Source organism: Alkaliphilus transvaalensis ATCC 700919, assembly GCF_000621485.1.
Classification (GTDB): domain Bacteria; phylum Bacillota; class Clostridia; order Peptostreptococcales; family Natronincolaceae; genus Alkaliphilus; species Alkaliphilus transvaalensis.
Genome location: NZ_JHYF01000006.1, coordinates 230,686 through 288,356 on the forward strand (window position 1 = coordinate 230,686; position 57,671 = coordinate 288,356).

Annotated in this window: 53 protein-coding genes and 1 other annotated feature (2 of these 54 only partly in view); of the genes, 48 read left to right on the plus strand and 5 right to left on the minus strand. The window is 34.7% G+C overall.

The annotated features are described in order from the left end of the window. Positions 1-398: the final stretch of a universal stress protein gene (locus T335_RS0107180; RefSeq protein ID WP_026476936.1), read on the plus strand. It extends 451 nt beyond the left edge of the window; only the last 398 of its 849 coding nucleotides appear in the window; its start codon lies beyond the left edge, outside the window; it ends in the stop codon at positions 396-398. A gap of 68 nt (positions 399-466) precedes the next feature. Here T335_RS0107180 and T335_RS22485 read toward each other — a convergent pair whose 3' ends face one another. Beyond that, entirely contained in the window at positions 467-631 is a 165-nt protein-coding gene (locus T335_RS22485; RefSeq protein ID WP_169735932.1) for a hypothetical protein, read from the minus strand. A gap of 193 nt (positions 632-824) precedes the next feature. Between T335_RS22485 and T335_RS0107190 the strand changes: the two genes are divergently transcribed. From T335_RS0107190 to T335_RS0107255, 13 genes are all read left to right on the plus strand, one after another. Beyond that, positions 825-1,262, plus strand: coding sequence for a MarR family winged helix-turn-helix transcriptional regulator (locus tag T335_RS0107190; protein ID WP_026476937.1), 438 nt, complete (start codon positions 825-827; stop codon positions 1,260-1,262). A gap of 308 nt (positions 1,263-1,570) precedes the next feature. After that, positions 1,571-2,995 carry an N-acetylmuramoyl-L-alanine amidase gene (locus T335_RS0107195; RefSeq protein WP_051569190.1) on the plus strand — a complete coding sequence of 475 codons (1,425 nt, stop codon included), beginning with the start codon at positions 1,571-1,573 and terminating at the stop codon, positions 2,993-2,995. Between the two features lie 227 nt (positions 2,996-3,222). Further along, positions 3,223-3,489, plus strand: a complete 267-nt coding sequence (locus tag T335_RS0107200) for a Veg family protein (RefSeq protein ID WP_026476939.1) — start codon at positions 3,223-3,225, stop codon at positions 3,487-3,489. A gap of 415 nt (positions 3,490-3,904) precedes the next feature. Further along, a complete protein-coding gene (gene arcA, locus T335_RS0107205) occupies positions 3,905-5,128 on the plus strand; it encodes an arginine deiminase (protein WP_034327942.1) in 1,224 nt (407 codons plus the stop codon). A 55-nt stretch (positions 5,129-5,183) separates the two neighbouring features. Then, the gene (gene argF / locus T335_RS0107210) at positions 5,184-6,176 is read left to right on the plus strand and encodes an ornithine carbamoyltransferase (RefSeq protein ID WP_026476941.1); all 993 of its coding nucleotides are present in this window, start codon (positions 5,184-5,186) and stop codon (positions 6,174-6,176) included. A 325-nt stretch (positions 6,177-6,501) separates the two neighbouring features. After that, positions 6,502-7,479, plus strand: a complete 978-nt coding sequence (gene arcC / locus T335_RS0107215; protein WP_026476942.1) for a carbamate kinase — start codon at positions 6,502-6,504, stop codon at positions 7,477-7,479. Positions 7,480-7,834: 355 nt separating this feature from the next. Further along, complete coding sequence (locus T335_RS0107225) at positions 7,835-9,157, plus strand: helix-turn-helix domain-containing protein (protein WP_026476944.1); 1,323 nt, start codon at positions 7,835-7,837, stop codon at positions 9,155-9,157. A 44-nt stretch (positions 9,158-9,201) separates the two neighbouring features. Beyond that, positions 9,202-9,360, plus strand: a complete 159-nt coding sequence (locus T335_RS22225) for a hypothetical protein (protein WP_156943643.1) — start codon at positions 9,202-9,204, stop codon at positions 9,358-9,360. A gap of 90 nt (positions 9,361-9,450) precedes the next feature. Further along, complete coding sequence (locus tag T335_RS0107235; RefSeq protein ID WP_026476945.1) at positions 9,451-9,645, plus strand: DUF4177 domain-containing protein; 195 nt, start codon at positions 9,451-9,453, stop codon at positions 9,643-9,645. Positions 9,646-9,973: 328 nt separating this feature from the next. Then, positions 9,974-11,464 (plus strand): YjjI family glycine radical enzyme, encoded by a 1,491-nt coding sequence (locus T335_RS0107240; protein WP_026476946.1) that lies wholly within the window; start codon positions 9,974-9,976, stop codon positions 11,462-11,464. Next, complete coding sequence (locus T335_RS0107245; RefSeq protein ID WP_026476947.1) at positions 11,457-12,293, plus strand: YjjW family glycine radical enzyme activase; 837 nt, start codon at positions 11,457-11,459, stop codon at positions 12,291-12,293. Before T335_RS0107240 ends, T335_RS0107245 begins: the two co-directional genes overlap by 8 nt. A 116-nt stretch (positions 12,294-12,409) precedes the next feature. Then, positions 12,410-12,961, plus strand: a complete 552-nt coding sequence (locus T335_RS0107250) for a hypothetical protein (protein WP_026476948.1) — start codon at positions 12,410-12,412, stop codon at positions 12,959-12,961. Positions 12,962-13,149: 188 nt separating this feature from the next. After that, positions 13,150-13,671 (plus strand): ECF transporter S component, encoded by a 522-nt coding sequence (locus tag T335_RS0107255; protein WP_026476949.1) that lies wholly within the window; start codon positions 13,150-13,152, stop codon positions 13,669-13,671. A 110-nt stretch (positions 13,672-13,781) separates the two neighbouring features. Here T335_RS0107255 and T335_RS0107260 read toward each other — a convergent pair whose 3' ends face one another. Next, positions 13,782-14,768: an AIR synthase family protein gene (locus T335_RS0107260; protein ID WP_026476950.1), complete on the minus strand. Its 987-nt coding sequence runs from the start codon at positions 14,766-14,768 to the stop codon at positions 13,782-13,784. A gap of 193 nt (positions 14,769-14,961) precedes the next feature. Between T335_RS0107260 and T335_RS0107265 the strand changes: the two genes are divergently transcribed. The 10 genes from T335_RS0107265 to spoIIR all read left to right on the plus strand — a co-directional run bounded on the left by T335_RS0107265 (position 14,962) and on the right by spoIIR (position 26,617). After that, complete coding sequence (locus T335_RS0107265; RefSeq protein ID WP_026476951.1) at positions 14,962-17,280, plus strand: S-layer homology domain-containing protein; 2,319 nt, start codon at positions 14,962-14,964, stop codon at positions 17,278-17,280. Positions 17,281-17,506: 226 nt separating this feature from the next. Next, positions 17,507-19,081, plus strand: a complete 1,575-nt coding sequence (locus T335_RS0107270) for a DUF3794 and LysM peptidoglycan-binding domain-containing protein (protein WP_026476952.1) — start codon at positions 17,507-17,509, stop codon at positions 19,079-19,081. Positions 19,082-19,253: 172 nt separating this feature from the next. Then, positions 19,254-20,129, plus strand: a complete 876-nt coding sequence (gene ispE, locus T335_RS0107275; RefSeq protein WP_026476953.1) for a 4-(cytidine 5'-diphospho)-2-C-methyl-D-erythritol kinase — start codon at positions 19,254-19,256, stop codon at positions 20,127-20,129. Further along, complete coding sequence (locus T335_RS0107280; protein WP_026476954.1) at positions 20,122-20,832, plus strand: GntR family transcriptional regulator; 711 nt, start codon at positions 20,122-20,124, stop codon at positions 20,830-20,832. Before ispE ends, T335_RS0107280 begins: the two co-directional genes overlap by 8 nt. 3 nt (positions 20,833-20,835) lie before the next feature. Beyond that, positions 20,836-21,570: a nucleotidyltransferase family protein gene (locus T335_RS0107285; protein ID WP_026476955.1), complete on the plus strand. Its 735-nt coding sequence runs from the start codon at positions 20,836-20,838 to the stop codon at positions 21,568-21,570. 225 nt (positions 21,571-21,795) lie between these two features. Beyond that, on the plus strand, positions 21,796-22,002 hold the full coding sequence (locus tag T335_RS0107290; RefSeq protein ID WP_026476956.1) for a CLC_0170 family protein: 207 nt from the start codon (positions 21,796-21,798) through the stop codon (positions 22,000-22,002). A gap of 14 nt (positions 22,003-22,016) precedes the next feature. Further along, entirely contained in the window at positions 22,017-23,597 is a 1,581-nt protein-coding gene (locus tag T335_RS0107295; RefSeq protein WP_026476957.1) for a spore germination protein, read from the plus strand. Next, the gene (locus T335_RS0107300; protein WP_026476958.1) at positions 23,597-24,709 is read left to right on the plus strand and encodes a GerAB/ArcD/ProY family transporter; all 1,113 of its coding nucleotides are present in this window, start codon (positions 23,597-23,599) and stop codon (positions 24,707-24,709) included. The genes T335_RS0107295 and T335_RS0107300 overlap by 1 nt, the downstream gene beginning before the upstream one ends. After that, the gene (locus T335_RS0107305) at positions 24,702-25,862 is read left to right on the plus strand and encodes a Ger(x)C family spore germination protein (RefSeq protein WP_026476959.1); all 1,161 of its coding nucleotides are present in this window, start codon (positions 24,702-24,704) and stop codon (positions 25,860-25,862) included. The genes T335_RS0107300 and T335_RS0107305 overlap by 8 nt, the downstream gene beginning before the upstream one ends. A gap of 95 nt (positions 25,863-25,957) precedes the next feature. Continuing rightward, positions 25,958-26,617, plus strand: coding sequence for a stage II sporulation protein R (gene spoIIR / locus T335_RS0107310; protein ID WP_026476960.1), 660 nt, complete (start codon positions 25,958-25,960; stop codon positions 26,615-26,617). 154 nt (positions 26,618-26,771) lie between these two features. Here spoIIR and T335_RS0107315 read toward each other — a convergent pair whose 3' ends face one another. Then, positions 26,772-28,079: a helix-turn-helix domain-containing protein gene (locus T335_RS0107315; protein ID WP_026476961.1), complete on the minus strand. Its 1,308-nt coding sequence runs from the start codon at positions 28,077-28,079 to the stop codon at positions 26,772-26,774. A gap of 253 nt (positions 28,080-28,332) precedes the next feature. Here T335_RS0107315 and T335_RS0107320 point away from each other — a divergent pair, with 253 nt between their 5' ends. The 12 genes from T335_RS0107320 to T335_RS0107375 all read left to right on the plus strand — a co-directional run bounded on the left by T335_RS0107320 (position 28,333) and on the right by T335_RS0107375 (position 40,169). Next, positions 28,333-29,430 carry a D-alanine--D-alanine ligase gene (locus tag T335_RS0107320; RefSeq protein WP_026476962.1) on the plus strand — a complete coding sequence of 366 codons (1,098 nt, stop codon included), beginning with the start codon at positions 28,333-28,335 and terminating at the stop codon, positions 29,428-29,430. Positions 29,431-29,447: 17 nt separating this feature from the next. After that, positions 29,448-29,870, plus strand: coding sequence for a DUF1934 domain-containing protein (locus tag T335_RS0107325; RefSeq protein ID WP_026476963.1), 423 nt, complete (start codon positions 29,448-29,450; stop codon positions 29,868-29,870). Between the two features lie 14 nt (positions 29,871-29,884). After that, on the plus strand, positions 29,885-30,604 hold the full coding sequence (locus tag T335_RS0107330) for a hypothetical protein (RefSeq protein WP_026476964.1): 720 nt from the start codon (positions 29,885-29,887) through the stop codon (positions 30,602-30,604). Positions 30,605-30,943: 339 nt separating this feature from the next. Further along, the gene (locus T335_RS0107335; protein ID WP_026476965.1) at positions 30,944-31,522 is read left to right on the plus strand and encodes a hypothetical protein; all 579 of its coding nucleotides are present in this window, start codon (positions 30,944-30,946) and stop codon (positions 31,520-31,522) included. Positions 31,523-31,702: 180 nt separating this feature from the next. Further along, positions 31,703-32,497, plus strand: a complete 795-nt coding sequence (locus tag T335_RS20130; protein WP_051569191.1) for an XdhC family protein — start codon at positions 31,703-31,705, stop codon at positions 32,495-32,497. 98 nt (positions 32,498-32,595) lie between these two features. After that, the gene (locus T335_RS0107345) at positions 32,596-33,294 is read left to right on the plus strand and encodes a hypothetical protein (RefSeq protein WP_026476966.1); all 699 of its coding nucleotides are present in this window, start codon (positions 32,596-32,598) and stop codon (positions 33,292-33,294) included. Between the two features lie 117 nt (positions 33,295-33,411). Continuing rightward, positions 33,412-33,683: a binding site (T-box leader), on the plus strand. A 97-nt stretch (positions 33,684-33,780) separates the two neighbouring features. Then, positions 33,781-35,082 carry an aspartate--tRNA(Asn) ligase gene (gene aspS / locus T335_RS0107350; RefSeq protein ID WP_026476967.1) on the plus strand — a complete coding sequence of 434 codons (1,302 nt, stop codon included), beginning with the start codon at positions 33,781-33,783 and terminating at the stop codon, positions 35,080-35,082. 12 nt (positions 35,083-35,094) lie between these two features. Further along, on the plus strand, positions 35,095-35,379 hold the full coding sequence (gene gatC, locus T335_RS0107355) for an Asp-tRNA(Asn)/Glu-tRNA(Gln) amidotransferase subunit GatC (RefSeq protein WP_026476968.1): 285 nt from the start codon (positions 35,095-35,097) through the stop codon (positions 35,377-35,379). Between the two features lie 150 nt (positions 35,380-35,529). Continuing rightward, entirely contained in the window at positions 35,530-37,005 is a 1,476-nt protein-coding gene (gene gatA / locus T335_RS0107360) for an Asp-tRNA(Asn)/Glu-tRNA(Gln) amidotransferase subunit GatA (protein ID WP_026476969.1), read from the plus strand. After that, positions 37,005-38,447: an Asp-tRNA(Asn)/Glu-tRNA(Gln) amidotransferase subunit GatB gene (gatB, locus tag T335_RS0107365; RefSeq protein ID WP_026476970.1), complete on the plus strand. Its 1,443-nt coding sequence runs from the start codon at positions 37,005-37,007 to the stop codon at positions 38,445-38,447. The genes gatA and gatB overlap by 1 nt, the downstream gene beginning before the upstream one ends. A 211-nt stretch (positions 38,448-38,658) precedes the next feature. Then, a complete protein-coding gene (locus T335_RS21580; protein WP_026476971.1) occupies positions 38,659-39,750 on the plus strand; it encodes a Gmad2 immunoglobulin-like domain-containing protein in 1,092 nt (363 codons plus the stop codon). Between the two features lie 101 nt (positions 39,751-39,851). Next, positions 39,852-40,169 (plus strand): hypothetical protein, encoded by a 318-nt coding sequence (locus tag T335_RS0107375; RefSeq protein WP_026476972.1) that lies wholly within the window; start codon positions 39,852-39,854, stop codon positions 40,167-40,169. Positions 40,170-40,315: 146 nt separating this feature from the next. Here T335_RS0107375 and T335_RS22230 read toward each other — a convergent pair whose 3' ends face one another. Beyond that, complete coding sequence (locus T335_RS22230) at positions 40,316-40,468, minus strand: hypothetical protein (RefSeq protein WP_156943644.1); 153 nt, start codon at positions 40,466-40,468, stop codon at positions 40,316-40,318. 332 nt (positions 40,469-40,800) lie between these two features. On the opposite strand from T335_RS22230, the gene T335_RS0107385 reads away from it, so the two are divergent. Continuing rightward, a complete protein-coding gene (locus T335_RS0107385) occupies positions 40,801-41,958 on the plus strand; it encodes a THUMP domain-containing class I SAM-dependent RNA methyltransferase (RefSeq protein WP_026476973.1) in 1,158 nt (385 codons plus the stop codon). 453 nt (positions 41,959-42,411) lie between these two features. On the opposite strand, the gene T335_RS0107395 is transcribed toward T335_RS0107385, so the two are convergent. After that, positions 42,412-43,071, minus strand: a complete 660-nt coding sequence (locus T335_RS0107395; protein ID WP_026476974.1) for an HAD family hydrolase — start codon at positions 43,069-43,071, stop codon at positions 42,412-42,414. Positions 43,072-43,280: 209 nt separating this feature from the next. Between T335_RS0107395 and T335_RS0107400 the strand changes: the two genes are divergently transcribed. The 11 genes from T335_RS0107400 to T335_RS0107450 form a co-directional block, all read left to right on the plus strand. Further along, positions 43,281-44,018, plus strand: coding sequence for a vWA domain-containing protein (locus T335_RS0107400; protein WP_026476975.1), 738 nt, complete (start codon positions 43,281-43,283; stop codon positions 44,016-44,018). Positions 44,019-44,073: 55 nt separating this feature from the next. Beyond that, positions 44,074-44,985, plus strand: a complete 912-nt coding sequence (locus T335_RS0107405; protein ID WP_026476976.1) for a protein kinase domain-containing protein — start codon at positions 44,074-44,076, stop codon at positions 44,983-44,985. Positions 44,986-45,062: 77 nt separating this feature from the next. Next, entirely contained in the window at positions 45,063-46,454 is a 1,392-nt protein-coding gene (gene tilS, locus T335_RS0107410; protein ID WP_034327948.1) for a tRNA lysidine(34) synthetase TilS, read from the plus strand. A 131-nt stretch (positions 46,455-46,585) separates the two neighbouring features. Further along, positions 46,586-48,541, plus strand: coding sequence for an ATP-dependent zinc metalloprotease FtsH (gene ftsH / locus T335_RS0107415; RefSeq protein ID WP_026476978.1), 1,956 nt, complete (start codon positions 46,586-46,588; stop codon positions 48,539-48,541). Between the two features lie 111 nt (positions 48,542-48,652). Next, positions 48,653-49,495, plus strand: coding sequence for a fumarate hydratase (locus T335_RS0107420; protein ID WP_026476979.1), 843 nt, complete (start codon positions 48,653-48,655; stop codon positions 49,493-49,495). A gap of 29 nt (positions 49,496-49,524) precedes the next feature. Further along, a complete protein-coding gene (locus T335_RS0107425) occupies positions 49,525-50,088 on the plus strand; it encodes a Fe-S-containing hydro-lyase (RefSeq protein ID WP_026476980.1) in 564 nt (187 codons plus the stop codon). Positions 50,089-50,526: 438 nt separating this feature from the next. Further along, the gene (locus T335_RS0107430; protein ID WP_026476981.1) at positions 50,527-51,780 is read left to right on the plus strand and encodes an L-lactate MFS transporter; all 1,254 of its coding nucleotides are present in this window, start codon (positions 50,527-50,529) and stop codon (positions 51,778-51,780) included. A 480-nt stretch (positions 51,781-52,260) separates the two neighbouring features. After that, on the plus strand, positions 52,261-53,649 hold the full coding sequence (locus T335_RS0107435; RefSeq protein WP_156943645.1) for an aspartate-alanine antiporter-like transporter: 1,389 nt from the start codon (positions 52,261-52,263) through the stop codon (positions 53,647-53,649). Positions 53,650-53,970: 321 nt separating this feature from the next. Continuing rightward, a complete protein-coding gene (locus tag T335_RS0107440; protein WP_026476983.1) occupies positions 53,971-54,300 on the plus strand; it encodes a DUF3870 domain-containing protein in 330 nt (109 codons plus the stop codon). A gap of 241 nt (positions 54,301-54,541) precedes the next feature. Then, complete coding sequence (locus T335_RS20140; RefSeq protein ID WP_034327951.1) at positions 54,542-56,083, plus strand: acetyl-CoA hydrolase/transferase family protein; 1,542 nt, start codon at positions 54,542-54,544, stop codon at positions 56,081-56,083. A gap of 362 nt (positions 56,084-56,445) precedes the next feature. Continuing rightward, a protein-coding gene (locus T335_RS0107450; RefSeq protein ID WP_026476984.1) for an acyl-CoA mutase large subunit family protein crosses the window boundary here: on the plus strand, positions 56,446-57,671 show its 5' portion. The gene runs 454 nt beyond the window's last position; the window shows 1,226 of its 1,680 coding nt (coding positions 1-1,226); its start codon is at positions 56,446-56,448; its stop codon lies beyond the right edge, outside the window.

A 57,671-nucleotide genomic window follows, 5' to 3' on the forward strand; every position in this document is an offset into this window, starting at 1 on the left:
AAAAAGTACTTCTTCCAATAGACTTTTCAGAGTGCTCACGAAGTATTCTAGAGAAAGTAAAAGCAATGGCAGGTGTTGTTCAAGAAGTAATACTTCTTACCGTTGTAGAACAAGGAGAATCGGATAAACAGGTGGAAGAAGCTCAAACTGGATACACAGAGTATTTAATGGAAGTAGCAGAAGAATTGAGGCAGTTAGGGATAAGTACAAAGGTAGTCGTAGAGGTGGGGATCCCTTCTGTTTGTATTAATAAATGGGCTGAAGCAGAACAGGTGACTTCAATTATTATGGGAACAAGGGGGAAGGGATTAATTAAATCTTTGCTATTAGGGAGTACTTCCGACGCGGTAGCAAGAACGGCTAAAAGACCAGTTGTACTGATTCCATGTAATAGCTAGTGAAATAAGAATTAAACTAGAAATTTCAAAATAAACACAAAAGACCCCTATGCATCATGATAGGGGTCCTAGAGTTCTTCTGGAATAGGACAGGTGCTTCCATCTTCTAATATTTGGAAAATTTGAAGCTCTTCTTTACGGGTGTAAAATATCTCAATAAAACAGTTACTACAGAAATATCTAGACTTACTCAACTTACCAGTGTGCTCATTACCACATATGGGGCATTTCATAGAATCCCTCCTGACCAAGTATCGTTGTTTTAAATCTCGAAATCATTCGATAAATAATATTTAGCTATTATATATTATATAAAAAATAAAACCATTTGACAAGATATTATTTGAAAATCGAAATATTTGATATTGAAATACAGATATTAGAAATAATATAATAGAGATAGAAGGAAAGGAAGGTTGATTCTCTTTGAATAAAGAACTGGCTTATTTGATTCAGAATTTTTATATCTCTGTTAATGGTTGGATGAAATATCAATTTAAAAACCAAGTAAATTCCAACTGTAATCTAACATTTCCTCAGTTTAAGGTGCTATATATTATCAACAAAGAAAAAATCTGTAGTATGTCTAATCTAAGTGAAATGATGGAAGTGAGTAAGGGGACCATGACTACAATGCTAAATAAATTAGTAGAGGATGGTTATGTTAAGAGAAGTAACTCTTATAAAGATCGAAGGACAGTTTTTGTTGAATTGACAGAGATAGGGATAGAAAGGATTAATTGTGTCCAAGATAAATTGATAGATTCTTTAGGGAGGGTCACTGAAAAGTTAGATGAAGAACAGCAACGGGAAGTTGGAGTAGCTTTATTAAAACTAAAGGAATTATTCAAAAATAGAAAGTAGAGGTAGGGGCCTCTATTTTTTTCATGTCTAAATAATGATGATTTAATTAAGGAAATTGTATAATACCAGATTATAAATCTATTATCGATTAATCTAAAGGTGAAAGACTAAGCAACGAAGTTTTGATATAAATCTAAACTAATTATGTAATTTACTTAGGTTATAATTTTAACTTATTAATATATGCAAAATAAATAGGGTATATGCACATGCAGCAAAAAAAGTACATATGATATACTACATTACTTTACAGAGGCTCCGATCTTGATAGGTATGATAGTTCTAAAGATTAAAGGAGGTTAATATTTATGAAAAATAATAATGTAGTAATTCATATATATGATTCATCAAATAAATTGGTTATTACCAGATGGTTAGAAGAATTGGTTAAAGAACTGGTGGCATATAGCATGCCATTAAATTTTTCTTTTGAAGCAATAAAATGTCAGTGCATCATCATGAGGACAAACATACTGAAGCAAATGAAAATCTTCCAAGTAGAAGGAGAAGAATTGATTAAAAAAGGTATTAGTTTAGAAGATTTTCCCAATTGGAAGCCCATAGAGGAGTATGGGGAAATTTGGAAAGAAGAATATGAAAATAATAATGAAAGATTAAATAGAGCAGTGGCTGAAACAGAAGGCCAAATTATTATATTTAATGAAAAACCGATAGACGCCAGATATCATGAAGTTTGTGGCGGATCAACTGAAAATAGTGAAAATGTAAATGGTAATATAATTTTATACCTGAGAAAAGTGCTATGTAAATATTGTCAGGAGAGTCCAAACTATAAAAACTTTAAAGATATTTCAATAAATGAAATAGAGGGAAAGCTAGGCGTGAAATTTCCCTTTATAGAAGCAAATGACAATGGGGCAATCGAGAATATGATTTATGATATAACAAGAGATGACACTGGGAGAATTGCAAAACTCACAATTGCAGGCAAAGAATTTGAAGGTAAGAATGTAAAAGATCTGTTAGGTTTAGATTCTACCAAGTTTAGTTGGCAGCCACAAAAAATAAGATTTTTAATGATTGGAAAAGGTGATGGTTTAGGATTTTGTCAATGGGGCGCAAATGAATTGGCAAAAGAAGGAAAAAGCGCTGAGTATATTATAAAATACTACTATACAGGAGTTGAATTAAAAAAAATAGCAGAAAAGAGTATAAATAAGCCACTTTTGGGCAAGGTATTAGTGATTGATCCTGCTCATGGAGGAGAACAAGGAGAAGATCATGTTAGCGCTAATGGACTTAGAGAAAAAGACCTTAATCTTGATATAGCCCTTGATTTAGAAGAAATTCTCACAGAAATGGGAGCTAAGGTTTATTTAACCCGTAGAGAAGACACTTATGTTCCTATAACTGAGAGAGCTAAGCTTACCAATAAAATTAAACCCAACTTTTTTTTAACCCTTCATCAAAATTTCATGAAAAATTCCAATGTTTCTGGTACCGAGATCTATTTTTATCGAGGAGACAAAGAAGCCAAACTACTTGGACAGTTGCTAATGGAGAAGATGACTGAAAAACTTGAAACAATAAATAGAGGTATTAAAATAGCTGAATTTTTCTTGTTAAGAGAAATTAATGTAAGTGGCGTGCATATTGAAGTTGCCTATCTTTCAAGTGAGATAGATGAAGCAAAACTGATGAAGAAAGAATTTAGACACCAAGTAGCTGAAGCAATTTCAGAAGCGCTTTCTTTATATTATAATTTTAGTTAAACATATTGTTTTATTGGGGTATTAATTATATATAATGCTGAGTTTAGGGTGGGTTATATTGCTCAAAGGGATCCATGAGGAGTAATCATCTGAAATAAGTATGACAAAAAATTAAAAAATTGTTTGACAAGAGCATGTGTAAGATTATATAATAATTGTTTGTCTATTTGACAAGTTGTGACTCCTGTGTTATAATTTTATTGTATACTTTGAAAGAAGGTGATTTTTTGGCAACCAGAACCACCCTAAATGAGATCAGAAGCAACATTGAAGGGTTTGTAGGACAAAAGGTTACACTGAAGGCTAACAAAGGTAGAAAAAAGACTCTTATTCGTGAAGGAATTTTAGAAAACACATATCCAAGTATTTTTGTTGTAAGAATTGACGGAGGTTATGATTCAGTTCGTAGAGTTTCCTACAGTTATTCAGATATTTTAACAGAAACAGTGGAAATAACCATTTGTAAAGACAATAAACAGATTAAAGTTAGTTAAAACAACCACCACCATTAGCGGGGTGGTTGTTTTTTGTGTAAAAAAATTTGCTATCTTACAAATAAAGTTTTATGAATATATATGTGAAGCTGATAATGAATATAAGAAATTAAATTAGTGAGGAACCCTTTAGGCCATGAAAGTTAATCGGTTAATTCCAGAGACACCTAAGGATTTTAGGAATCATTTTCCATTGAAACAACTTAATAAATATACACTTTATGTATAAAACGCATAAAAAGGTTAAAATATGAACACTTGATTTATGTATAAAACTCCGATATACTATTATTAAAATTGTTGTAATATTTTCAATTGAGGAAATTGAATAATTAAATTTAAGTTTATATAAACTCATTCATAGTTAAGGCACTATGCAACTTCCTCAGTTAATAAAAGAAAGGGGTTGAGAAAGGTGAATGACGGGAGTTTTTTAAAGGTTACGTCGGAAATTGGAAAGCTAAATGCAGTATTATTACATCGTCCGGGTAAAGAATTAGAAAGGCTAACTCCTCAGTACCTTCATGAACTACTTTTTGATGATATACCATGGTTAAAGCAGATGAGAAAGGAACATGACCAATTTGCTGACGTTATGAGGGCCCGTGGAGCTAAGGTATATTATTACGAAGAATTATTAGAGGAATTATTAACTACAGATGAAATCAAACAGAATTTTATAAAAGATGTGGTTTATAATAGTAATATTGCAAACCTAGAACTTGAAAAAACAATTGAAGTTTTCATGGCTACAAAATCCCCTAGAGAAATTGTAGAAATTGCTATAGCTGGTCTACATAAAGATGATATGCCAGCGGTAGAGAGGGAACTACACCTAGTAGACTACGTAAAAGAGAGTTATCCCTTCTATATAAACCCTTTGCCAAACCTATATTTTACTAGAGACCCAGGTACTGTTATTGCTAATGGGTTATCTATTAATAAAATGAAGACACCAGCAAGGGATCGAGAGACGATGTTCTTAGAGTATATCTATCAATATCATCCCTTATTTAAAAATGAAGACACTCCCCTTTGGTATGATTATAAAGAAACCCACAGTATAGAAGGTGGAGACATACTGGTATTAAGCGATAAAGTTGTTGCTATAGGTTGTAGTGAAAGAACTTCAGCAAGAGGAATAGAAATCATGACCCAAAGAATACTCCAAAATTCCAATGTAGAGAAGGTATTGGCGGTTCAAATTCCCTTTACAAGGGCATATATGCATTTGGATACTGTATTCACAATGGTAGATCACGATAAATTTACCATCTATCCAGGGGTAGAGAATCATGTGAGGGCATATGAGTTAACTTTAGGGAAGACAACCCCAAATGTTACTCCTATGGCTAATCTTGAAGGGGCTTTAAAAAAGGTATTAAACTTACCTGCGGTAAAGCTGATTCAAAGTGGCGGTGGAGATGAGATAACAGCAGCAAGGGAACAATGGAATGACAGCACAAATACATTGGCTATTGCACCAGGAGTTGTAATTACTTATAATCGAAATGAAGCATCAAATGAAACCCTTAGAAAAAATGGAATAGAAGTAATAGAAATAGAAGGCTCTGAATTAGTTCGTGGTAGAGGTGGCCCTCGATGTATGTCTATGCCATTATTAAGGGAAGACTTATAAAATAATAGTCTATATTCATTAAAGATTGAAAATTCCAAAACGAAGGAGGATTCTTATGCCAGTAAATTTAAAAGGAAGAAGTTTATTAACCTTAAAGGATTTTACACCTCAAGAAATTCGTTATTTATTAGACTTAGCAAGAGATCTTAAGGCTAAGAAAAGAATGGGTATAAAAGGGAAAATGTTAGAGGGGAAAAACATTGTATTACTGTTTGAAAAAGCCTCTACAAGAACTAGATGCGCCTTTGAGGTGGCAGCCTTTGACGAAGGAGCTCAAGTTACATTTTTAGGATCAAATGATTCCCAAATGGGTAAAAAAGAATCCTTAGAGGATACCGCTAAGGTACTGGGTAGATTCTATGATGGAATCGAATTTAGAGGTTTTAAACAAGAAACCGTAGAAATTTTAGCTAAGCATTCTGGCGTTCCAGTATGGAATGGGTTAACTGATTTATATCATCCAACTCAAATATTAGCTGACTGGTTAACAATTTCTGAACATGTTGCAAAGCCTTTAAATCAAGTAAAGTTTGTCTATGTAGGCGACGCTAGAAACAACATGGGTAATTCCTTAATGATTGGTGCCGCAAAGATGGGTATGGACTTCAGAGCAGTTGCACCAAAAAGCCTATTCCCTTCTGAAGAATTAGTTGCAGAAATGAGGGAAGTTGCGAAAGAAACTGGTGGTAAGATCACCCTTACAGAAGACATTGCAGAGGGCGTTAAAGATGCTGATGTAATCTATACAGATGTTTGGGTATCTATGGGAGAAGAAGATCAATTTGAAGAAAGAATCAAAATGCTTCTACCATACCAAGTAAATATGGAAATGCTTAATAAAACTGGTAACCCTGATGTAATCTTCATGCACTGCTTACCAGCCTTCCACGACCTTGAAACCAAAGTGGGTAGAGAAGTATTTGAAAAGTTTGGGTTAAAGGAAATGGAAGTAACAGATGAAGTATTTAGAAGTAAGCATTCTGTCGTGTTTGATGAAGCTGAAAATAGAATGCATACAATTAAAGCCGTTATGGTGGCAACAATATAGTAGAATAACTACTTAATAGCTGGTTAAGAATATAAAGCAATAAGAACAAATAAAATAAACAATAAAATAAACAATAAAATAAACAATAAAATAAACAATAAAATAAACAATAAATAAACAATAGAACCCTATAGGTTTAAAATTGAATAGACTAAAGATATGGAAGAAGCATACATAGCAAAGAACCTAAGAGCAATAGAAGCTCTTCCATGTCTTTTTGTTATGCCTAGTTATCCCCATCCCATAAAAGAAAACGTTTTCTTGAAAATTTTTAAAGCTAAATAGTGTTTATTGAGAATAGCAGTTATATAAAGGAGGATGCAGAATGGTGCAACAAAAAAGTAGAATCGTATTAGCCTTAGGTGGAAATGCGTTACAGGCAAATCCTAAGGATACCAGTGCAGAAGCACAATTAAAAACTTCAATAGAAACGGCTAAATCTATTGCAGATTTAATTGAAACAGGCCATGAAGTAATCATCGCCCATGGAAACGGCCCACAAGTTGGGCAAATAGTAGGTACCTATGAAGCAGCCCAACAAGGAAACCCTGCCTTACCTGTTATGCCCTTTCCAGAGTGTGGAGCTATGAGTCAAGGATATATTGGTTATCATCTACAACAAGCCATTAGACAAGAACTAGTAAATAGAGGTATTAATAAGTCTGTTGCAACAGTTGTAACACAAGTAGTTGTAGATGAAAAGGACACTGCCTTCGACAATCCAACTAAGCCAGTAGGGTCTTTCTTCTCAGAAGATGAAGCTAAGAGGCTAATGATGGAGGAAGGATATGCCATGAAAGAAGACTCTGGTAGAGGCTGGAGAAGAGTAGTTGCATCGCCAGAGCCAATTGATGTTGTTGAAGCACCAGTCGTTAAAACCTTAGTAGATGCAGGCCATGTTGTTATTACCGTTGGGGGCGGTGGTGTACCAGTAATTAATAAAAATGGGATACTTGAAGGTGTTCCTGCTGTAATAGATAAAGACTTTGCTTCTGGGAAAATAGCAGAAATTTTAGATGCAGACTTTTTATTAATTTTGACAGCAGTTGAAAAAGTAGCAATTAATTTTAATACACCAGACCAAAAAGAGTTAGATGAAGTGACCATTGAAGAGTTAGAAACATATATCAGAGAAGGACACTTTGCCCCAGGTTCGATGCTACCTAAGGTAAAGGCAGCCATGAAATTTGTTAAGTCTAAACCAGGTAGAAGGGCCTTAATTACATCATTAGAAAAGGCTAAAGAAGGGATAGCAGGGGAAACAGGAACGGTTGTAGTAGATCATAAGCTAACTAGGATATAGGATATAGATACGATATTATGGGGGAGTTAGAGTAGGGGGCAATTAATTTTGCTCTCTTTTGTTTGTCTTTTTTTATTTTTCTGCCTAGCTAGTACATTAGCAGTAACAAAGCAATATAATAACCACAATCACAAAATATTAAAACATGAAATTAATGCAATAAGCATAGGATATTGTACCGATAATAGTAAAAATAATAGTAAAAAAATTCAGAATCAAAAGAAAAAACATTGTCAAAGCACCTTAAATTAGTTAAGATATTAATATATATAATAATTTTTAATTGGGGAAATTAAACGACTTCATTAATTGACATAATAAAGCCCATGATTTTAACTAAAGAGGAGGGGAAACAATGGCAAAGCGTGTAGGACCTGGCGATAAGATTAGAAGACTTCGCTTGGCAATGGGATTAACGCAAGATGCCTTGACTAACGATGAATTATCTAAAAGTATTGTAAGTATGATCGAAAGTAACAAGCGTAACTTAACCTGGAAAACTGCCCATATTATTGCTGACTGCTTAAACGTTTATTATGAAAGGTTGGGGCAAAAGATTACTGCCGAATTTTTAATGGAAACAGAAGAAGATGAAGCCCGTAGAACCATTAAAGAAGATATCGATCATTTACAACAGGTAATTAATAAAGGCAATGTAGACCAGCATTTGTTAGAGAATACCTTCGATAAAATTTTAAGTCACATTAAAGAATGGGGCTTAGAGAGGGAATTAGCAGAATTTAAAGTTGTAAGGGGTACTTTTTATTACCAAAACTATCAATTTAATGAATCTTTAGCAGAGTTTTTAGATGTGCTAGAATATTCCCTACGGACCAATGACCACCAACTGACGGGTAAAATGTATAATAACATTGGTAATGTTTACAAAATGCAACTGTCTCTAGATACTGCTATAATCCATTTTGTTAAAGCTTTTGATACGGCAAGGGTCTACCAACCTGCTGATAAAGACAAAAGAAAGGTATTGGCCATATATAATCAAGTTTTATGTTATCGACAGTTAAATAGATACGATTTAGCCCTAAGTCATTTAAATATCTTAAGGGATTTAAAATGGGATGGTCCAGAGCATAAAGTTATTTTAGATAATGCACTATTGGTGGAGGCCAACACCTACCGAGACATAGGAAACCATGAAAAGGCCTTAAGGCTTTATGATAGGCTACAAAACAATGAAAAAGAATTAGACAAAGAGACCTTATTTTTACTTTATGACAACTACGCAGAGCTGTATGTAAGTCAAAATAAGCCCGAAAAAGCTTTAAAATACATTCAAAAAGCAAATGAATTAAAGAATGTAGTTGATATGGCATATATACCTGCCCTGTACTTATTGGAAGCAAAATGTTATAGTTTGTTAGAAAATTATGATTTAGTGGTTAGTCTGCTGGAAAATGCATTACACTTATCGGATAAAGTAGGAAAACAACAAGTTTTATTAAATATGCACTTTGCCTTTGCAGATCTTTATTTAAAGACAAATGACTATGAAACTGCTCTGGCCCATTTAGAGACGGCAGAAAAAACAATTATCGAAAAGGATTTAAAAATATATAAGGCTGAACTTTATAGCTTCTATTCTAATATCCATCTGCGGTTAGGAGAAATAGAAAAGGCAGAAGAATATCTTGTGAAAATGAGAAAAAACTACCTATAAAGTTAATATGAGGATGAGCAAATTCTAAAAAAGGGGGAAATTTTATGAAAAGGTTTAAAGGTACAATATTATCTTTAGCAATTTCGGCGCTTATTTTAAATAGTGCTTTGGTTTGGGGGAATATCAATTTAAATAATGTAGAAAACCCTAGCAATGGTGGTGGCTTTACATTACAACAAGATCCAGATGCTAAAATAGGTTAGAAGAAGCGGTTTCAATTTAACATATGTAAAACATATGTAAACAAATAAGAAGATATAAATTGCTTATAATCTAAAAGAGGGAATAATGCTATGAAAAATTGGAGTTATAAGGTTATTGAGTTTGAGTCAAAGGGTGTGTTTGGCGGTTTAATCGATTCTCAAGATATAGAAAAAAGGCTTAATGAATTAGGAAGTCTGGGGTGGGAAGTCGTTTCAACCATAACGACTAACGAAGGAAATGGGAAGACTAAAATGATTGTCTACACTTTAAAGAAGGAAATATAAAGGAGGACATTAGCAATTTTTAAACAGTCCTTCAACGGTCTAAAGTATTGGTTAATCTAATTAAAATACAAAAATAACAATACAAAAAAAATTACATATACTTATGAGTGGGTATATATAAAAGTGATAAGGGTACTTCATTAGGTTATAGAAGAAGTACTCTTGGCACTTTTTTTATGATAAAATAAGAATAAATACAATTAAACACTAAGCAGTAAAGCTTTATTTTCCATCCCTTAAGTATAAATAAAAATTAGTTATGCAAATTCCCCATATAATCTATAAATAAGACCTAAAGGGCAGAAACTATATTAAAGGAGTGATTTCCGTGAATGAAGCATTAAGAACGATTAAAGATCAAACCTTAACCTATCAGCAAAAAGTTGTTGGTTTAGCAAGGGTTGCAGAAAATAGTATAGATATACTGAAGATTGATGAAGAGGTACAAGCCTATCGGGAAGAGGGGATTATTTGCGATTTATTTGAAGGAAATGCCCCATATCGACCAAGATACATTGTTCCTAACTATGAAAAATTTATGGAGGAAGGCAGTAAGTTTTTAAATCTAAAGCCACCAACTGACTTATGGGAAGCCATCAATAATCTATTGATTCTGTATAAGCACGTACCATCAATTACTTCTTTCCCTGTATATATAGGCAATATTGATACCCTTTTAGAACCCTTTATTAAGGATGAGAAGGAAGCTAAGCAAGCAATTAAATTTTTCTTAACCCATATCGATAGAACTTTAACTGACTCATTTTGTCATGCTAATATAGGGCCATACGATACCAAGGCAGGTAGAATTATTTTAGAAGTAGAAAAAGAACTTCAAAATGCTGTACCTAATATTACCCTTAAATATAGTGACGAAACACCAGACCAATTGGCCCTTAAGGCAATTGAAACGGCTTTAGTGACAGCTAAACCAAGTTTTGCTAACCACCAAGCCTTCACAAAGGATTTAGGAAACTATGGCATTGTCAGCTGCTATAACGGATTAAAAATAGGCGGAGGTAGTCATACTTTAGTTAGACTTAACCTAGCGGCTCTAGCCCCAAAAGCCAACAGTGAAGAACACTTCATGACAGAAGTTTTACCAGATGCCATTAATAGAATGAATAGATATATGGATGAGAGAATTAAGTTTTTAGTAGAAGAAAGTGAGTTCTTCCAAACTAGTTTCTTAGTTAAAGAGAGTTTACTAGACTTAGATCACTTTACGGCTATGTTCGGTATGTTTGGGTTAGCAGAGGCTGTTAATCACTTAATTAACCCCCAAAGTCTAAATGAAAAATTTGGTCATGGGGATAAGGCAAACAAACTGGGGCTAAGTATTATTGAAAAAATGCATCAGTTGGTTAGTCAACATGCTGCTCCCTATTGTAAAGCCTCTGAGGGGAAATATTTGTTACATGCACAGGTTGGTACAGACTTTGACCACGGTATTAGCCCCGGTTGTAGAATACCAATAGGTGACGAACCAGAAATCCATCAACATTTAATACAGTCTGCACCTTTTCATCAGTTTTTCCCATCGGGAATAGGCGATATTTTTAAATTTGATGAAACTGCCAAGGGTAATCCCAAGTATATCCTAGATATTATTAAAGGAGCCTTTAACATTAACATGAGATATTTTTCCCTCTACTGTACCGATTGTGATGTAATTCGAATTACAGGTTATCTCGTTAAAAAGTCTGACATGGAGAAGTTAGACGCTGGTCAACAAGTGTTACATGATACAGTAGTTTTAGGATTAGGCTCTGTTAAAAATCAAAAAGTGTTAGATCGTAGGCTGCGAAATGATGAATAAGGTGGCGGTTAATCGGATCATCCCCTTTAGCTCGGTAGATGGGCCTGGAAACAGAACAGCTATCTTTTTACAAGGTTGTAATTTTAATTGTCTCTATTGTCATAACCCCGAAACCATTAATCATTGTAACCATTGTGGTAGATGTGTCGAAACCTGCCCTGTAGAGGCCCTTAAGCTTATTGACGGAAAAGTAAGGTGGGATGATACCCTTTGTACCGGTTGTCATCAATGCTTGAAAACCTGTAGGCAAAATAGCTCTCCAAGGGTAAAATTGATGACGGTAGATGAAATAATTGAGGAAATTAATAAGACTAAAGCCTTTATTTCTGGTATTACTGTATCGGGTGGTGAGAGTACCCTTCAAATCCCCTTTTTAACCCAATTGTTTAAAGGAGTAAAGGAAATGGGTTTAACCACCTTTGTAGACACCAATGGTTCTATTCCTTTATGGGAGGAAGAATCCTTTCTTTCTGTGGTGGATCAGTTTATGGTGGATCTAAAGTCTACCCACCAACAAGAGCATTTAGAGCTTACGGGTTTAGGATGTAGTACAGTTATAGAAAACATTAAACAGCTTGCTAACCTAGGCAAGCTTTATGAAGTAAGAACGGTTATTGTACCCAATTTGCTAGACAACAAAAGAAATGTAGAAAACACCAGTAAATTGATAGCATCCTTAAATCCTGAAATTAGATATAAGATCATTAAGTATAGAGCCCTTGGAGTAAGGGAAGGGTTGGTAGAGGCATCTTCTCCAACCGATGAAATGCTTTTAGAATTGAAGGCATTGGCTGAGGAAGAGGGATGTAGAGATGTTGTTTTGGTTTAGTTAATAAAAGGGCAGAAATGCTCTTTTTTTTATCATCTACTACTTTCCCTAGAGTATATAGATGGTAACCTTCTTGTAGGGGAGAGGGAAATGGTATTTGACAGGAGGAGGTGTATATGAAAACTAATTTTAGAATAGTTTTAAGTATTATTGTATGTTGTATATTAGTTTATGGCATAGTAAACCTATATCAAACAAATCAGAAACTTCAAGATCTCATAATGCTACAAAATAGAAATGAGTTGATAAAAATACAAAAACTTGCCACTAATAGCAATTTTGAGATTCAACAACATATTGAAAACAAAGAACTTTCTTCTAACGATTTAGAAAAGTTAATAGCACAACTCATTGAAATTAGAGATTCTTTATCAACAATATCAAACAACATAGACAACACATATTCAAAAAGATATATTGAAAAAAACCTTACAACAAGAAATATGCTATCCTATCATGAAGTAATGGGGTTTTATAACAATTATTCAATGAATAAGCTAACTACTGAATTAGATGTGAATGATATTAACGGGCTAAAACGAGTAGCAAAAGTTTATAACGAATATATTGATATTGCAAATGGAGCAGTTTACAAAATTGATACTAACAAAGAATGGGTAAGTGAATTTAGTAAGTTCTTTAGTTTAGTAACGTTTATGCTGGAATAAGAATTTTGTAAGAAAATCCTAACGATGTATTTCAGGTTGTCAGCCATTATGTTTTTATTGGACTATAGAACCCTCAGAATTAATTTAATATTATATAAACCGCTATTTACACCAACACCAATCCATGCTAAAATATCAATAGATACAAAATAGATACAATGTACATACAATTTTAAGGAGGGTCAACAATGCCTCAAAATAGAACGAAAAACTTAGTAATTTTAGGGCTATTAATTGGATTGGTTACCGTAGCAACAATCTCCATTAAGGTTCCTGTACCTGCTACAGGTGGAGTTATCCACGTTGGAGATAGTTTGATCTTTTTAGCGGCTATTTTATTTGGCAGAAAAAAAGGAGCAATAGCCGGTGGACTTGGTGGGTTTTTAGCTGATATTCTGGCTGGCTACGGACAGTGGGCAATACCAACTCTAATCATTAAATGTTTAATGGGATACACTGTAGGTACAATTGCAGATGGAAAAGGTAAACAATTGATCAATTTCAGAAATATAGTTGCAATTATTGTAGGAACCCTCATTATGGTTACAGGCTACTATATTGCAGGAGGCTTTATCATAGGCTTTAATGTAGCCATAGCAGGTATACCTTGGGATATTCTTCAAGGCATTGGTGGAGGGGTTATTTTCTTCCCAATTGGTTTGGTTTTAAAAAAGAACCGTACCTTTCAAAGCTTTATAGATGGACTTTAAGAATAGAAAACTCCTTATCTGAATCAGTAAATGTTTAAATGACATTACTTCAGTTAAGGAGTTTTATTTTATTTATAGTTAGAAATCAAGCTTTACTAAAACAATATCTTTTAAGACAATGCCTTATAAAGTTCGTCTACATCAGGGGGGGCTAGAAGACTTTCCCCATGCTTACTAATTATAATTCGGTCTTTGGCTATCATTTTACCTATTATAGTAGCATCAATTCCATTGGTCTTAAGGGCATTTAATAAATCATCCTTTAGAGCTTCCTTAACCGTCATAACCATTACACCACTAGAGATTAGCCTTAAGGGGTTAATAGATAAATAGTTACAAATCTTTATGGTTTCTTCTCTAAATGGAATATCTTCTTGGTAGACTTCTATGCCTAGCCCCGAGGCCTCGGCTAACTCCCATAAAGCACCTAAGATGCCACCTTCCGTTACATCATGCATACTGCTAACGCCTAGTTTGCCACCAATAACCCCTTCCTTCACAACACTAATGTCATTAGAAAATGAGTGGGCTGTTAATATTTCCTCTTTCGATAATAGACCCTTTAACTGTGGTTCTAGCTCTTTCGATATAATTGAAATACCTTCTAAACCAGCGTGCTTTGTCATAATGACTAAATCGTTAATTTCTGCCCCTTTAGTAAATACCATATCACGCTTTAATTGCCTGCCGATGGCGGTACTACTGATAACCATTCGATTAACAGCGTCTGTAATTTCAGTATGCCCCCCTATAATTTCCACATTAATAGAGGTTGCAGCCTCATTTGCTTGTGCCATTACCTGTTGCAAGTCCTCCTTAGTTGTAGAGGGAGGAGCTAAAATCGTTAGCATAATCCCTAGTGGCTCAACTCCGTTAGAGGCCACGTCATTACATGAAATATGTACGGCTAAACTGCCTATGTCCTTTGTAGTACCAGTAATGGGATCAGTACTCATAACACAAACATAATCACCAAAATCTACTACCGAACAATCTTCTCCTATATTGGGTCTAACCAAGACCTCAGGTCTTTGATTAGTTATATTAGAAAAAACAATTTCCTTTAGTAGTTCACTAGGTATCTTACCAATTTTCATTATCCCACCCCTTAATTGTTCTAGCAATATTATAACACATACCCTCTAAAAGTAATGACAAAAATCAATGGCATGTTAATAGACTTTAATAAAGTTCCAACAAATTACAAATTAGTTACAATATCAAAAATTAAGTCTCATTTATCTTTTATTGGAATATATAAGAGAGGAATGATAATTAAGGGGTGATCTAATGAAGTATAAAAAATTTTTTAGCTGCCTATTGGCAATGGGTCTAGTGTGTTCAAATGTTGTTGCATTTGCTTCAGAGCCTATTGCAGAAGAGCTGAAACATGCAGTTAGAGTTGAAGAGGTACGGCAAAATAGTAATCATGAAACTATGTTAACCCAAGAAGAAGCAGAAAAATTGTTGTATGGTCATATTAAAAGCTTTTTTAATATTGATCTAGGTCAAAAAAAGGAAGGTACCCAAAGCTACATAGAGTTTAGAGAAGACTGGTATGATAATACTTCTACATGGCAGTTAAGTGTAAATATCAACGAAAAGGACAAATATCTATATGTATATGCAATTATCAGTGATGAAACTGGGGAGCTAATGTCAGTTAGAAAGCATGAAGGCTATCAGGAAGAAGCAGGTAATATTACACAATTTACTTTCGACGAGGCGAAGGCAATTGCCTATAACTTTCTAAAGTCAAAAAAACCGGAAGTTCTAAAAGAACTTTCTAAAGAACCATTAAATGAAAGCTACTACATGTATCAATATTTAGGAAGCCAGGGGCTGTACCCAAGGGAGTATAGGGTCTTTTTTGAGAGGCAACACGAAGGGACTCCATTTATAAATGAAGGAATTAGCATAGGGGTTAATAGCGGAACAGGAGAGGTGGTTTCCTACGAGTATCGCTGGTCAGATAAAAAAGTACCAACAAAAAATGGTATTATATCAGAAGAAGAGGCGAGAAAAATTTTTCAAGAAGCTATAGACTTCAAATTAAATTATTTACCTGCTTCTAATGGATATTATGATCAACCAATAAATGATGTAAAACTGGTCTATACACCTGATGCAGTTTCCAGTAATTTAATCGATGCAAATACTGGAGACTTTTTAGACCAGTATCAACAGATTGGGGATAGAAAGGTAATTGATGTAAAAGCCTCTGAAAAAGAGAGCTTTAAAAATCTAACAAAGAAAAAGCCAAATAGAGAAAAAGAAATGACTAAGGAAGAGGCCTTAAAGGTTGCCACCGATGTATTAAATAAAATCTATAAGGATGTAAAGATTGAAGGGACTAATTACTTCTCTAGCTATGGCTATAACAATACAAAAACTTGGAACATCGAGTTTGTATTAGGGAATAATAGATATAATAGAGGTCGAATTACAATTAACGCGATGACAGAAGAAATTACTGGTATTAACTATTACAATTGGGCGATGAGAGAAATGATGATGGGAGAGGGAGACTTTACGCCAGCACTTCAGTGGGAGGAAGCTTATCAAAAGGCGGTTGACATCATTAAAGAATTATATCCCGATAAATTAAAGGACGTAACTACAGAGCAAACCTTTATAGAGAGCTTTTATTATGTAGATAATGTAAGGATGCAGAATTTAGAGTACCACTTTAACTTTACCAGAGAAGCCAACGGAATTCAGTTCCCCTACAATAATATCAGAGTTAGCTTTGATACCATAACTGGGCAATTACAAAACTTAGATTATAGATGGGACGATATAACCTTACCTAAACCAGAAGGATTAATAGATAAGAGAATCCCTTTGGAGCTTTTTACGGAACAGACTGAATTAGAATTAGCTTATGGGTTAATTCCAAGTGCTACACCCTATGAAAAAGTAGAACAAGAGTTTAAATTGGTATATAGAATAAAACCCAAGAATCAATTTTTATTCCAGAATGTCGATGCTAAAACAGGAAAATTATTAGACTTTAGGGGTGAAGAAGTAAGGGAAGAAAAGCAGAAATTAGAATCAGTAGCAGAACTGTTGAAGGGTCATTGGGCAGAAAGAGAATTGACCATTATGCATGATAATGGAGTTATTGACCTTCAAAACTTTAATCTAGCAGATGTATTACCTAAAAAAGAAGTCATTAGAATTATCGTAAATGCTACGGGTAACGCCTACTACTATGGAAACGATGATCTAGAATTAAAATTTACTGACTTAAGCTCAGAAGATTCCTATTATAATGATATTAAAATGGCAGTTAGACAAGGGATCATTGAAAATGAAGAAGTTGCCTTTAATGGAGAAAACCCTGTTACAAGGGAAGAATTAGCAGTTATGTTGGTGAAGATGGGAAGATTAGAAAAGTTGGCCAGCGTGGAAAATATCTATACCCTTCCAGTTGAAGATGTTGCTGATATTACACCAGAGTACTTAGGCCACACAGCAATAGCCTATGGCTTAGAAGTAATCGGTGGCACGGGAGAAAGATATGAGCCAAAGGAAAAAGTCACCTTAGAGCAAGTTGCAGTATCCGTTTATCGAGGCTTTAAAAAACTCCTTAATATCCTAAGATAAAGTCTAAGATAAAGTCTAGATAAAGTCCTAAATAAAGGACTAAAACAGATTAAAAAAGAAGTGAAAAGATTTATAAATTCACTTCTTTTTTTTATAGACATCTCATATATATATAGAGAAATTATACTGGACGAACCAATGGTTTATCAAACTTTATAACATAATTTAACAGGAAGTAAATATTATTATTATAAGACTTTTTAAATATGTGGAGGGAGGAAATAAAATGCCTGTAGAGTTAATAAAAGATGTGTTTTCAACAGATCAAATAGTCGGTCAAGATACTGCTCAGGCCATCATAGAAGGAGATATACTGGTTCCAGATATTAAGCCAGATATTACCCGGGTTATATCAGTTGATGGAATGATTCAAGTGACAAAAAAAGAAGCTGTAGATAATAAAATTAATACAGAAGGGGTTATAAAATTTAAAATTCTTTATGTTTCTGATAGAGGAGAAGAATCCCTATATAGTATTGATAGTAGTACTGGATTCAAACAATCTATTTCGGTAGAGGGAATCACATCGAAGATGAAAACAGAAGTTAAAGGAGAAATTGAGCATATTGACTTTACCATTAACAATGAACGTAAAATTGGAGTTAAAGCAGTAATTAACCTACAAGGGGTAGGAATTGAAGAAAGACAGCAGGAACTAACTAAAGAAGTAGGGGGAGTATCTGACCTACAAGTATTAAAAGAAAAACTAAATTATACAGAAATTGTTGGAGAATCTTCAACCGATACCCTAGTAAAGGATACTTTCGAAATTGAAGATGAATTACCTGGTGTTAAAGAAATATTAAAATGGAATGCCAGAGCAATAGAAAAGGAAACAAAAATCACTGAAGGTAAGGTTATTGTTGGTGGAACAATGATGGTAGAAATTCTTTACATAGGTGAAGATTTAGAAAGTACTTTAAATATCTATAAAAAAGAAATTCCTTTTACCCATTTTATTGAAATGAAGGATGTATATAGTGATTCAAAGTACAAATTAAAATTAAGTGTTAATGATTTATATACCGATATAAAGGAAGATTTGCAGGGCGAGAGAAGAATCATTGAAGTAGAAGGGGTTACTAAGGTTGATGTTAAGGTGATGGATAGCCAGAGTAAAGAGTTAATTGTAGATGCCTACTCGCCAAGCCAAAATCTTAAGTTGCAGAAGGATGAAGTTGTCTTTAAAGAAAATATTGGCATGAACCGAGCCCATATGACTTTAAGAGAAACATTAGATATTCCTAATAGCCAACCAGAAATTAAAAGATTGTTCTCCTTACAGGTAAAACCAATATTAACCGACTATAGTCTAGTAGAAGACAAAGCCATTATAGAAGGCGTGTTAGAGTCTACAGTTATTTATATTTCAGAAGAAGATTTACAACCCCTCTATAGTTTTATGCAGGAAGTACCTTTTAGACACTATGTAGATGTTGATGGCTTAAAGGAAGATATGGAGGCAAATGTAGAACTATCTATTGAAGAGGTAGATTATAGCCTAGTAAACAGTAGTCAAGTTGATATTAAAGTAAATATAGGAGCTACTTGTGAAGCCTATGCTAAAAAGGTAATGGAAGTAGTAAATGGAATAGAAGAACTAGAAGAGGCAGTTAATTTATCCCATAAACCAAGTATTACCCTTTACTTTATGCAAGAGGGAGACACTCTTTGGAAGGTAGCTAAACGATATCATACTACAGTTAAGCAGATATTAGATAGTAATAATGTCGCCAATATTGAAGATGTTAAGGTAGGAGACTACATACTAATTGAAAAGATACATCAATTTAAGTTTTAAAAAATTCTAAAAGAATTTAAATATTTTAGTATTTTAGATAAGAGACCGCTTTGCAAGGCGGTCTTTTAATATGATTTATTAGAAAAAAAATAATATCTTTTAAGTCTGTGCAGGAAAATTTCTATTGAGTATATAATATATAATGTTAGGAATTATGAAGGAGTTGGTGGGGATGAAAGAAATCCAATTAAAATCTAGAGCAAAAATAAATCTATCCCTAGATGTTATCAATAAAAGACCCGATGGTTATCATGAAGTTCAGATGATTATGCAGCAGATTGATCTATATGATAAAGTCACTTTAACAGAAAGAACAGATCAGCAAATTAGGGTAATGAGTAACTGTCAATTTATCCCTAAGGATTCGGGAAATATTGCCTATCAAGCTGCATTAAAAATGCAGAAATACTTTAATATAAACCAAGGTATCGATATATTCATTGAAAAACATATACCTGTGGCGGCAGGTTTAGCTGGTGGAAGCTCAAATGGGGCTGCAGTTATTACTGGACTAAATCGACTATGGAACTTAAATCTATCAACAGAAGAAATGATGAAAATAGGTGTTGAAATAGGTGCAGATGTTCCCTTTTGTATTCTTGGTGGAGCCGCTTTGGCGGAGGGAATTGGGGAAAAGTTAACCCCCATAGAGGGCTTGAAAAATGTGTGGATGGTGATTGCAAAACCAGCATTATCGGTTTCAACTGCAGAAGTATATGGTCAACTAGATTTGTCTAGAATGATAGATAGACCTAATACGCCAAAACTTTTAAGAGCGATAGAAAAAGGAGATATTACTTCCTTGTCAAAAAATATGAAGAACGTCTTAGAAACTGTTACGGAAGTAAAATATCCAGTTATAAAAGAAATTAAAAATAAAATGATGGAATACAATGCCTTAGGTAGTATGATGTCTGGAAGTGGGCCCACTGTATTTGGCTTATACAAAAATTACGAAAAAGCAAAATCAGCCTATGAGCATTTATCTATTCTATATAAACAAACATATATGATTCAAAGCTATTGTAGGAGGAATGAAGATGAGTAATTTGCAAAACCTTAAAATTGAAGGATTTAAACCCCTAAGGGAAATTGTATTTGAAAATTTAAGAGAGGCAATTTTGGAAGGAAGGCTGGAGCCAGGACAAAGGCTTATGGAGATTCAACTGGCAGAGCAATTGGGGGTAAGTCGGACACCTGTAAGAGAAGCGATTAGAAAATTAGAACTAGAGGAACTAGTCATTATGATTCCTCGAAAGGGTGCTTATGTTGCCGATGTCTCAATAAAAGATATCCTAGAGGTATTAGAAATTAGAGGGGTTTTAGAAGGGCTTGCAGCCTCACTAGCAGCAGATCGAATGACAGATGAAGAACTAGACGAACTAGAACTAATCTCCTATCAATTTAAGCAATTCTATCAAAAAGATGATATTCCAGGCATGATTGAAAAGGATGTTGAATTCCATGATCGAATTGTGAATTCATCTCGAAATGCTAAATTAAATCAAATTCTTCAAGGTTTAAGGGAGCAAATTTATCGTTTCCGTGTAACATATATTTCAGAGTATAACAAAGCTAAAGAATTAGTTGAAGAACACCAAGCAATTCTTGAAGCCCTTTCTCAGCGAGATTCAGAACGGGCAGCGGAATGTGCAACAAAACATATCGAAAATTTAGGTAGTCACATGATGGAGGCAGTATTAAAAGATAAAGAGGGGAAAAAGGAAATCACACCACAGGAGGAAGTATAGTCCATGAATGCAGTAATCTTAGCTGGAGGAAGAATTGGAGATGGTGAGTCCCCAAAAATAAATAAAGCTTTACTAAATTTTAAAGGTTATCCAATGATAAAATATGTAATTAACGCCTTAAAAAATTCTGAATCTATTGAAAATATCATGGTTATAGGCAATACAGAAGAATTAAAAAAAGTAATAGGTAATGAAGTAGATGTCCTTGTAGCAGAAAAAGAATCTATCATTGATAACCTACTGTTAGCCACTGATCATTTTGGGGAAGATCATCATATTTTGATTTCAACATGTGATATCCCTTTGTTAAAAGGAAGTATGATTACTGATTTTATAGAAAAAGCCAACCATGAAACTATCGAACTAGTCTATCCAATTATCGAAAAAGATCTGTGTCAGAAGGTTTTTCCTGATGTTAAGAGAACCTTTGTTACTTTAAAAGATGGTTCCTATACAGGGGGAAATTTAGTGCTAATTAACCCTAAAGCGATAGATAAGATTGAAAAAGTGGCAAGGCTAATGGTTGAAAATCGTAAGAATCCAGTTAAGATGAGTAGCATATTAGGTTTAAAGTTCCTTTTTAAGTTATTAGTTCGCCAGCTAACGATAAAAGAAATAGAAAATCACATAGAAAAACGATTTAATATAAGGGCAACGGCTTTAATTAATCAACACCCCGAAATCGGAAACGATGTGGATCGGGTTGAAGATATAAAAGTCCTTGAAAAATATATTTAATAAGTCTCGTTGAACACTAAGCAGTGAAGTTTTTATTTTGCATTAATATAAATATAATATCAATTATGCAATTTTCTCAAATAAATAAACAAAATAGAAACAAAGCAGAAATCTATCCTAAAAAGGGTAGATTTTTTTCATTTCAACAGATTTTAGATTTATTGTATATAAAATCCTTAAAATGTAAAAATTATATTATGAAATTATGGAAAAGTAGGTGGTAAAATGGAAGTTTTAGATGTAATAGCTGGTTTATTCAATATATTTATTTTAGTTATCATTTTAGCCATAGGAATATATACCCTATTGGTAGATGCCTCAAAGTTAAGGAAAAGAGAGTTTTTTAAAGAAATGAAAATTGCAAAGATTATTTCCTATATTTATATAGTAGGTGGCCTTATTAGTTTTATTGCGTTAAAGATATTAGAGTAAAGGAGAGGTGAAGAATGGGGTTATGGAAGAAATTATTTGGGGAGAAAAAGAAGCAAAAAGATGGTGCTAAAACACCACCCAACAAAAGCTTAGAAAAGAACCTAAAAATGATTAAAGAAATATTAGTTGACTGTGATGATATTATCTATAGAGAAATGGAAATTGGCGTAGATCATAAAACTAAGGCTGCATTAGTGTTTGTAGATGGAATGGTTAATACACCTGTACTAAATGAATTTGTGCTAAATAATGTTCTCGTGGGTTCGAGAATTGCTCCACCCGATGGAGCCCAAATTAAAAATCAATTAAGTGATCATTTGCAAAAACAAACGATTGCCGTTGCAGAAATTACAGAGGTTGAGACCATTGAAGAAGCCTTAGACTTCATGCTAACAGGCGAGACTATTTTTTTAGTGGATAATTATAATAAAATTGTTGTCATTGCCTCGAAGGGTTTCCAATCGAGGGGGATTTCAGAGCCTCAGACGGAGGCGATTATAAGAGGACCAAGGGACGGGTTTAATGAAGTATTTAAAGTTAATGCTGCATTAATCCGTAGAAGGGTAAGAGACTCAAAGTTAAAGGTAAAGCAAATGAAAATTGGCAAGCGCTCAAAAACCGATGTGGCAGTTATGTATATAGAAGATATTGTAGATAAATCTGTTCTAAAAGAAACTAATAGACGCCTTAAACAAATTGATATCGATGCTATTCTAGACAGTGGTTATATAGAGCAGTTGATAGAGGATGACTGGACATCTCCCTTTCCACAAATTCAAAATACAGAAAGACCAGATGTGGCTTCAGCTGCATTGTATGAGGGAAGAATTGTGATCCTTGTAGATAATAGTCCCTTTGCGTTGGTTGTACCTGCTACCCTTAATGCCATGATGCAGTCGGCTGAAGACTATTATGAAAGATGGAACATTGCCACGGCAGTAAGAATACTTCGATATGTTGCTGCCATTATATCTTTAATACTTCCATCGATTTATGTAGCAGCTACTTCTTTTCATCCTCAAATGGTACCTACACAATTAGCAATCTATTTATCGGTTACCAGAAGTACTGTACCCTTTCCTGCTATCGTAGAGGCCCTTTTAATGGAAGCCACCATAGAGTTATTAAGGGAAGCAGGGGTAAGACTACCGGGGCCTATTGGGTCTACAATCGGGATTGTAGGGGGGCTAGTAATTGGACAAGCGGCAGTAGAAGCTGGAATTGTAGGACCTTTAATGGTGGTTTTTGTAGCAATTACAGCCATCGCCTCCTTTGCAATTCCAAGTTATAACGTGGCTATAGCCTTTAGGCTATTACGTTTTTTATTCATATTTGCAGCAGGGTTCTTAGGTCTATATGGGATCATGTTAAGCTTTCTAGTTATTCTAGTTCACCTATGTAGTTTAAAAAGCTTCAATGTGCCTTATTTATCACCCTTTGTAACCTTTATTGACGAGTCGGGAGATTTAGGAGATACCTTTGTTAGAGAGCCCCTCTTAGCTATGAATAATCGTAATCAGCATGTGAATCCAAACCAAAGAAATCGTTTGGATGATAAGAGGCAAGAGTATTTTGGCAATGAGGAGGAAAGATGATGAATTTTGATAATAATAGGATTTCAGCCACTCAGTTGGGGAGCATACTACTACTTACCATCGTGGGGACAGGAATATTAACCTTACCTAGAGCACTGGCAGAGGCGGTAGGCCCCGATGGATGGATTTTAATACTAATTGGAGGAATTATTACCATAGGCTTGGTTTTAATCCATACTTACATTGTCAAGTCTTTTCCAGGAAAAAGGTATATCGAAATACTTAGTGAAACTTTATCAAAACCTGTAGCCTATTTTTTAGTGGCTCTTTATGTAATCTATTTTATTATTTTAAATGGCTCCTTAGTCAGGATTTTTTCTGAGGTAGTAAAAATGTTTTTACTTTTAAGGACACCAATAGAGGTGATCATTTTTACAATTTTGTTGGTGGCAGCTTACTTGGCCAGAAGTGGGATAGAAGCTTTGGCAAGGATGGCAGAGCTATTAGTACCTTTAATATTTATACCTTCTATTATTTTATTTGCATTAGCGACCCAAGGTAGTGACTTAACTAATTTAATGCCTGTATTAGAAACTTCGATTGAAGATTTAATTGCAGGGATTCCCACTATTGTCTTTAGTTTTTTAGGCTTTGAAATATTGTTGATATTTGGTTATTATGTTAATAAACCAAAACAGGTGATGAAAAAAAGCTCTATAGCAATTTTGGTGGCAATGGCTATTTATTCACTGCTAAACATTGTAACCATTGCTCAATTTGGGGTAGAACAAACAGTTCATCTAAATTGGCCAACATTAAGTTTATTTAAGACCATTGAATTTCCAGGACTGTTTATAGAAAATGTAGAGGCAGTTGTTATGGGGATGTGGGTTATGACGGTATTTATGTCTATTGCACCACTATTATTGGTAAAGGTAATTTTGCTAGGAGATCTATTTGGAGCAAGGGATAATCGGTTTTTTGCCTTACCCCTATTACCTCTTTTATACTTTATAGCCCTGTCTGCTGATAGTATGGCTGCAGCCTATAGTTATTTAGATATATTTGTAAATTATACTGCCCCTGCGGTATTGTTGGGGGTGCCAATTTTAATTATAATTGTGATGAAAATTAAAAAAACTTCTAAAAGGGAGGGGGATGCTAATGTTTAAGCGAAAAAAAAGTCTAGTACTTGTGCCCCTTGTAGTTGCTCTAATATTAACGGGATGTTGGGATAAAATAGAGTCCGATGAAAGGGCCTTTGTTTTGGCATTAGGAATAGACCATGTAGTGCCCCAACAAGAGGGGGGAGAAATAGAAGAAATTGCCCACGAAGCCCATTATCGAGTAACCTATTTCTTTCCAAAGCCTGAAATTGGCTTTGGAGGTGAAGCAGAAGTGATTAATGCCTTAATGAGTAGTGTAGGAGAAAATATTTATATGACTGAATGGCAAGTGGCAACTAGGAGTAATAACGAGATATTTTTAGGACACTTAAAGGCAGTTGTACTGGGGGAAGAAGTAGTGAAAAACGAGCATATGTTTAGGGAAATTTTAGATGCCTTTGAAAAGGACCCCCTCATTAGTAGAAAAATTAGTTTAGCTATTGTTGAGGGGGAAGCAAAGGATATTTTAGAAGTAGAGCCCCATTTAGAACCTGCAACGGGACAATTTATTGCAGATCTATTTAGGGGAAGAGATGTATCGGCCCGAGTTCCTCTACATGACCTAAATGATATTTTAATTTCTCTACATAAAAACGGTAATGTAGCAATTCCTCGTATCATGGCTTCAGAAAATGAGATTAAAAAAGGTGGAGCAGCCATCATTAATAATTTTCAATTAGTCGGCTGGCTAGGAGAACGGGAAAGTGTAGGTCTAATGGTTGCTAAAGGGGAAGTAAAAATGTTTAACTTAACGGTAAGGGACGATGACGATATTGTGATTCCTTTTCAAGTTACTGAAACCAATAGTAGATATAGTGTAGAAGAAGATAACGACCAGATAAAACTTACTATTAATATTGATTTAGAAGGGGATATTATTCAATACTACTTTGACCCTAAGAAGGATGTTCTAGACCCAGAATTTCTTAACACTCTACAAGACAAGATTAATCATAACGTAGAAACTATGGTTACCCATACAATTAAGAAACTACAAGAAGAACTTAGAACAGATGTTTTAGAACTGGACGACTACATCAAAAAGTTTCATCATGACATTTGGAGACGGGTAGGTGATGACTGGGATGAAGTCTTTCCCACAGTAGACATTAGTGTTATCGTTGATACAGAGATTAGAAGAGTCGGTTTATCCCGATAATACTTTAGATAATTAAGTTAATCTTGTATATTTTTTCCCTTAGATGAACATACTGAGAATATAACAATGAATTAGATACTTAGGGGGAAAATGGAATGAATAAAAAACGATTAATAATGATGGTGGCTCTAATATTGTTGATTAGCTATGCCTTTGTAAGTGCATCAAATTTTATAGCTAATGAGGCTAAATATGAAAATAGCTTGATAAGGTTTCATGTATTAGCAAATAGCGATTCGCCAGAAGACCAACAATTAAAGCTTAAGGTAAGGGATCGAATTATGATGGACATGGCGGAGGTTTTAGAAGGGGTCAGCAGTATAGCCGAGAGTAGAGACATCATAACAGACAATTTAAATAGAATTCAGCAAATAGCAAAAGAAGAAATTGAAAAAAATGGAATAGATTATGAGGTAGAAGTTGTATTAGGAGAGCATATCTTTCCCACTAGAAAATATGGAAATATCATCTTTTCAGCTGGCAATTACGAAGCTTTGCGGGTGATCATTGGTGAAGGAGAAGGACAAAATTGGTGGTGTGTGATGTTTCCTCCCCTATGTTTTATAGATGTTAAAAATGGTTTAGTTGATGAAAAAACACAGCAACAATTACAGTCAGCCCTGTCGGAAGAAGAATATCAACTAGTTTATGCACAAGTTGATGAAAAAGAAATTCCATTACAGCTTAGATCAAAAATTGTAGATTTTTATAGAAGCTCACGGGATCAGGTGGTTAAGTTAGCCACTAGCTTCTAATATAATAGAATAAAGTTTAATTTATACTCCCCTTTAGGGTATTGGAAAAGTTAATCTGATATCACTAAAGGGGAGTAGTTTATTATATTTATTCGCTAAAACTTTGTTAGGTTAAGTACCCGACAATGGTTTTGATATTCTAAAAATAAAAATATTAAACATGTATTTTATCTAAGTATTTTATACAACGGGCAGGATTATTAATGAGACAATAGAATTTGGCTATTTTAGCATATACTTCGACATGCTTGTCTTTATAAGCATGGTTTTTAAAATGTTCTTCTAGATAAAGGATGTGGCTTTCTGCTTCATCATAGTCCTTAATATGCTCTCTATAAATGTCGGCAATCAAAAGCTTGATAGAGATCATTGCTTCTAGGTTGTTTTGAATTTTAGCATAACGAAAACCCTTATCAAGTAAGGATAAGGCCTTATCTATTAAAGATAGGTCACAATAGTATTTTGCCAAGGCGCAGTAGACATCAGAAGAGAAGGTGATACTATGGTTTTCTATGAGTTCATCTATTTTTTGGGTATACTCTTGAGATTCTTTAGAGTTGCCCATATAATGGTAGATTTTAGCCAGTTGATTATAGGTTGTAAGTAAAATATTGCTGTCGACTTGTGGGTTTCTAGTTAGTAGTTCATCATAGATAATTTTGGCTTTTTCGTAAATTCCTAAATCATAATAGGTGTTGGCCTCCATTAATAAAACCTCACTATAGAGATTTTCGTTGTAGTCTTTTAATTCTTTAAAAAGTGAAACGTATTTAAAGACTAGATCAAATTTTTTTAACCTGCGATAACAGGAGATCATATTATAGGTAGAGAGGATTTTAATACTATTTAGACTGTTAGTATTGAGGACTTCTATAATAGCACAGGCTTTATTGTAGTATAATAGACCTTCGTCTACAAACCCCTTTTTAAGAAAAGAACTACCAATTTTATTATAAATGGATGCGGTAGTTTCATTGTCGCGATCCCCTAAGTAATAGTCTAAGCAATTAAAGAAATCCATTAAAGCATCATTATATCTATTAATGGAAAAATGATAGTCTCCTCTAACAAGAAGGGTTTTTGCATAATGTTCCTTAATTGACCAATCCTCTGCTAATGTTAATAGCTTGTTAAAAATGTTGAAAACATGATCACTGTTAAGGTTTTGATAATTAGTCATTAATTCTGTAAGGCTTATTAACTGGGTATCTATAATATTTTTAACTTGATCTTCCTTAGATTCCAGTAAGTAATTGGCAGTGATCACCTTACCATAGGATTCATAGTGTCGTGTTAACCTTGTTGCAATAATTTCAGCAGTTTCTTCGCTAAGATTTCTTTTTTCATTTTCAATCATACTAATTAGACTTCTTGTGATCTGATCATCTGTTAATTGGTCTTGCTTTAATCCAATTTCCCTTCTTAGACGTTTGATTTTTTCGCCAGGGCTAAAAATATACATGGGGTAACCTCCTTTGTAAAAATTAGATATCAAAAAGAACAGATTATAACCATATTATAAAAAAATACTAGTGGGTATTAAAAAATAATGAAAAAAATCTATAATAATACTATACTAGAAGTTTAACACTAAATCAAATAAAATGTAAATGGAAATAAAAAATAATCTCCTAATAATTTGTTGAAGGATAAAAGTTGAATAATACCATGAAGAAGAGTAGAATATTAATAGTATTATGAAAGAAGGTGAATTGATGGAAAAGATAAATGTTATGGTTGTTTTTGGCGGAAAATCTGGAGAACATGAAGTATCATTAATGTCTGCAGCCTCCATTCTACGAGCAATTGATAAAGAAAAATATAATGTGATTCCTGTTGGTATCACAAAAAATGGTGGCTGGAGGATTTGTGATTGCACGATAGATGAAATAGAGAATGGTAGTTGGGAGAATGAACAAAACCAATTGTTAGATACAAAGTTAAATAGTAAGCCTAAAATTTCTTTATTACCATCTGAAAAGGGTAAAGGGTTTCAAATAGAAAATAGCCAAGTCAAGAAGATAGATGTTGTTTTCCCTGTTTTACATGGTCCTTTTGGGGAAGATGGTACCATTCAAGGGTTAATTGAGATGTTGGATGTGCCTTATGTGGGGGCAGGTGTGTTGGCTTCTGCATTGGCTATGGATAAAGGGATGGCTAAGAAAATACTAGAAGCAGAAGGGCTACCACAGGCAAAATATATTCTAATTAACCGTAAAAACTATTTTAAAGACAAAATTGATTGTATTAATCTTATTGAAGGGACTTTTAACTATCCAGTGTTTGTAAAACCTGCAAACTTAGGTTCTAGTGTAGGGATATCAAAGGCAAAAAATCAAGAAGAATTAAAGTTAGCCTTAGAAGAGGCTGCCAAGTATGATCGTCGAATTGTAGTAGAAGAATTTATTAATGCTAGAGAAATAGAGTGTTCTGTATTAGGGAATGAAGACCCTATTGCCTCATTGCCTGCGGAAATTATACCTTCAAAGGAATTTTATGATTATCGAGATAAATACTTTGATGGAACAAGTCAATATGTTATACCTGCAGAACTGTCGGAGGAAATGATCAGTAAAGTTAGAGAAATGGCTATTAGGGTATACAAGTTAATAGATTGTAGTGGTCTAGCAAGGGTGGATTTCTTTGTTGAAGGAGAAACCAATAGAATATTGGTTAATGAAGTTAATACCATGCCTGGTTTTACCAAGATCAGTATGTATCCTAAAATGTGGGAGGTAAGCGGTATTCCCTACGACCAATTAATAGATAAACTAATTCAACTGGCAATAGAAAGATATAAAGATCGAAACTAATATTTAGGGGGAGAAAGATGTATAAACGAATGATTAGGGTCTTGGGAATACAGAAAGACGGCCAAGGTCAAGAGAATAAGATTGAATTAACGACAGAAGGTAAGGTATACGAAAAAAATAATAATATTTATATTGTCTATGAAGAATCAGAAATATCAGGAATGGAAGGTGCCACAACAACCCTTAAAGTAGAGGGGGATAAAAAGGTCTCCATGAAACGTTTTGGTTCTTCCGATTCTCAAATGGTATTTGAAGTTGGAAAACGTCATTCTAGCGAGTATAAAACGATGTTTGGTGATTTTAAAATGTATATAAAGACCCATACACTAGAGGTTGATCTATCTTTAGAAAGTTATAAAGGTAGCATTAATGTCAGCTATGATGTTGTTATTGTGGGAATGGCTGAGACGGAAAATACCCTTGAGATTACAGTATTATAAAAAGGAAGAGTAAAATGATACTTAAAAAACTGAAGGAAGAATTGAATCAACTTATAGTAGAATTGGCAAAAGCCAATTTAAATGTAGATGATGTTACAGGTGATGTAGTTAGAAATAAAAAAGGAGGCTATGGGGATTTTACTTCCACCGTAGCTTTTTCCTTAAACAAAGAACTAAAAATGAAGCCAATAGATGTTGCTACTAAAATGCTAGGAGATGATAGAGTATTTAATGGAGCTACTATTGAGGTGATAGCACCAGGCTTTATTAATATATATTTAGAAGAAAATTGGAAATTTAAAATACTAGAAAAAATGCAAAGGGAAGATGTTGATAACATCTTTAAACTTTTTAACATAAGTAAGGTTAAGGAACAACTTGAACTAAATTATAATTTCTTAAAAGACGAAATAAGCTACATAGCCTATAGAACTAATTGGGTGTTATCGGTTTTTGAACAAGAAGGGATTTATCCAGAAGTAAGCAAAATAAGGTTGGCTCATATAAAAGACCCTTTTGAAGAGGCTCTCATTGACCAGCTGATAGATTGGTTGGAATTGCAGGAAGAAGAAACCGATGAAGGAGAAATGGTACAACTACTTGAAAAGATAGTAGAAATCTTCCATAAGTACCATAATACCTTAAGTTTAAGGAAGCTAGATGAGACCCAGAGAAATGTGGTTTTAAGTTTATTTAAGATCATTAATAAGATGATGAGTTGTTTTAGCCTATAAAAAATAGATCCCAGTACCCTATAGATGAGATTGTGTATACAACTAATTTATAGGGTATTTTTATAATACATAGGAAATGATGGTCTTTTAAAGGTTACAATCGTCATAATTTTACGTAATGTATTTCAATTCTAGTTTACTACTAAATCTTTCGAAGGAAGGTTTTGATCATTTTATTATCTCAATATAAATATATCAAGATAAATAAGTTAAGGAATTAATCTAAATAAAATCAATTTTGATATTGAGAAGAAAAGTTTATGTGATACAATTTAGTTACAAATCTTGGATATCATTAAGGTTTTATTATCAGAAACGATCCTATTAGGAGGGATGTCGGTGATAAAAAGGATGGCTTTTCTTTTAAGTATAATTATTTGTATTTTAGTAGCAGGAAACTATATCTATAACAATACCTTTGTTAATAAAAGGGATTCAGTAGGTTTAGCAGTAGTTTATGGAACAGTTGAAGAACTTTACTCAAATGCAGAAGTCGTTGTAAAAGGAGAATTTTTAGGCACCCCTAAGCCCTATGACATAGAAGCTTCAGAGGATAATCATGTGATGTATTGGTTGCTATATGACTTTAGTATAACTGAGGTGATTAATAACACCACAGATATTGAATTAGAAGAGAAGGATACAATCTATATTTCTAGGTTAATTTCTTTTTCTCATAATAATAATAATAATCTTGTAAAGCTTATAGAAGATAAAGATATAAAAATGGAGCATGGAACCTATCTATTATTTTTAAATACAATTTATGATGAAACATTAGGTGAATATATGTTTGTCAATAACTCCCCTAATCATTTATATAAGGCTAGGAGTATTTTAAGTGGGTACGAAAATGTTGTTCAAAGACATGACCTAAGGATTATTACTGAAGCAGATGTCCTCAAGATGAATAAGTAAAAGCCTTTTTTTCTCCACTCAAATTCTTCACTCAAATTCTTCACTCAATAATGAATGACTCTTTTCACTTCCTCCAATATAAGATTTATAAAAAGGATTTATTGATTGAATATTGAAATAATAAATGGATGGATCTTACTTATATACAAGTCAAAGTCTTGGGCTAAGGAGGTTAAGAAGATGGTAATTGAAAAAGCTCTAGAATTAAGTAAACACCGGAAGGCTTTTATCATGGCCACCGTTGTAGAAGCTAAAGGGTCAGCCCCTGCTAAATCAGGTTCTAAACTGATTTATACAGAAGACAAAGAATTATTTGGAACAGTTGGTGGTGGTTTAGTCGAAGCAAAGGTTTTAGAAGAAGCTGAAAGGGCATTGCAGAATAAAGAAAACAAAATTCTAGAATATAACTTAACCAAAACAGAGAAGGGAATTGGAATGAACTGTGGTGGTAGTGTTAAGGTGTTTCTTGAGGTTTTTCTGCCCCAGTATCGTTTGTTGTTATGTGGGGGAGGTCATGTAGGTTATGAAATAGCAAAGTTAGCCTCCCAATTAAAAATTGAAACCCTTCTATTAGAAGAAAGAAGTCATATTGCAACAGAAGAAAGGTTTCCTTCGGTCTGTAGAAGAATTGTAAGGGATCATTATCAAGAAGCTCTAGCAGAGATAGAAATAGATGAATATACGTTAATTGCAATTGTAACTAAAGGCTCTAGTACAGATGAGGTAGTTTTAGAGGGTGTGATCAATTCACCAGCTCCTTATATTGGTATGATGGGTAGCCAAAGAAAAAAACTAGAAATACTTAAAAGCATGGAACTTAAGGGGTATGATAGGGAACTACTAGAAAAAGTTCATTGTCCTATTGGGTTAGATCTAAAGGCTATTACGCCAGAAGAAATAGCCCTCTCAGTAATAGCAGAAATGGTGGCAGTAAAAAATGGCGGAACTGGCAACAAGCTAAAAAAGCAGTTTTAGGGAACTTTTTATAGACTTTTATCGTCTAAGTAAATAAATAGGTTTGTTTTGACCTTAATTTACTGATAGAAAGAATTTTGTAAAAGGAGAGGACAACTATGAAAAAATTATTGGTACTTTTATTAGTTTCACTGATGATTGTTGGAGGTGCGATGGGCTGTAGTACTGATACTACTAATGGTGATAATCAAAACCCCCAAGAAGAGGAACAAGATATAAATAATGGAGACGAAAATGGGAAAGAAGAAAATGATGAAGAGAAGGACCCAGAGGCTACGTTGAATTTTCCAGAGTTTAAGGAGGAAACCATTCTAATTGAAGGAATGGAAGAGAATATAAAGCTACAACTGTTAGATGGTAGAGCAAATGGCTTTATCACCTATATACCAGAAGATTACCTTGTAGAAACAGCTAACTCTGGTGAAGGGGATGCCTACAATATTTTTTCAAATTTTGCAGGAACTAAAAGAGAAGATGTATATATTAAGTTTTTCTTCTATCCAGAAACCCAACAAGAAAAACCAACTTTAATTGGTGAAAAAGGAATGCTTACTGCTTCCCAGCTGGATATGGAAAAAGTGACTAATGGTGATCAGTACCATCCGTGGTCTATTGAAGAGTATATCAGTAAAGATGGAGAAACCTATGCTGCATTAGGAAACCATGAAGGTCAATATTTCCTAGTGACCATTAGCTATCCTATCGAGTTTGGAGATGGTGTAGTACCTAGAAACAGAAAAATATTAGAGGAATTCTACTGGTTAGATACAGAAACCTACCTAGTAGAAGCAAAGTAAGTAAAAAAAGCAAATAAAAAAAGCAAGTAAAAAATAGTAAATAAAAAATTTTCAAAAAATAGTTGCATAAAAAACATATTAGATATATAATACTAAATAATATAAATAGCCTCTTATGGAAATGCATTGATGGGGAGAGTAAATACAAATGGAAGGTTGTAGCGAGTTGGGGATGGTGAAAGCCCGACACCGGAACTTGTACTGAAGAACACCCCTGAGCAGCTAACCGAAATCCAGTTATGGAAAGTAGACTTAGTCGGATGTTCACCGTTACAAGAACTAGGTATCGATTCAAATGCTTAATTGTGTTAAAATCCGTACTGAAGAAGAGATAGCTTAAATTTAAGCTAATTAGGGTGGCACCACGGAATATTAATCCCGTCCCTATACCAATACAGGTATAGAGACGGGATTTTTTATTTGGTTTTCCATAGGACAAAGAAAATTAACGATGCTAGAACTAAAAAATGAAAAGGAGGAGTTGCGATGGAAAGAGTATATGTAAAGGAGATTGACTTCCTAAATGGGAAAAAAACCACTGACAGGATACTAGTCAAAGGATGGATTCATAAAATCTATGATGTAGGTCAAATTAGTTTTATACAGCTAAGGGATAAAACAGGAATCCTTCAACTTGTGGTAGATAAGAAGTTGCGGGAAGGCTTAAGAATAGAAATGGCTATTGAAGCTATGGGGGAAGTCGCTTTAAATCAAAAGGCCCCTAAAGGGATAGAACTTCATGTAAAAGAGCTTAAGGTTATAGGAAAGGCATATTATGATGTGTTGCCTTTCTCCATAAACAATGGAGAAGTAAAGGCCCATCTAGAGACACAATTAAACCATCGCTCCATCAGCCTTAGGTCCCCTAAAATTAGGGCCCCCTTTAAAGTGCAGGAGGAAATTGTTGAAGCCTTTAGCGTATTTTTAAAATCACAAGGTTTTTCAGAAATTCATACGCCAAAGATCATTGCCTCAGGCACAGAAGGTGGCTCTGAAATGTTTACCGTTAATTATTTTGAAACAAGAGCTTTTCTAGCCCAAAGTCCTCAGTTCTATAAACAAATGATGGTGGGGGCAGGTTTTGAAAGGGTATTCGAAGTGGGGCATGCCTACCGTGCAGAACTCCACAATACTTGGAGACACTTAAATGAATATGTAAGCCTTGATGTGGAAATGGGCTTTATTGAAAGTGAAGATGCCCTAATGGATTTGGAAGAGGCCTTCATAAAATTCCTTTTTCAGCACTTAGAAAAAACCTGCAAGGAAGAACTAAAACTTTATGGTGTAGAATTAAATATAATTAATAAAATACCAAGAATCCCATTATTGGAGGCTCAAAAGCTACTATTAGATGAATGTGGTAAGAAATCTCCCGTCGGAAACATAGATGCAGAAGGAGAAGTGCTTCTTTCTAAATATATTAAAGAGAAATATGATAGTGATTTTGTGTTTTTAACTAAATATCCAGCTTCTAAACGACCAGTGTATACAATGGCAGATGGAGATTTAGAGGGAATGACAAAAAGCTTTGATTTAATCTACAAAGGACTAGAAGTGACAACAGGGGGACAGCGAATTCATGATTATGAAGAGTTAAAAGAGAATATGATTAAATTTGGCTTAAGACCTGAAGATTTTGATTTTTATTTAGAAGGCTTTAAATATGGGATGCCACCCCATGGGGGATTTGCAATAGGATTAGAACGGATAACCATGAAAATATTAAATTTAGATAATATTCGTCAAGCATCACTATTGCCAAGAGATCTAAAAAGAATAACACCATAGGAGGTTAAAAAAATGCGAATTTCTGTTGAAGAGGTACAGCATATTGCTAAGTTAGCAAAACTGAGGTTTTCTACTGAAGAGGCTGAAAAAATGGCCACAGAATTTGATAGTATACTTGGACATTTTCAATCAATGGATCAGATTGAGTTGAATTTAGATGGATCAAGGGATACAAATGTAGTTGAAGCCCCATTAAGGGAGGATAAAGCCAGCGTATTTGGTGATCAAAATAAGCTATTTAAAAATGCAAAGAAGTTACAGGAAGGATATATTCAGGTACCTAAAATTATTGAATAGACCTACTAAAAGAAATGCATATTCGTCCTAGATCATCTATCATCTATTATTGAAGAATCTGTTGAAATAGGATAGGTAATGGATAGGTAATAGCTAGGTAATAAAGAGAAAACTGAGTAATAATTATTGTTATGAAAAGGAGGTAGCGAAATGGAGCTAAGAACCATGTCAATAGATGAAATTGTCACTGGGATAAAGAATAGAAAAATTAAGGCACAGGAGTTAATTGAAACCATATACAAAAAAATTGATGAAGTTGATCCCATCCTACAAGGTTATTTAACTCTTTGCAAAGAAGAGGCCCTTAAGCAAGCAAAGCAAATAGATGAAAAAGCTATGAAGGGCGAAAAACTTGGAAAACTGGCGGGGGTCCCTGTAGCCATAAAAGATAATATTTGTACCGATGGAGTACTAACCACCTGTGGATCGAAGATGCTAGAGGATTTTATCCCCCCTTATGATGCAACCGTAGTAAAAAAACTTAAGGAGGAAGGCGCTATCATTATTGGAAAAACCAATATGGATGAGTTTGCAATGGGTTCTTCTAACGAAAATTCAGCATTTAAGGCAACAAAGAATCCTTGGGACATTAAAAGAGTTCCAGGTGGTTCTTCTGGAGGCTCTGCTGCAGTAGTGGCTGCTGGCATGGCGCCCCTATCCTTAGGTTCTGATACAGGAGGATCTATTAGACAACCAGCGGCATTTTGTGGGGTTGTAGGTTTAAAGCCCACCTATGGGTTAGTATCTAGGTTCGGATTAATTGCCTTTGCTTCCTCCTTAGATCAAATTGGACCTATCGCCACAAATGTAAAGGATTGTGCTTTAAGTCTAGAGGTATTGCAGGGACATGATCCGATGGATGCCACCTCTGTTAGAGAGGAAGTTAAAGGAAACTATTTAGAAGAAATAGAAAAGGGGATAGAAGGCTTTAGGATAGGGGTTCCAATCGACTTATTAAAGGGTGGATTAAATGAAGAAATATCAAAAGCCATTGAGGGAAGTATCGAAAACCTTAAAGAATTAGGGGCAATTGTGGAGGAAATAACCCTGCCGATAGTAGATGAGGGACTGTCGGCCTATTATATTATTTCTTCGGCAGAGGCCAGCTCAAACCTAGCCCGCTTCGATGGGATTCGATATGGATATCGACCGAAACAATTTGAAAGTGTAGAGGACTTAATGGAAAGGTCAAGAACAGAGGCCTTTGGAGAAGAAGTGAAACGGCGTATTATGTTGGGAACCTATGCCCTATCGTCGGGTTACTACGATGCCTATTATAATAAGGCTCAAAAAATTAGAGATAAAATCCAAAAGCAGTATGAAGCATTATTTAATGATTATGACTTAATTGTCACCCCTACAACTCCAACCCTGCCTTTCCTTCAAGGGGAAAAGATTAATGATCCAATGGAGATGTATTTAGGCGACATTTTTACAATTAGTGCTAACTTAGCTAAAATACCCGCCCTTTCAATGCCCTGTGGTTTTAGTAAAGAGGGACTACCAATCGGGTTACAAATTATTGGTGGAGCCTTTAAAGAGGACAAGATTTTAAGGGCTGCCTATAAATTAGAACAGAAGTTACAGGTTACTAAAAATGTTTCTGTTGGAAAGGAGGGAATCTAATGGCTTGGGAAACAATTATTGGAATGGAAATTCATGTGGAGCTAGCAACAAAATCTAAAATATTTTGTAGTTGTCCGACAACCTTTGGTGCCCCACCAAATAGTCAAACTTGCCCCGTATGTTTAGGTTTACCAGGAACCCTACCTGTTTTAAATGATGAAGTGGTCAAATTAGCCATTAAAGCAGGGTTAGCTTTAAATTGTGATATTAATTTGTCTAGTAAAATGGATCGTAAGAATTATTTCTATCCTGACTCTCCTAAGGCCTATCAAATCTCCCAGTACGATCTACCCATCTGTAGTGGGGGGAGAATTGAGATCGAGGTAGAAGGAAAAAAGAAGGAAATAAGAATCAATCGAATCCATATCGAAGAAGATGCGGGTAAATTGATTCATATGGTAGAAGAACCCCATTCTTTAATTGATTATAATAGGGTGGGGGTCCCTTTAATAGAAATTGTTTCAGAGGCCGACATGAGATCCCCTCAAGAAGCAGTTGAGTATGTAAAGACCTTAAAATCTATTTTAGAATATGCCGGTATATCCGACTGTAGAATGGAACAGGGTTCCCTTCGGTGTGATGCTAACATCTCTATTCGTAGGGTAGGACAGGAAGAATTAAATAGTAAAGTAGAAATTAAAAACATGAACTCCTTTAAAGAATTAATTAAGGCAATGGAAAAAGAAGAAAAGCGACAACGGGAACTTTATAGTTTTGGTGAAGGACATAAGGTAATACAAGAAACCCGCCGATGGGATAGCGGAAAAGGAAGAACTGTATCCATGAGGACTAAAGAAGATGCCCATGATTATCGCTATTTTCCAGAACCAGATATTCCGACGATACATTTTAATAGGAACTTAGTTGAATCGATAGAAAAAATGATCCCTGAGCTACCGGAGGCAAAGAAAAAACGCTTTAAAGACTTCTACCAACTAACCGATAAAGAGATAGAAATTTTGATAGGCGACAAACCCCTTGCAGAATTTTATGAAAGAACAGTTAAGGTTGGGGCAGAACCTAAAATAGTTGCCAATTGGATTTTAGGAGACCTATTAAAGCTTTTAAAGGTGGAAGAACTTCAAGGTAGTGAAATCCCCATAAAAGAAAAGGATCTGGTTGAGCTACTAAAGCTCATAGAAACAGGAGAAATTAGTGGTAAAATTGCAAAAGAAGTATTCGAGACCATGTTTAAAACTAGAGAAGAACCTAAAAGTATTATAGCAAAAAGGGGATTAACGCAAATAAGTGGGGAGGAACAATTAGAAAGATATATCTTAGAAGTTTTAGAAAATAATCCCCAATCGGTAGAAGACTATCATGGTGGTAAGAAACAAGCTATGGGATATTTAATGGGGCAAATTATGAAGGCTACCCAAGGCCAAGCAAACCCTCAGTTAACAAAAGAAATTTTAACGATGAAGCTTCAAAACCTAAAATAGAATATAAATAGCAACATAAATAGTAATAAGAGTAGTAATATGAATATGAATAGTAATATAAATAGTAATGTAAAAAGTCTGTGCAACTTTAATCTCCAGAGTAGACCTCTGGGGATTTTTTGCATGATATTAGAAACTTTGGTTATAAATAATATATAACATTTCCTTGTAAACTAATATTCTAAATTAGAAAAAAATGAGGAGGATTAGCATGAAAAAGATATTGATCTTGGTTGTATGCATGATGCTAACATTAAGTATTGGTGGTTGTAGGAGAGCCATAGAAGAAGAACCCCTTGAAGAAACCCCACAGGCTGTAGATTATCCTTATAATGAAATAGAAGCAGGAAATATTGAAGGCTTAGAGGTTTATCAACATGGAGAGCAAACGCCAATAATAGACGATATAATGACTATTGAAGAAATAGCAACGTATATTCGGGAGGCAGAATACGTTAGACTTCTTAATGAAGATGAAGAAGTAAATACGGATAGGGGGATACTTATCTATTTAAGAGATGAAATTTTAGATAGTCGCCAAATCTTGATTTACGTTGCAGAGAACAACAGCCAACTTTTTATTGGGACAGAAGGCCAAGTATTTGAAATAGAATCGGAAGATTTAGTTGGTTTTATAGAAGAGCATTTTAATGGACCTCTACTAATTGTTGAAGAGAGGGCATTGAAGGAGGGAGCTAGAGATTGGTTTGCTCAATTCCAACAAGAAAAAGGAGCCTATGTATATCAACACCCCGATGCAACCTACATTAAAATAACCAGTGACGAAAGACCAACAGGAGGATATAACATTCGTGTTAGAGGGTTTAATGAAAATGTATATCCTAAAGAGATTACAATAGAGATCGAAGAACCTGATCCAGATGCTATGGTGACACAAGCCATTACCTTCCCTACAGTTTATTTAAAGGTAGCTTCTGAAGAGGCAACTCAATATTCTGTTAAAACAATAGAGGGGGAAGAATATGAAGTAGAAGACATTTTAATCTTCTCTAAATTAGAAATGCCAGAAGAAAATGATGAAATTGATAGCCCTGTAAGGGTAAAAGGAAAAATTATTGCCTTTGAAGGGTCCTTTGTTGTTAGGGTATTAGATGAAGAAGAATCTTTAATCCATGAAGCGATTCTACAAGCAGATGCGGGTGGTCCTGCTTGGGGAAATTTTGATGAAGAAATAGACTTTTCAGAACCTACTACAAAAACTGGCAGTATTGAATTAGGTGAATATAGCGCTGAGGATGGAAGCTATATATTAAGGGAGAAAATTGAAATACGATTTAAATAAAGAATATTGGTAGGTTAATGACGTATTTACTAGAAAATCTTGTCCATTGGAAAACTTCTGTTATAATAAGAATAGCAATAATTTGTAAGGGGGCATAGATCATGGATAAGCAGCGTCAAGAAAGGCTATTACAAGTATATAGTACTGGTAAGGTAAGATATATACTAGAGCATGGAGTAATCCGATGGGGAATATTAACAGCTATTATATATAGAACCCTTTATGCAATTACTACTCATGGATGGTCTTTAAAGGGGATTGCAGATGAGGTGTTATCCTTTGGCACAATTGGAGCTATTGCAATATTTGGCATACTGGGGATAGCTTTTGGTTTTTTTATGTGGAAATGGATTGAGCGGGAAGTAAAAAAAATTCCTCCTAAACCTGACAAGGAGAAGAAAAATAAAAAAAAGAAATAAATAAAAAGAAGAATAAATCAAAAGAAGAAATAAATCAAAAGAAGAAATAAATAATTGACCCAGAAGGAATGACCTTTACTAAAAGTCTTTCTTCTGGGTTATATGCTGAATAGTAGATTAAATAGAAGGGCTTTTATTAACTTAATTTATGTATGGAGAAGAAGAAGTGATGCTACCCTGTCAGGTTGGGTTGACTCCATCGTTTTAGCATTTTTATTGTCTTGATAAATACTATATAAGGTAATAGCTAATAATAAAATTAAAGTAAAAATAAATAAGTGAAATTTAGCTTTTCTCATAACCAGCCTCCAATCTTTTGAAGTTTTACGACATATATTTCTACATAAATAGAAAAAGAAAAGTAATTTATTATAACGAATAGGAAAGTTATCCTATAAATCTTCTGAAGGAAGACTTTGATCTAATGGAGAGTAAAGGCGTATAAAGTCTATAGGGATATTATAACCTAATGATTGGGCAGGAAAAAGAAAAATAAGACAACATAATATGACACATAACAGCTTAATAAATTTTTATTGGAGCTTTTATTGATGACTAATGATTAAAATTGTAGAAACTTACAAGAATTTGCGGGAAAAAATACGATGAAAATGTAATTAGGAGGACTTCAATGGATAAAATACAATTAATTGCTACGGCGGCTTTTGGCCTAGAAGCTGTGGTTGCTAGAGAAGTAAGAGATTTAGGTTATGAAGATGTGAAGGTAGAAAATGGTAGAGTTACCTTTACGGCAGATCTATTGGCAATTTGCAGGAGTAATTTATGGTTAAGGACAGCTGATCGAGTGTTATTAAAGGTAGGCGAATTTAAAGCCTATAGCTTCGATGAATTATTTGAAAAAACCAAAGCCCTACCTTGGGGAGACTGGATTCCAGAGGATGGAGAATTTCCTGTTGAAGGTAAGTCTATTCGTTCTAAATTGTTTAGTGTTCCCGATTGTCAAGCGATCGTTAAAAAAGCTGTAGTAGAAAAGATGAAGCTAAAATATAAACGAGATTGGTTCGAAGAAAATGCGGCTAAATATCGTATTGAAGTGGCATTGTTAAATGATGTGGCTACTCTTACAATTGACACCAGTGGAGCAGGACTACACAAACGGGGCTATAGAACCTTGTCTAATAAAGCTCCATTAAAGGAAACTTTGGCAGCAGGTTTAATTTTATTAAGCTATTGGAATCCAGACAGAGTATTAATCGACCCCTTCTGTGGTTCGGGAACAATCCCCATAGAAGCAGCTTTAATTGGTAAAAATATTGCCCCAGGTATGAATCGAAGCTTTGTATCAGAAGAATGGCCAGTGATCCCAAAAGATTTATGGAGGCAAGCCCGAAAAGAGACCCACGATTTAGCTCAATATGATCGTCCCTTACGAATTTATGGGTCGGATATAGATGGTGAAGTGTTAAAATTAGCTAGATATCATATTGAAGAAGCCATGTTGGAGGATGAGATTCATGTTCAAAAGCTCCCCGTATCAGAATTAGCTTCTAGGTTTGATTATGGTTGCATAATCTGTAACCCTCCTTATGGGGAAAGATTAGGGGAAGTAGAAGAAGTAGCAAGAATCTATAAAGACATGGGAAAAGTGTTTAGGAAGATGGATACGTGGTCTCAATATGTTATTACCTCTAACCCAGAATTTGAAACCCATTATGGTAAGAAGGCCGATAAAAAGCGAAAGCTATACAATGGTCGAATAGAATGTACCTATTATCAGTATTATGGACCAAGACCACCAAGACCGAATAAAGAACAAACTCAAGAATAAACTCAATAATTTCTGAAGAATAAACAAGTGAATTAAACAAAAGAAGCAAACTGATAGAAGGGCCTATGAATGTTCTAACAGTTTGCTTCTTATTATTTTTAGTTTAAGTCCTTCAAGAAATAGGGTTAAATATATTCTAATTAAATTGCTGTATTGTATAAAATAGTACTATGTAGATTAAAGGTAAGAAAACAAGGTCGAACTTATTGATTTTTTTAATGTCTTTTTTAAATATAAAGTACCTAATGATGTTTTTGCCCACCATATAAATTATAGTAGCTAATATGGCGTATATAAGTAAATTATTGAACATCTTAACCTTCCTTCCATATTGATTTTAACAAAGCACTAAATACTAGCAAAACTAGTATAAATCCACATCCTTTAGTGGTTAATACGATAACTTAGATCTGTTAATTACCCCCCTACACTATAGCAGGGGGGTAATTAATTCTACAAAAACAACTTTTCTATCTCATTAAACTTATCAATAATATAGTCTGGGCTTAAGGTTTCTAATTCATTCCGTGTATTAGAACCTGTAGTGATGGATATAATCCTTGCCCCTAAATGGCGGGCTGTTTTTATGTCCAGCAGGGTATCTCCGATAATATAAATCTCGTCATAATCATCTCCGTAGTAGGCATTAGCCTTTTTTAAAGCCTCTTCTGCAATATCAAATCTTCTAAGACCGTCTTCGCCAAATCCTCCAACAGGGAAGTACTTCCATACCCCGATTTTCTCCAACTTGTATTGGGCGCCAATGCTTAACTCACCAGTTATTAGGGAGAGCTTGTGGTCGGTAGTGGATAGTTTTTGGATAAACTCAACTGCATCTACATTATTTCGCCATACATCAGTACTCATAAAGAGCTGTAGCTGTGTTTCATAGAAGTTAAGAAACTGTTGCCACTTTTCTTCAGAATAGGTCTCATTATAGTTAGCCAGTACCTCCATAAAAACATCCTGATCAGATCGGGCAGAGGTATCTACCCCTTCTAAAGAATTTTCAGCATTTAAAAGAATATCAAGGGCCTTTTGATAGGGAAGATCAGTACGGGAATCCCTTTTAATAAGGGTTCCATTAATATCGAAAAATATAAGCGCTGCCATTTTACCCCTCCTTTGTTTAAGTCTAGTGTTAAAACCATTCTATCATAAATTACAAATTATTACATAAAAGAGGGCGATTTTTTACCACCAAATCAGAAATTCCTTTTGTTTTGGAAGATATAAATCTCTACTCAATAGGAGTCGTTCTTTTGAGGTATAAAAAAAAACCAAGAGGAAATAATTACTAAAAACATAATGAGGTGAAGTAAATGGAAATGGAAAGAGGAATGATTAAAGAGATTATATTAGTAACAGATGGTCAGTCGAATATTGGGGGAAACCCAGTAGAAGCTGCCAGAAAGGCCTTTAGAAAAAATATCACTGTAAGTACAATAGGAATAATTGATCAAAAAGAACAAAGAGAAGAGCCCTTTCAAGAAGTAGTTAATATAGCCAATGCAGGTGGAGGGCATTATGAATACACCTATATAGATAATTTATCTCAAACAATCCACTCAATTAGTCACAAGACAGTAACTTCAACCATACAAGAGGCCGTTAATAAACAATTGAAAGAGCTAATAGGAAACGACTTAAATCAAATGCCTCCAGACTCCCGCAGTAAAATCCTTAATTATATTGATCACTACTCAGATGAAGTCTCCCTATGTTGTTGTATTTTATTAGATTGCAGTGGTAGCATGTCGACAAAAATACAATCAGCCCGCCATGCCATATTAGATATGTTAGACTCCTTTAAAAATCGTAAAGGAGAAATAAAACTGGCAGTAGTAGCCTTTCCAGGAGAGCAAGTAGATACCTGTAAATTATTACATCACTTTGATGATGAACTTAGTCAAATGGAAAGAAATCTATATCAGATGAAGCCTAAGGGAGGAACGCCTACTGCAACAGCAATAGAATACGCCATTAAACTGATTGAAGAATATAGAAGAAATGAAAAATCTAATGATGAGATGATACCATTGGATGAGTATGCTGGATAGGTAGGAACATCCCTACCTATTTATTCTGTTTAAAAGAAATTTGGGAGGGAATAAAATGCAAGAAGCCCTAGGTATAAGTGAAGTTGTTACTGGAAAATGGAATAAAAATCAATACCGTATACTCAAGCGGTTAGGGGCTGGCGGTACAGCAGAGGTATTTCTGGTAGAAAGAGAGAAGGACAAACAAACCTTTGCTATGAAGGTGAGTCAAGATAACCTGTCCCTTAACAGAGAATATCAATTACTAAGAAAGTTTCATTTTATCGAGTTCGTTGTTAATGTCCATGAAATGGATGACTTTCATATAGGTAATGAAGTTTTTCATTACCTTTTATTAGATTATATTGATGGAGATGATCTAAAAAGTTATGTTGAAAAAGTTAAGCTTAAGATGATCACCATTTTGGGAATTATTTTAATTATTTTAAAGGGTTTAGAAGAATTTCATAGGGCGGGGTACATCCTTGGCGATTTAAAACTTGAAAATATTATGTTTGATCGAGAAAAAAAACAAATTAAGCTGATAGACCTAGGTGGCGTAGTGGAAAAAACTGGCACCATTAAGGAATATACTCCCGCCTACGATCGTGCCACTTGGAAATGCGGCACTAGGAAGGCAGAAGAGTCCTACGACTTATTCACTCTAACAATGATATTGGTAAAGTTAGCTGTAGGAGAAAACCTTAATCCCCATAAAGAAAGAAAAGAAGACGTATTTTTTAAAGTACAAGCTAGCGATTTGAGGGAAGAACTTAAAAAATTAATTATAGATATGATGAAAACCCAGCAATATAGTCGAAGAGAGTTTGCAAAGGAGATCAATGAATTATATAATAAAGAGAAGCATAGTCTTATAGAGCAGAGGTTGTTAAAGCGTGACAGCATCATTAATAATTTATTTAAGGTGAGTTTAGGACTACTAATCTTAACAACATGTTTTTTACTAGTTACTAAGGGCTTAAGTTGATAACTTATTAGAACTATAAAAAGGAATATTTATAGTTGTGGAGAAATAATTTAAATAAAAGAATGAGGGATGACATCATGAATGTAATAGACAAAATAAAAAAACGGATAGAAGAAGAACAGCTTATTAAAGCAGGGGATCGTGTTGTAGTTGCTATTTCAGGTGGTCCAGATTCAGTCTGTCTACTCCACGCCCTTCATTGTATTAGAGAGGAATTAAATATTCAATTATATGGAGCCCATCTAAATCATAATTTTAGAGGAATAGAAGCCCTAAAAGACGCTCAATATGTTACACAATTATGTGAAGGTTTAGATATTATGAGCTTTGTCAAAAGTATAGATGTACCTCAATTTGCTAAAAATAATGGTCGTACCCTAGAAGAGGCTGGTAGAATTTTAAGATATCAGTTTTTTGATGAAGTAGCAGAAAAGGTGGGTGCAACAAAGGTTGCCGTTGCCCATAATCAGAACGACCAAGCAGAAACTGTGTTAATGAGGCTATTGAGGGGAACTGGCTTACAAGGACTGACAGCAATCCATCATAAAAGAGGAAAAATAATAAGACCTACCCTAGATTTAACCCGTAAAGAGATAGAAGACTATTGTGAAGAACATCAGCTAGAGCCAAGGATTGATGAAACAAATCTAGAACCCATCTATCATCGCAACAAGATTCGTCTAGAATTAATTCCAATGCTAGAAAAAGAATATAATCCTAATTTAGTTGAAACATTAGCCAGGATGGCTGAAATTTTAAAAACAGATCATGATTTTATTGAACAACAGGCTAAAGATATCTACAAAATTTTAGCAAGGGAAGAAGAAGCAGGTTCGATTACATTACCTATAAACGGGGTAATTAATTTACATATGGCGTTATTGGTAAGGGTTTTAAGGTTGGCAGCAGAAACCTTAGTAGGAAAAGGGGAAGTTTTGGAGTATAGACATATACAGAATCTCTACAACCTATTAATTAACAGTGATTCAGGTCATAAGATACAATTGCCAATGGGGATCACTGCTAAGAAAAACTACCATAAGTTAACATTAACAATTAATGAAGAAAAAGAAATGTTTCCTTTTTTCTATGAATTAAATAACTTAGAAGAAGTATTCATTCCTGAAGTAAAGGGGCATTTTAGCTTTGAACTTCGGGATGCCAGTGACCTATCAGAATTACCAAGGGAACATAATTGTAAGGCTTTTGATTGGGATAAGGTTTCTCATGGCTTAATTATACGTAATCGGCGGGAGGGAGATAGATTTAGTCCCCTTGGGTTAAAGGGATCAAAAAAACTTAAGGATTTTTTAATTGATCAAAAAGTTGAACGAATAGAACGTGACCAAATTCCTTTGATTTGTAATGGAGACGAAATTATGTGGGTAGTTGGTTATCGCATTAGCGATCAGTATAAAGTTACAAAAAAAACAAAGCGGATTTTAAAGATAGAATTCAAAAAGAGTTAAGAAAAAGTTAATGAAAAATTAAGGAAATTTGTCATCAAAGATAGGGGTATAAAGTTGTTTTTAAATGGGTAGTATGGTAAAATATTAAAATGCACTAGAAGAAACAGTTTAGTTTGAGAGGAGGACTTTTGTTGAGGAAATTTTTCCGAGGAGCCAGTTTTTATATCTTGATATTTATTGTGTTGTTAATTATTATTCACCAATTCGCAAGTCCACAGCAACAAGTGGTAGAAATGAAATTTTCTACGTTATATAGAGAACTTGTAAATGGGAACGTTGAAAATATCCTTATTGTAGATCGTGCAGTAGAAGGAGAATTTTTAGATAATGGTGTATTAAAGCAATTTAGATCTTATGTACCAGAAGTATACAGTGAAGAAAGATTTACCGAAATTATCGACAACAGCATTGCAGAGGGTCTAGTGGTGGAAGGAGCACCTGTTCCTGATACGCCTTGGTTTATTGATTTAATCCCATCGATTTTTATGGTGTTGATCTTTGTTGTCTTTTGGTTTGTGTTTATGCAACAGTCCCAAGGTGGGGGAAATAGAGTTATGTCATTTGGTAAGAGTAGGGCAAAACTCCACAAAGAGGACGAACGTAAAAAAGTTACCTTTGAAGACATTGCAGGCCTAGATGAAGAAAAAGAAGAACTTCAAGAATTAGTTGATTTCTTAAGAAATCCAAGAAAATATATCGAGTTAGGAGCAAGAATACCAAAAGGGATTCTAATGGTTGGACCGCCAGGAACGGGTAAAACCTATTTAACTAAGGCAGTAGCAGGAGAGGCAGGCGTGCCCTTCTTTAGCATCAGTGGTTCCGATTTCGTAGAAATGTTTGTAGGGGTAGGAGCTTCAAGAGTAAGAGACTTATTTGAGCAAGCTAAGAAAAATTCACCTTGTATTATTTTCATTGATGAGATTGATGCGGTGGGTAGAAGAAGAGGTGCCGGTCTTGGTGGAGGCCACGATGAAAGAGAACAAACCCTTAATCAGTTGTTAGTTGAAATGGATGGGTTTGGAATCAATGAAGGAATTATCATTGTAGCTGCAACCAACCGTCCTGATATACTTGACCCAGCCTTATTACGTCCAGGTCGTTTTGACCGACAAGTCTTAGTTGGTGCACCTGATATTAGGGGAAGAGAAGCGATATTAAAGGTCCATTCTAAAGGTAAGCCATTGGCAGAAGATGTTAATCTTAAAGTGTTAGCTAGGAGAACTCCTGGGTTTACACCGGCTGATATTGAAAACTTAATGAATGAGGCAGCCTTATTAACTGCTAGAAAAAATGAAAAGAAAATTAAAATGTCAACAATAGAAGAAGCGATTACAAAAGTAATTGCTGGGGTTGAAAAGAAGAGTAGGGTTATTAGTGAAAAGGAACGTAAATTAACAGCATATCACGAAGCAGGTCATGCAGTTGTTGCAACATTAACGCCAAACGTTGATCCTGTTCACCAAGTAACTATTATTCCAAGGGGAAGAGCTGGTGGTTTCACGATGATCCTTCCTAAGGAAGATAAATATTATACAACAAAAGGTGAAATGGAATCCCACATTGTACATTTACTTGGGGGAAGAGTAGCTGAAAAATTAGTATTAGACGATATTAGTACAGGAGCCTCTAATGACCTTCAAAGGGTAACCTCAATTGCTAGGGCTATGGTTACACAATACGGTATGAGCGAAAAGATTGGTCCTTTAGCATTAGGTGGCGGCGAAGAAGAAGTATTCTTAGGTAGAGACATTGGTTCTAAGAAGGACTATTCCGAAGAAGTAGCATCTGAAATAGATCATGAAATTAGAAATATTGTTTATGCTGCTTATGATTTAACAGAAAAACTTTTAACAGAAAACATGGATAAACTTCATATTGTAGCTAAAGCCCTATTAAAGGTGGAGACCTTAGATGCAGATATGTATGATATGGTCTTTACTGGAAAGTTAGTAATTGCAGATGAAGATACCCTTGATGATGTTGAAAGAAAATATAAAGAATTAAGAGCACAAGAAAATAAGTCAGTAGATCTTGAAAAGAAAGATGATGAAGAAAAAAAGATAGATATTGACAAGAATAATGACTAATAGCTTTTTAATGACCTTGGAAACTTACTTTCAAGGTCATTTTCTCGTATTAATCCAAAGTATAGGACTATCAGTTAAGGTAAATTTCAATATAAAAGGAGCGTAAGGAAAATGAGACAGGTAAATTGCCAAGAGATCATCGAAGAGATTAAGAAACTTTGTATTCATATGAATATCCATATGGAGGAAGACCTCAAAAAAGTGTTGGAAGAGTCAATTGCTAAAGAAAACTCTCCCCTTGGAAGGGAAATATTAAAAGACTTGATGAATAATCAAGAAATTGCTGCTAAAGAAGATCTACCCCTATGTCAAGATACAGGGATGGTAGTAGCTTTTGTAGAAGTGGGACAGGAAGTTCAAATTGTTAATGGAAACTTAACTGAAGCTATTAATGAAGGTGTAAGGAGAGGGTATGAAGAGGGTTTTTTAAGAAAATCAGTTGTCGAATGTCCCCTCAGAAGAAAAAATACTGGAGACAATACGCCGGTAATTATCCACTATGATATGGTAGAGGGAAATCAACTCAAGATTAAATTGGGAGCAAAGGGTTTTGGAAGTGAAAACATGAGTGCTATCAAAATGCTGAAGCCACTAGACGGGGTAACAGGAGTAAAAAACTTTATCCTTGACACCATCAAAAAAGCAGGAGGGAATTGTTGTCCTCCTATTATAGTGGGAGTAGGTATCGGTGGAACTTTTGAGCGGGCTGCAGAAATAGCAAAGAAGGCTCTTTTAAGGAATATCGGAGAAAAAAATAAAGATCAGTACATTGCATCAATTGAGGATGAACTTCTAGATGAAATTAATCAACTGGGAATTGGCCCCCAGGGGTTTGGAGGAAGAACTACTGCTTTAGCTGTTCATGTAGAGACATTTCCTACCCATATAGCAGGTTTGCCAGTAGCTGTGAATATTAATTGCCATGCTTCAAGACATGGTGAAATTATACTATAAATGGTTTAGATAAAGGAGGCATTAACCTAATGAATACCTATCACATTACAGTACCCATAGATGAAAACCTGATTCATAAATTGAAGGCAGGGGATAAAGTGTTTTTAAGTGGCTATATTTATACTGCAAGGGATGCGGCCCACGATAGATTACTTAAAGAAATTTCAGAAGGAAAAAATTTACCCTTTCCTTTAGAGGGAGAGCTGATTTATTATGTAGGGCCTACCCCAGCACCACAAGGTAAAGTAATTGGATCTGCTGGTCCTACCACCAGTTCAAGAATGGATGTACCAACAGTCACCCTTCTAGATAGAGGCTTAAGGGGGATGATTGGAAAAGGGAATAGAAGTAAAGAAGTAATAGAAGCCATTAAAGAAAATAAAGGGGTTTATTTTGCTGCAATTGGTGGTGCAGGTGCATTAATAGCAAACACAATTAAGGAATCAGAACTAATTGCTTATGAAGATCTAGGTACCGAAGCGATCAGGAGACTAAAGGTGGAGGACCTTCCTGTAATTGTTGCCATAGACTCCGACGGAAATAACCTTTATGAAATGGGACCTCAAATGTATAGAGAAAATTTTTGTAGTTAATTTTGCTAAAATAATTACGGTTATCTAAAGAATATAAATTCATAAATTGATTTAAGTTTAGAATTTGATTACAATTTTTATAAATGAAGAAATTACATAATACCATAAATTTAAATTTATATTCATTTTATGTATAGATATTACTCATTGAACACCAAACAGTGAAGTTTGCCTTTTGCATTAATATAAAAATAATGTTAATTATGCAATTTCATCAAATGAAATTTTAATAAATTAAAGCCAAGTTATCATTAGAATATTTATTCTTCAAATCATACTAAATATTCTAATGAAGAGTGAATTGAGACAAACATTGAGTCGTTGTCTAAATATTTACAGACAGAATTATCAAAAAAATCTCTTCTCAAAGGTGAAAATTAGTATATAATGATATTGATTATGGTAAAAAATCTGATTATGATGAGGAGAGAATATATTATGTCAAAAGATTTTGCACGTCGAGGTTGGGTTGTTACTTTGGCGGGAATGGGAGTCAACTCCATGCTGGGAACCCTCTATGCTTGGGGGGTTATATCAGCTGCTTTAATTGATCAATTGGACTGGAATGCTACACAAACACAAATCCCCTATATGGTGGCCTGTGCAATCTTTGCATTATCAATGGTGCCAGGTGGCAGGTTTCAAGACAAGCTAGGCCCAAAACCAGTTCTCATTACATCTGCAATTTTAGCAGGAATCGGATTTATCTTTGCAGGTATGTTTTTAACTGTTGTAACTTTAACGATATTCTTCGGAATCGTCTTTGGCGCATCGATGGGATTAGGTTATGCTACACCAACGCCAGCAGCTGTTAAATGGTTTGAACCTAGCAAAAGGGGTGTAATATCGGGTATTGTTGTAAGTGGTTTTGGTTTAGCACCAGTTTTTATAGCACCATTAACCACCAATCTACTAGAACGATTCGGTATTCAGAGTACCTTTTATGTTCTGGGCATTGGTTTTTGTATAGGGATATTAACTTTATCTCGATTTATTAGTAATCCACCAAAAGAGTATGTCGATGAATTAGCAGCTAAAACTGTTCTTGAAAATAACAAACAAGGGATCAGTTCTAGTAAAACTGTAAAGGTTGACTACGAATGGAAGGAAGTTCTTAAAACAAAACAGTTCTACTTATTATGGACAATGTTTTGCTTTGGAACTTTTGCAGGGTTATTAATTATCGGTCAATTATCAAAAATTGGGCTAGAACAAGCCGGTATTACCAATGGTTTTATTTTAGTAGCCATCTATGCAATTTTTAATGCCAGTGGACGAGTAGGATGTGGGATTATTTCTGATAAATTAGGTAGAATGAAAACCCTCTTCATTATGTTTGTTCTGCAAGTACTAATATATATTCTATTCCCTGGTTTAAACCAACCAATTACCCTAATTATGGGGGTAGCTGTGGTAGGCTTCACCTTCGGAGGAATGCTTACAATTTTCCCTGCTTCAACAGGGGACTATTTTGGGATGAAGAGTTTTGGGGTTAATTTTGGTATGGTTATTACTGCATGGGGTGTCGGCGGTGTTTTAGGGCCTTTACTAGGTGGAATTGTTCGTGATCATACAGGAACCTACGTATTAAGCTATGGGGTATCGGCTGTATTAAGTGCATTGGGGGCTATACTTTGTCTAATTACGAAAGCGCCTCAAGAAAGGAAAATAAGCGAAAAGACGACTTCTTAAAGATAAATCCCATGAGTTAAGAATAACGAATTTTCAAGTTAGGATTTCCTATGTATAAGAACAAGTAGGTTATGATATATTTTGATTTATGAAAGTAACTTGACAGAAAAAAATATTTTTTTATAAAATTTAAAAAAATAAGAGGAATTGTTTAGTTTAAAAAGAATATAATGTACTAGCTATAAAATTTAATACAAGATTAATTTATTGCTGGATTTTTATCTAAAGAATTTCCGTTCTTGTACCATAAAAATCAGAAGGCCATAGAGTATTGTCTATGGCCTTTTTTGATTGGCTTTACTTAAAGTAAATGATAGGAAGTTTAATTTTACCATAATCAAAGTGTAGAAGATGTAAGTAACAAGTAATAATTAATAAGTAAGAGGAAGAGGTAAGCTATAAGGAGGGGATAAGTAGCAAAGGAAAACATTTGCAGATAATTGTTAAAAAAATAACATGAAACACAAAGGGGGAGTTGAAGTGTCGCAATTAATAACTTTTGATTTTACTGCTTGGGTTACTAGTCCATTCATATTGATGTTTGTAGCGGTATTTACAGGTGTTTTATTTGGAAATGTTAGAATCGGAAAGTTCAACTTTGGTGCATCAGGGTGTCTATTTACCGGGCTCTTACTGGGATGGCTAGTTTATACATATGGCACTGGAATTGAAGAAGGCCAAAGGGGATATGGAGCAGCCCAAAGCATGATTTCCGCAGGTGTAGTACCTTCCACCTTTTTTACTTTGTTTTTAGTTTTCTTTGTGGTTGCAGTCGGTTTATTAGCGGCAAAAGATTTAGGAGCTGTATTAAAAAAATATGGTGGCAAGTTTGTTATATTAGGATTCTTAATTACCCTATCAAGTGCAATTGCAACCTATGGGATGGTATTAATAAGCCCTGCTAACAACCCATATGAAGTATCGGGAGTTTATACAGGGGCCTTAACAAGCTCTCCTGGCTTAGCAGCTGCAATAGAAACTGCTAGGAATCACGCAACGGCTCGGGTGAATGCCTTTGAGAATGCAACTACTGATGAAAAAGAGAAGTTTGTGAATATATTAGACCCTACAGGGGAGATTTCACCAGAAGCCTTATTAACTTTGACTAGTGAACAGAAATCTGCCTTTGTGAAAAATGCTGAAGCAGGCATTGGTCTAGGTTATGCAGTAGGATATCCCTTCGGAGTAATTGTCGTTATTATTGCCATCAACTTTTTCCCTAAAATATTCCGTATGGATATAGCTGCCGAAAGGAAACGCTTTTCCCAGGAAATGAAAGAAGCTAGGTCGATGGTTAAGGGAGGAAAAGATATACCTGAAACGAGTTTTGATATTATCGCCTATGCTGTTGCATGTTTCTTTGGTTTTAGTCTGGGGCTTGTTAATATCTATATGGGACCTTTATTGGGGTACTTTAGCCTAGGCGCAACTGGTGGAGCTTTAATCGGATCACTTATTTTAGGTTATATAGGCAAAATAGGGCCGATTAACTTTAGGATGAACTCAAAAATTTTAGGTGTAATAAGAGAGTTATCCTTGTGCTTCTTTTTAGCAATAGTGGGACTACGTTATGGATTCAGAGTTTTCGAAGCGATTTTAGGAAATGGATTACCATTGGCTTTAATCTCCCTATTTGTTGGAATGGTCGGTATTTTGGTAGGTTATTTGGTAGGAAGATACGTGTTTAAACTTAACTGGATTATGCTGGCGGGAGCTATTTGTGGAGGAATGACCTCTACTCCTGGTTTAGGGGTAGCAATTGATTCCCTAGAAAGTGATGACCCGGCTGCAGGTTATGGCGCGGTATACCCCTTTGCCCTACTGGGTATGGTGCTTTTCACCATCATATTACATAAGCTACCTATGTAACTTTTACAAGAACATGATGGATAAGCGGGATAGATTAAGTGGAGATATAATTGGAGAAAAACTAGTTTAAGGAAAAGAGGAAAAACACAAAGATTACAGAAACAAAGATTAAAGAAGCAAAATTTAAAGAAACAAAGATTAAAGAAGCAAAATTTAAAGAAACAAAGATTAAAGAAAATAAAAGAAAGAAAAAGTTAAAAACAGAAATTAAAGAACAAAAATTTTAAAAATAATAGAGAATAGAGAGAACCTTACCCTTACTTTATTGATATTTCATAGGGAAAGCCGAGAAAAATATGAATTAGAAAAGGAGTGGTCAGATTGGAGCCTTTTGAAATATTCATTAGTGGGTATGCAAAGCTACCAAGTGGAACAACAGCAGAGGAGTTATATAAAGTTGTAGCAGTGGGTGTTCTAGTAGATAAGAATACTGGTAAGATATTAGATGCCGATTGTTCCCTTGTAACTGAAGTTGCTAAAAAGCATGTTAATAGAATTTTGGTGGGTAAAAATTTGTTAAGGTTTGAAGAAATCGAGGAAGCCTTCAACAATAGATATTTTGGTACGGTAAAGAAGGCCCTCATTTCTTCTACAAAGAAGTGTTGTGAGAAGTTTAAGTTAATCATTGAAGACAATAAGGTAGAAGAGTAAGGTCATATAAATCTTAATTGGATATTTAACTCTATTATCTATGGAAGCAAACCCCCTTTGTTTCAGAAGTAGATATCTCAAGGTTAGATATACGGTTCCTTTAGGAAACTCGTATATCTATTTTTTTATCCTAAAGTAAGATAAACCGACAATTACTTCATTGATAAGAATAAGAGAATAAAAGATTAAAAGAATAAAAGATTAAAAGAATAAAAGAGTAAAAAATATAGGGGGTTTAACGATGAAGGAAAGAATAAGAAGAGAAGATCTATTCGATAAGGTAATGACTGCTAATGAGGCAGCTAGCCTCTTTAAAGATGGTATGACGGTGGCAACCAGTGGGTTTACCCCTTCTGGCTACCCTAAGGCAGTCCCCTTAGCATTAGCTGAAAGAGCCTTAAGTGGGGATAAGGTAGAGTTAACGATATTATGTGGTGCTTCAGTAGGAGATGAATTAGATGGTGCATTGTCACGATCGGGGGTAATGAAGCGTAGGTATCCTTATCAAACTAACGATTCCTTGCGTAATTCCATTAATAGTGGCCAGTTAGCCTATCAGGATATGCATCTAAGCCATGTAACCCAATATATTGATTATGGCTACTTTGGTAAAATAAATATTGCCCTTGTAGAAGCCTTAGCAATAACTGAAGAAGGTGGAATAGTCCCCACAACTTCAGTAGGATTAATGCCACAGGCAATACAAAATGCAGATATGGTTATTGTAGAAATAAATACCTCTCAGCCCATGGAGCTAGAAGGAATTCATGATATTTATATGACAGAAAAACCTCCCTGTAGAAAGCCAATTCCATTAACTAGTCCTAATGATCGAATTGGAAAGACTTATATTCCCTGTAATCCTGAAAAAATAGCTGCGATTGTTTTTACAGATATTACAGATAAAGTAAGACCCCTTGGACCAATTGATGAGCCTTCAAAACTGATCTCAAAACATATTATTGATTTTTTAAAATATGAGGTTAAAATGGGAAGGCTACCTAAAAACCTTCTACCCTTACAATCAGGGGTTGGTTCTGTTGCAAATGCAGTACTAGGAGGACTGTTACATTCAGATTTTGAAGATTTGACTTGTTACACAGAGGTAATACAAGATTCTATGTTTGATTTAATTGATGCTGGCAAAGTTAAGGTTGCCTCTGGGACTGCTCTAACACCATCGGAAGAGGGGTTAAAACGCCTACATGATAAGATGGCCCATTATGCTAAATACTGTATTTTAAGACCAATGGAAATTAGTAATCATCCAGAAATTGCTAGAAGACTGGGGGTTATCGCAATGAATACTGCTATAGAGGTAGACATCTATGGGCATGTTAACTCAACTAATATCATGGGGTCTAGAATGATGAATGGAATAGGTGGGTCAGGAGACTTTACTAGAAATGCCTACTTGTCCATCTTTACAACAGTATCGACAGCTAAAAATGGAGATATATCATCAATAGTTCCGATGGCTTCCCATATTGATCATACTGAACATGATGTTGCCGTAGTTGTTACAGAGCAAGGATTGGCTGATTTAAGGGGAACGGCACCTAGAGAGCGGGCAAGAAAAATAATTGAAAACTGCGCCCATCCCCAATATAAACCGATGTTATTAGATTACCTAAAAGAGGCTGAAAAGGGGAAATTTAAATATCAGCCCCATCTACTAAAGGAAGCACTATCTTGGCATGTTCGATTTTTAGAAACAGGAACAATGAGGATAGAGAAAAATTTAGATGAAGCCATAAAAGAAACAGCAGTCAATAAAGAATAAGATCAGATTAATTTCATTGATTTGGCTAAAATAGACATAGATACTACTCGATTAAAAGTATTTATTAAAAATAGTCTTAAAATATAGAAAGAAGGTTGCAGGAATTCATAAAAACCTGTAGAATAACTGTAGTGGTATGCAACAGAAATTTCAATGAGTGCAAGTGATGAAATATAAATTGCATTAAGCTTAAATTATTAGATCATTAACATTAATATTTGCGTCAAAGATCATGTAAATTAAAGGCGGTAAAGAATTTTGTCTCAAGAATGTACAAAATGATAATTGAAGGATTCTAATTGTATACTTCAAAAGGGAAAAGATGGATTACTTAACTTACAAATCATGAAGGAGGAAGTAGAATGTTTGATAAGGAGAAGTTAGAGAAAATAAAACAAGATCAAACAAATTGGAATGAAAACAAAGTTGGAAAAGTCCTAAGTAAATTTCCAGAAAGAAAGCAAAAGTTTGTAACTGGTGCAAACCAAGAAGTTGAAAGAATCTATACACCTGCTGATGTTGCAGAATTAGATTATGACAACGATCTAGGCTATCCAGGAGAATATCCTTTTACTAGAGGTGTGCAGCCTACAATGTATAGGGGACGTTTCTGGACAATGCGTCAGTATGCTGGATTTGCTACAGCTGAAGAATCTAACAAACGTTACAAATATCTATTAGAGCAAGGACAAACTGGTTTATCAGTAGCCTTTGACCTTCCTACTCAAATTGGTTATGATTCAGATCATCCTTTATCTGAGGGTGAAGTTGGTAAGGTAGGAGTAGCCATCGACTCATTAAAAGATATGGAAATTCTATTTGATGGAATTCCATTAGATAAAGTAAGTACATCTATGACAATTAATGCACCAGCTTCTGTTTTATTAGCTATGTACATTGCTGTAGCAGAAAAACAAGGTGTTTCATCAGATCAATTAAGAGGAACAATTCAGAATGATATCCTAAAAGAATATATAGCCAGAGGTACATATATTTTCCCAACGGGTCCTTCTATGAGATTGATTACAGATATTTTTGAATACTGTTCTAAGGAAGTAGCAAACTGGAACACCATTAGTATATCAGGTTACCATATTCGTGAGGCAGGATCTTCTGCAATTCAAGAGGTAGCCTTCACATTAGCTAATGGTATTGCCTATGTTGAAGCGGCAATCAAAGCTGGCTTAGATGTAGATACTTTTGCACCAAGACTATCCTTCTTCTTCAATGCCCACAACGACTTACTAGAAGAAGTGGCTAAGTTTAGAGCGGCAAGAAGATTATGGGCGAAAATTATGAAGGAAAGATTTAATGCTAAAAGTCCAAAATCTATGCAATTAAAGTTCCATACTCAAACAGGCGGGTCTACATTAACAGCCCAACAACCAGACAACAACATCGTAAGGGTAGCTATTCAAACGCTTGCTGCTGTACTAGGAGGTACTCAGTCTCTACACACTAACTCTAAGGACGAAGCACTAGCCCTTCCAACAGAAGATTCAGTAAGAATCGCATTAAGAACTCAACAAATTGTCGCTTACGAAAGTGGTGTGGCTGAAACAATTGACCCATTAGCAGGTTCTTACTA

Coding starts and splice junctions, on each gene's coding strand:
- T335_RS22485 (WP_169735932.1), bottom strand. CDS start 631: ATGAAATGCCCCATATGTGGTAATGAGCACACTGGTAAGTTGAGTAAG.
- T335_RS0107195 (WP_051569190.1), top strand. CDS start 1,571: ATGAAAAATAATAATGTAGTAATTCATATATATGATTCATCAAATAAA.
- argF (WP_026476941.1), top strand. CDS start 5,184: ATGCCAGTAAATTTAAAAGGAAGAAGTTTATTAACCTTAAAGGATTTT.
- arcC (WP_026476942.1), top strand. CDS start 6,502: ATGGTGCAACAAAAAAGTAGAATCGTATTAGCCTTAGGTGGAAATGCG.
- T335_RS0107225 (WP_026476944.1), top strand. CDS start 7,835: ATGGCAAAGCGTGTAGGACCTGGCGATAAGATTAGAAGACTTCGCTTG.
- T335_RS22225 (WP_156943643.1), top strand. CDS start 9,202: ATGAAAAGGTTTAAAGGTACAATATTATCTTTAGCAATTTCGGCGCTT.
- T335_RS0107235 (WP_026476945.1), top strand. CDS start 9,451: ATGAAAAATTGGAGTTATAAGGTTATTGAGTTTGAGTCAAAGGGTGTG.
- T335_RS0107245 (WP_026476947.1), top strand. CDS start 11,457: ATGAATAAGGTGGCGGTTAATCGGATCATCCCCTTTAGCTCGGTAGAT.
- T335_RS0107250 (WP_026476948.1), top strand. CDS start 12,410: ATGAAAACTAATTTTAGAATAGTTTTAAGTATTATTGTATGTTGTATA.
- T335_RS0107255 (WP_026476949.1), top strand. CDS start 13,150: ATGCCTCAAAATAGAACGAAAAACTTAGTAATTTTAGGGCTATTAATT.
- T335_RS0107260 (WP_026476950.1), bottom strand. CDS start 14,768: ATGAAAATTGGTAAGATACCTAGTGAACTACTAAAGGAAATTGTTTTT.
- T335_RS0107265 (WP_026476951.1), top strand. CDS start 14,962: ATGAAGTATAAAAAATTTTTTAGCTGCCTATTGGCAATGGGTCTAGTG.
- T335_RS0107270 (WP_026476952.1), top strand. CDS start 17,507: ATGCCTGTAGAGTTAATAAAAGATGTGTTTTCAACAGATCAAATAGTC.
- ispE (WP_026476953.1), top strand. CDS start 19,254: ATGAAAGAAATCCAATTAAAATCTAGAGCAAAAATAAATCTATCCCTA.
- T335_RS0107280 (WP_026476954.1), top strand. CDS start 20,122: ATGAGTAATTTGCAAAACCTTAAAATTGAAGGATTTAAACCCCTAAGG.
- T335_RS0107285 (WP_026476955.1), top strand. CDS start 20,836: ATGAATGCAGTAATCTTAGCTGGAGGAAGAATTGGAGATGGTGAGTCC.
- T335_RS0107290 (WP_026476956.1), top strand. CDS start 21,796: ATGGAAGTTTTAGATGTAATAGCTGGTTTATTCAATATATTTATTTTA.
- T335_RS0107295 (WP_026476957.1), top strand. CDS start 22,017: ATGGGGTTATGGAAGAAATTATTTGGGGAGAAAAAGAAGCAAAAAGAT.
- T335_RS0107300 (WP_026476958.1), top strand. CDS start 23,597: ATGAATTTTGATAATAATAGGATTTCAGCCACTCAGTTGGGGAGCATA.
- T335_RS0107305 (WP_026476959.1), top strand. CDS start 24,702: ATGTTTAAGCGAAAAAAAAGTCTAGTACTTGTGCCCCTTGTAGTTGCT.
- spoIIR (WP_026476960.1), top strand. CDS start 25,958: ATGAATAAAAAACGATTAATAATGATGGTGGCTCTAATATTGTTGATT.
- T335_RS0107315 (WP_026476961.1), bottom strand. CDS start 28,079: ATGTATATTTTTAGCCCTGGCGAAAAAATCAAACGTCTAAGAAGGGAA.
- T335_RS0107320 (WP_026476962.1), top strand. CDS start 28,333: ATGGAAAAGATAAATGTTATGGTTGTTTTTGGCGGAAAATCTGGAGAA.
- T335_RS0107325 (WP_026476963.1), top strand. CDS start 29,448: ATGTATAAACGAATGATTAGGGTCTTGGGAATACAGAAAGACGGCCAA.
- T335_RS0107330 (WP_026476964.1), top strand. CDS start 29,885: ATGATACTTAAAAAACTGAAGGAAGAATTGAATCAACTTATAGTAGAA.
- T335_RS20130 (WP_051569191.1), top strand. CDS start 31,703: ATGGTAATTGAAAAAGCTCTAGAATTAAGTAAACACCGGAAGGCTTTT.
- T335_RS0107345 (WP_026476966.1), top strand. CDS start 32,596: ATGAAAAAATTATTGGTACTTTTATTAGTTTCACTGATGATTGTTGGA.
- aspS (WP_026476967.1), top strand. CDS start 33,781: ATGGAAAGAGTATATGTAAAGGAGATTGACTTCCTAAATGGGAAAAAA.
- gatC (WP_026476968.1), top strand. CDS start 35,095: ATGCGAATTTCTGTTGAAGAGGTACAGCATATTGCTAAGTTAGCAAAA.
- gatA (WP_026476969.1), top strand. CDS start 35,530: ATGGAGCTAAGAACCATGTCAATAGATGAAATTGTCACTGGGATAAAG.
- gatB (WP_026476970.1), top strand. CDS start 37,005: ATGGCTTGGGAAACAATTATTGGAATGGAAATTCATGTGGAGCTAGCA.
- T335_RS21580 (WP_026476971.1), top strand. CDS start 38,659: ATGAAAAAGATATTGATCTTGGTTGTATGCATGATGCTAACATTAAGT.
- T335_RS0107375 (WP_026476972.1), top strand. CDS start 39,852: ATGGATAAGCAGCGTCAAGAAAGGCTATTACAAGTATATAGTACTGGT.
- T335_RS22230 (WP_156943644.1), bottom strand. CDS start 40,468: ATGAGAAAAGCTAAATTTCACTTATTTATTTTTACTTTAATTTTATTA.
- T335_RS0107385 (WP_026476973.1), top strand. CDS start 40,801: ATGGATAAAATACAATTAATTGCTACGGCGGCTTTTGGCCTAGAAGCT.
- T335_RS0107395 (WP_026476974.1), bottom strand. CDS start 43,071: ATGGCAGCGCTTATATTTTTCGATATTAATGGAACCCTTATTAAAAGG.
- T335_RS0107400 (WP_026476975.1), top strand. CDS start 43,281: ATGGAAATGGAAAGAGGAATGATTAAAGAGATTATATTAGTAACAGAT.
- T335_RS0107405 (WP_026476976.1), top strand. CDS start 44,074: ATGCAAGAAGCCCTAGGTATAAGTGAAGTTGTTACTGGAAAATGGAAT.
- tilS (WP_034327948.1), top strand. CDS start 45,063: ATGAATGTAATAGACAAAATAAAAAAACGGATAGAAGAAGAACAGCTT.
- T335_RS0107420 (WP_026476979.1), top strand. CDS start 48,653: ATGAGACAGGTAAATTGCCAAGAGATCATCGAAGAGATTAAGAAACTT.
- T335_RS0107425 (WP_026476980.1), top strand. CDS start 49,525: ATGAATACCTATCACATTACAGTACCCATAGATGAAAACCTGATTCAT.
- T335_RS0107430 (WP_026476981.1), top strand. CDS start 50,527: ATGTCAAAAGATTTTGCACGTCGAGGTTGGGTTGTTACTTTGGCGGGA.
- T335_RS20140 (WP_034327951.1), top strand. CDS start 54,542: ATGAAGGAAAGAATAAGAAGAGAAGATCTATTCGATAAGGTAATGACT.